The 57,049-nt window shown below is 62.2% G+C and carries 50 protein-coding genes (2 of these 50 only partly in view); 23 read left to right on the forward strand and 27 right to left on the reverse strand.

Annotated elements, in window-relative coordinates; translation table 11 throughout:
- From gcvT to ACF8RA_RS15525, 8 genes are all read right to left on the reverse strand, one after another.
- On the reverse strand, positions 1-154 hold the 5' end (the start) of the coding sequence (gene gcvT / locus ACF8RA_RS15490; RefSeq protein WP_176683721.1) for a glycine cleavage system aminomethyltransferase GcvT. It extends 968 nt beyond the left edge of the window; the window shows 154 of its 1,122 coding nt (coding positions 1-154); its start codon is at positions 152-154; the stop codon falls past the left edge of the window.
- A 27-nt stretch (positions 155-181) separates the two neighbouring features.
- Positions 182-1,558, reverse strand: a complete 1,377-nt coding sequence (locus ACF8RA_RS15495; RefSeq protein ID WP_392519328.1) for an L-serine ammonia-lyase — start codon at positions 1,556-1,558, stop codon at positions 182-184.
- Positions 1,559-1,708: 150 nt separating this feature from the next.
- Positions 1,709-4,564 (reverse strand): aminomethyl-transferring glycine dehydrogenase, encoded by a 2,856-nt coding sequence (gene gcvP, locus ACF8RA_RS15500; RefSeq protein WP_339534982.1) that lies wholly within the window; start codon positions 4,562-4,564, stop codon positions 1,709-1,711.
- 11 nt (positions 4,565-4,575) lie between these two features.
- Positions 4,576-4,959: a glycine cleavage system protein GcvH gene (gene gcvH / locus ACF8RA_RS15505; protein WP_003255087.1), complete on the reverse strand. Its 384-nt coding sequence runs from the start codon at positions 4,957-4,959 to the stop codon at positions 4,576-4,578.
- 302 nt (positions 4,960-5,261) lie between these two features.
- Positions 5,262-5,729, reverse strand: a complete 468-nt coding sequence (locus ACF8RA_RS15510; RefSeq protein ID WP_176683718.1) for a DoxX family protein — start codon at positions 5,727-5,729, stop codon at positions 5,262-5,264.
- Positions 5,722-6,495, reverse strand: a complete 774-nt coding sequence (locus tag ACF8RA_RS15515; RefSeq protein WP_392519329.1) for a DNA-binding domain-containing protein — start codon at positions 6,493-6,495, stop codon at positions 5,722-5,724. Before ACF8RA_RS15515 ends, ACF8RA_RS15510 begins: the two co-directional genes overlap by 8 nt.
- Positions 6,492-7,325 carry a DUF692 domain-containing protein gene (locus ACF8RA_RS15520; protein WP_392519330.1) on the reverse strand — a complete coding sequence of 278 codons (834 nt, stop codon included), beginning with the start codon at positions 7,323-7,325 and terminating at the stop codon, positions 6,492-6,494. Before ACF8RA_RS15520 ends, ACF8RA_RS15515 begins: the two co-directional genes overlap by 4 nt.
- A gap of 16 nt (positions 7,326-7,341) precedes the next feature.
- A complete protein-coding gene (locus ACF8RA_RS15525) occupies positions 7,342-7,629 on the reverse strand; it encodes a DUF2282 domain-containing protein (RefSeq protein ID WP_021781885.1) in 288 nt (95 codons plus the stop codon).
- Positions 7,630-7,853: 224 nt separating this feature from the next.
- Between ACF8RA_RS15525 and ACF8RA_RS15530 the strand changes: the two genes are divergently transcribed.
- Positions 7,854-8,438 carry a sigma-70 family RNA polymerase sigma factor gene (locus ACF8RA_RS15530; protein WP_176683715.1) on the forward strand — a complete coding sequence of 195 codons (585 nt, stop codon included), beginning with the start codon at positions 7,854-7,856 and terminating at the stop codon, positions 8,436-8,438.
- A complete protein-coding gene (locus ACF8RA_RS15535; protein ID WP_176683714.1) occupies positions 8,428-9,069 on the forward strand; it encodes a DUF1109 domain-containing protein in 642 nt (213 codons plus the stop codon). Before ACF8RA_RS15530 ends, ACF8RA_RS15535 begins: the two co-directional genes overlap by 11 nt.
- A gap of 330 nt (positions 9,070-9,399) precedes the next feature.
- Here ACF8RA_RS15535 and ACF8RA_RS15540 read toward each other — a convergent pair whose 3' ends face one another.
- From ACF8RA_RS15540 to arcD (ACF8RA_RS15565), 6 genes are all read right to left on the reverse strand, one after another.
- Positions 9,400-10,908, reverse strand: coding sequence for a sigma-54-dependent transcriptional regulator (locus ACF8RA_RS15540; protein ID WP_021781889.1), 1,509 nt, complete (start codon positions 10,906-10,908; stop codon positions 9,400-9,402).
- A 140-nt stretch (positions 10,909-11,048) separates the two neighbouring features.
- Positions 11,049-11,417: a DUF5064 family protein gene (locus ACF8RA_RS15545; protein WP_176683713.1), complete on the reverse strand. Its 369-nt coding sequence runs from the start codon at positions 11,415-11,417 to the stop codon at positions 11,049-11,051.
- Positions 11,418-11,473: 56 nt separating this feature from the next.
- Complete coding sequence (gene arcC, locus ACF8RA_RS15550) at positions 11,474-12,403, reverse strand: carbamate kinase (RefSeq protein WP_176683712.1); 930 nt, start codon at positions 12,401-12,403, stop codon at positions 11,474-11,476.
- A gap of 164 nt (positions 12,404-12,567) precedes the next feature.
- Positions 12,568-13,578, reverse strand: coding sequence for an ornithine carbamoyltransferase (locus tag ACF8RA_RS15555; RefSeq protein WP_003255074.1), 1,011 nt, complete (start codon positions 13,576-13,578; stop codon positions 12,568-12,570).
- A 69-nt stretch (positions 13,579-13,647) separates the two neighbouring features.
- The gene (gene arcA / locus ACF8RA_RS15560; RefSeq protein ID WP_021781892.1) at positions 13,648-14,901 is read right to left on the reverse strand and encodes an arginine deiminase; all 1,254 of its coding nucleotides are present in this window, start codon (positions 14,899-14,901) and stop codon (positions 13,648-13,650) included.
- Between the two features lie 33 nt (positions 14,902-14,934).
- Positions 14,935-16,362: an arginine-ornithine antiporter gene (arcD, locus tag ACF8RA_RS15565; RefSeq protein WP_176683711.1), complete on the reverse strand. Its 1,428-nt coding sequence runs from the start codon at positions 16,360-16,362 to the stop codon at positions 14,935-14,937.
- A gap of 435 nt (positions 16,363-16,797) precedes the next feature.
- Here arcD (ACF8RA_RS15565) and arcD (ACF8RA_RS15570) point away from each other — a divergent pair, with 435 nt between their 5' ends.
- Positions 16,798-18,225 carry an arginine-ornithine antiporter gene (gene arcD, locus ACF8RA_RS15570; protein WP_392519331.1) on the forward strand — a complete coding sequence of 476 codons (1,428 nt, stop codon included), beginning with the start codon at positions 16,798-16,800 and terminating at the stop codon, positions 18,223-18,225.
- Here arcD (ACF8RA_RS15570) and ACF8RA_RS15575 read toward each other — a convergent pair.
- The 6 genes from ACF8RA_RS15575 to gap all read right to left on the reverse strand — a co-directional run bounded on the left by ACF8RA_RS15575 (position 18,211) and on the right by gap (position 24,989).
- Positions 18,211-18,618: a YbaN family protein gene (locus ACF8RA_RS15575; RefSeq protein ID WP_392519333.1), complete on the reverse strand. Its 408-nt coding sequence runs from the start codon at positions 18,616-18,618 to the stop codon at positions 18,211-18,213. The genes arcD (ACF8RA_RS15570) and ACF8RA_RS15575 overlap by 15 nt on opposite strands.
- Positions 18,619-18,672: 54 nt before the next feature.
- A complete protein-coding gene (locus ACF8RA_RS15580) occupies positions 18,673-19,266 on the reverse strand; it encodes a biliverdin-producing heme oxygenase (protein ID WP_176683709.1) in 594 nt (197 codons plus the stop codon).
- A gap of 200 nt (positions 19,267-19,466) precedes the next feature.
- Positions 19,467-22,055, reverse strand: a complete 2,589-nt coding sequence (locus ACF8RA_RS15585; protein WP_392519334.1) for a TonB-dependent receptor — start codon at positions 22,053-22,055, stop codon at positions 19,467-19,469.
- A 126-nt stretch (positions 22,056-22,181) separates the two neighbouring features.
- Positions 22,182-23,144 carry a FecR domain-containing protein gene (locus ACF8RA_RS15590; protein WP_176683707.1) on the reverse strand — a complete coding sequence of 321 codons (963 nt, stop codon included), beginning with the start codon at positions 23,142-23,144 and terminating at the stop codon, positions 22,182-22,184.
- Positions 23,145-23,232: 88 nt separating this feature from the next.
- Positions 23,233-23,745, reverse strand: coding sequence for an RNA polymerase sigma factor (locus tag ACF8RA_RS15595; protein WP_021781899.1), 513 nt, complete (start codon positions 23,743-23,745; stop codon positions 23,233-23,235).
- A gap of 242 nt (positions 23,746-23,987) precedes the next feature.
- Positions 23,988-24,989, reverse strand: a complete 1,002-nt coding sequence (gene gap, locus ACF8RA_RS15600; protein ID WP_014589858.1) for a type I glyceraldehyde-3-phosphate dehydrogenase — start codon at positions 24,987-24,989, stop codon at positions 23,988-23,990.
- Positions 24,990-25,253: 264 nt separating this feature from the next.
- Here gap and edd point away from each other — a divergent pair, with 264 nt between their 5' ends.
- The 11 genes from edd (at position 25,254) to ACF8RA_RS15655 (ending at position 38,539) form a co-directional block, all read left to right on the forward strand.
- Positions 25,254-27,080: a phosphogluconate dehydratase gene (gene edd, locus ACF8RA_RS15605; protein WP_176683705.1), complete on the forward strand. Its 1,827-nt coding sequence runs from the start codon at positions 25,254-25,256 to the stop codon at positions 27,078-27,080.
- The gene (locus ACF8RA_RS15610; protein ID WP_392487597.1) at positions 27,077-28,036 is read left to right on the forward strand and encodes a glucokinase; all 960 of its coding nucleotides are present in this window, start codon (positions 27,077-27,079) and stop codon (positions 28,034-28,036) included. Before edd ends, ACF8RA_RS15610 begins: the two co-directional genes overlap by 4 nt.
- A gap of 78 nt (positions 28,037-28,114) precedes the next feature.
- Positions 28,115-28,840, forward strand: coding sequence for a two-component system response regulator GltR (gene gltR, locus ACF8RA_RS15615; protein WP_176683703.1), 726 nt, complete (start codon positions 28,115-28,117; stop codon positions 28,838-28,840).
- Positions 28,821-30,275 carry an ATP-binding protein gene (locus ACF8RA_RS15620; protein WP_176683702.1) on the forward strand — a complete coding sequence of 485 codons (1,455 nt, stop codon included), beginning with the start codon at positions 28,821-28,823 and terminating at the stop codon, positions 30,273-30,275. Before gltR ends, ACF8RA_RS15620 begins: the two co-directional genes overlap by 20 nt.
- Positions 30,276-30,502: 227 nt before the next feature.
- Entirely contained in the window at positions 30,503-31,753 is a 1,251-nt protein-coding gene (locus ACF8RA_RS15625) for an AGE family epimerase/isomerase (RefSeq protein WP_392519335.1), read from the forward strand.
- A gap of 104 nt (positions 31,754-31,857) precedes the next feature.
- Positions 31,858-33,144 carry an ABC transporter substrate-binding protein gene (locus ACF8RA_RS15630; RefSeq protein ID WP_176683700.1) on the forward strand — a complete coding sequence of 429 codons (1,287 nt, stop codon included), beginning with the start codon at positions 31,858-31,860 and terminating at the stop codon, positions 33,142-33,144.
- Positions 33,145-33,277: 133 nt separating this feature from the next.
- Positions 33,278-34,186 (forward strand): carbohydrate ABC transporter permease, encoded by a 909-nt coding sequence (locus tag ACF8RA_RS15635; RefSeq protein ID WP_021781907.1) that lies wholly within the window; start codon positions 33,278-33,280, stop codon positions 34,184-34,186.
- Positions 34,179-35,024 (forward strand): carbohydrate ABC transporter permease, encoded by an 846-nt coding sequence (locus tag ACF8RA_RS15640; RefSeq protein ID WP_103463204.1) that lies wholly within the window; start codon positions 34,179-34,181, stop codon positions 35,022-35,024. Before ACF8RA_RS15635 ends, ACF8RA_RS15640 begins: the two co-directional genes overlap by 8 nt.
- Before the next feature lie 3 nt (positions 35,025-35,027).
- The gene (locus tag ACF8RA_RS15645) at positions 35,028-36,182 is read left to right on the forward strand and encodes an ABC transporter ATP-binding protein (RefSeq protein ID WP_176683699.1); all 1,155 of its coding nucleotides are present in this window, start codon (positions 35,028-35,030) and stop codon (positions 36,180-36,182) included.
- Between the two features lie 41 nt (positions 36,183-36,223).
- Positions 36,224-37,567 carry a carbohydrate porin gene (locus tag ACF8RA_RS15650; protein ID WP_176683698.1) on the forward strand — a complete coding sequence of 448 codons (1,344 nt, stop codon included), beginning with the start codon at positions 36,224-36,226 and terminating at the stop codon, positions 37,565-37,567.
- Between the two features lie 117 nt (positions 37,568-37,684).
- The gene (locus ACF8RA_RS15655; RefSeq protein ID WP_103463202.1) at positions 37,685-38,539 is read left to right on the forward strand and encodes a D-hexose-6-phosphate mutarotase; all 855 of its coding nucleotides are present in this window, start codon (positions 37,685-37,687) and stop codon (positions 38,537-38,539) included.
- Here the strand turns inward: ACF8RA_RS15655 and hexR are convergent.
- The gene (gene hexR, locus ACF8RA_RS15660; RefSeq protein WP_209969915.1) at positions 38,532-39,395 is read right to left on the reverse strand and encodes a MurR/RpiR family transcriptional regulator; all 864 of its coding nucleotides are present in this window, start codon (positions 39,393-39,395) and stop codon (positions 38,532-38,534) included. The genes ACF8RA_RS15655 and hexR overlap by 8 nt on opposite strands.
- A 211-nt stretch (positions 39,396-39,606) precedes the next feature.
- Here hexR and zwf point away from each other — a divergent pair, with 211 nt between their 5' ends.
- The 3 genes from zwf to ACF8RA_RS15675 are packed head-to-tail and all read left to right on the forward strand — an operon-like array spanning position 39,607 to position 42,474.
- Entirely contained in the window at positions 39,607-41,076 is a 1,470-nt protein-coding gene (gene zwf, locus ACF8RA_RS15665; RefSeq protein WP_392487601.1) for a glucose-6-phosphate dehydrogenase, read from the forward strand.
- Positions 41,063-41,776, forward strand: a complete 714-nt coding sequence (pgl, locus tag ACF8RA_RS15670; protein ID WP_392487602.1) for a 6-phosphogluconolactonase — start codon at positions 41,063-41,065, stop codon at positions 41,774-41,776. The genes zwf and pgl overlap by 14 nt, the downstream gene beginning before the upstream one ends.
- 17 nt (positions 41,777-41,793) lie before the next feature.
- Entirely contained in the window at positions 41,794-42,474 is a 681-nt protein-coding gene (locus ACF8RA_RS15675; RefSeq protein ID WP_392519336.1) for a bifunctional 4-hydroxy-2-oxoglutarate aldolase/2-dehydro-3-deoxy-phosphogluconate aldolase, read from the forward strand.
- A gap of 399 nt (positions 42,475-42,873) precedes the next feature.
- Here ACF8RA_RS15675 and leuA read toward each other — a convergent pair whose 3' ends face one another.
- The 4 genes from leuA to ACF8RA_RS15695 form a co-directional block, all read right to left on the reverse strand.
- Entirely contained in the window at positions 42,874-44,547 is a 1,674-nt protein-coding gene (leuA, locus tag ACF8RA_RS15680; protein WP_021781914.1) for a 2-isopropylmalate synthase, read from the reverse strand.
- A 422-nt stretch (positions 44,548-44,969) separates the two neighbouring features.
- Complete coding sequence (locus ACF8RA_RS15685; protein ID WP_392519337.1) at positions 44,970-45,797, reverse strand: peptidoglycan DD-metalloendopeptidase family protein; 828 nt, start codon at positions 45,795-45,797, stop codon at positions 44,970-44,972.
- A gap of 3 nt (positions 45,798-45,800) precedes the next feature.
- On the reverse strand, positions 45,801-47,180 hold the full coding sequence (gene xseA / locus ACF8RA_RS15690) for an exodeoxyribonuclease VII large subunit (protein WP_004575640.1): 1,380 nt from the start codon (positions 47,178-47,180) through the stop codon (positions 45,801-45,803).
- 80 nt (positions 47,181-47,260) lie between these two features.
- A complete protein-coding gene (locus ACF8RA_RS15695) occupies positions 47,261-48,139 on the reverse strand; it encodes a LysR family transcriptional regulator (RefSeq protein ID WP_209967771.1) in 879 nt (292 codons plus the stop codon).
- Positions 48,140-48,236: 97 nt separating this feature from the next.
- Between ACF8RA_RS15695 and ACF8RA_RS15700 the strand changes: the two genes are divergently transcribed.
- The 4 genes from ACF8RA_RS15700 (at position 48,237) to guaA (ending at position 52,809) form a co-directional block, all read left to right on the forward strand.
- Positions 48,237-48,992: a sulfite exporter TauE/SafE family protein gene (locus ACF8RA_RS15700; protein WP_392519338.1), complete on the forward strand. Its 756-nt coding sequence runs from the start codon at positions 48,237-48,239 to the stop codon at positions 48,990-48,992.
- A 47-nt stretch (positions 48,993-49,039) separates the two neighbouring features.
- On the forward strand, positions 49,040-49,597 hold the full coding sequence (locus tag ACF8RA_RS15705) for a sugar ABC transporter ATPase (protein ID WP_392519339.1): 558 nt from the start codon (positions 49,040-49,042) through the stop codon (positions 49,595-49,597).
- Positions 49,598-49,683: 86 nt separating this feature from the next.
- Complete coding sequence (gene guaB, locus ACF8RA_RS15710; protein WP_003255025.1) at positions 49,684-51,153, forward strand: IMP dehydrogenase; 1,470 nt, start codon at positions 49,684-49,686, stop codon at positions 51,151-51,153.
- Between the two features lie 78 nt (positions 51,154-51,231).
- The gene (gene guaA / locus ACF8RA_RS15715) at positions 51,232-52,809 is read left to right on the forward strand and encodes a glutamine-hydrolyzing GMP synthase (RefSeq protein ID WP_176683690.1); all 1,578 of its coding nucleotides are present in this window, start codon (positions 51,232-51,234) and stop codon (positions 52,807-52,809) included.
- A gap of 93 nt (positions 52,810-52,902) precedes the next feature.
- Here guaA and ACF8RA_RS15720 read toward each other — a convergent pair whose 3' ends face one another.
- The gene (locus tag ACF8RA_RS15720) at positions 52,903-54,783 is read right to left on the reverse strand and encodes an LTA synthase family protein (protein ID WP_392519341.1); all 1,881 of its coding nucleotides are present in this window, start codon (positions 54,781-54,783) and stop codon (positions 52,903-52,905) included.
- Positions 54,784-55,082: 299 nt separating this feature from the next.
- On the opposite strand from ACF8RA_RS15720, the gene ACF8RA_RS15725 reads away from it, so the two are divergent.
- A complete protein-coding gene (locus ACF8RA_RS15725) occupies positions 55,083-56,462 on the forward strand; it encodes a multicopper oxidase family protein (protein WP_176683688.1) in 1,380 nt (459 codons plus the stop codon).
- Positions 56,462-56,941, forward strand: coding sequence for a tRNA adenosine(34) deaminase TadA (gene tadA / locus ACF8RA_RS15730; RefSeq protein ID WP_012051365.1), 480 nt, complete (start codon positions 56,462-56,464; stop codon positions 56,939-56,941). Before ACF8RA_RS15725 ends, tadA begins: the two co-directional genes overlap by 1 nt.
- An 87-nt stretch (positions 56,942-57,028) precedes the next feature.
- On the opposite strand, the gene mltF is transcribed toward tadA, so the two are convergent.
- On the reverse strand, positions 57,029-57,049 hold the 3' portion of the coding sequence (gene mltF, locus ACF8RA_RS15735) for a membrane-bound lytic murein transglycosylase MltF (protein ID WP_392488086.1). It continues 1,437 nt past the right edge of the window; 21 of the gene's 1,458 nt are visible here — the last part of the coding sequence; the start codon falls outside the window, past its right edge — the gene reads right to left on this strand; it ends in the stop codon at positions 57,029-57,031.

Genomic DNA, 57,049 nt, shown 5'->3' on the forward strand with positions numbered 1-57,049 from the left:
CGAACAGGCCGGCCTGCTCGCGGGTGTGCAAGTGTTCCTTGAGCACGCCCAGCGGGTACTGCACCGGCATGTCGTAGCCGGCGAACGGCACCATGCGCGCACCCAGTTCCAGGTGCAGAGCGTGCAGTGGGGTCTTGAGCAGTGTTTCGGACATCGATGACTCCTTGCTGTCATTGTCGGGTCAACATTCGATGATGTTGACGGCCAGGCCGCCACGGGCGGTCTCTTTATATTTGCTTTTCATGTCGGCGCCGGTCTGGCGCATGGTGCGGATGACCTTGTCCAGCGACACGTAGTGCTGCCCGTCGCCGCGCAGGGCCATGCGTACCGCGTTGATGGCCTTCACCGAGCCCATGGCATTGCGCTCGATACAGGGCACCTGTACGAGGCCGCCGATCGGGTCGCAGGTCAGGCCCAGGTTGTGTTCCATGCCTATTTCGGCGGCGTTCTCCACCTGCTGCACGCTGCCGCCCATCACTTCGCACAGCGCCCCGGCGGCCATCGAGCAGGCCACGCCGACCTCGCCCTGGCAGCCCACTTCGGCGCCGGAGATGGAGGCGTTTTCCTTGTACAGGATGCCGATGGCTGCAGCGGTGAGCAGAAAGCGCACCACCCCGTCCTCGCTGGCACCCGGCACGAAGCGCATGTAGTAGTGAAGGACTGCCGGGACGATGCCCGCTGCGCCGTTGGTTGGGGCGGTAACCACACGACCGCCGTAGGCGTTTTCCTCGTTCACCGCCAAGGCGTAGAGGTTGACCCAGTCGAGCACTGACAGGGCGTCACGCAGGCTGGCTTCCGGGTGGCCGCTCAGTTGGCGGTACAGGGCCGGCGCGCGGCGTTTGACCTTGAGCCCTCCCGGTAATATGCCCTCATGCTGACAACCTGCTGTGACGCAATCTTGCATCACCTGCCAGATGCGCAGCAGCCCGGCTCGGGTTTCTGCTTCCGGACGCCAGGCGGTCTCGTTGGCCAGCATGACCTGGCTCACCGACAGGTCATGTGCGGTGCAGTGGCCGAGCAGCTCCTTGGCGGTCTTGAACGGATAGGCCAGCACCGTAGTGTCCTCGACGATGCGGTCGTGGCCGGCAGCGTCCTCGTCGACCACGAAACCACCGCCTACCGAGTAATACTCGCGGCTTCGGATTTGCAGGCCTGCGTCGTCGAACGCGCGGAAGATCATGCCGTTGGGGTGATAGTCCAACGGCTTGCGGATCATCGTCAGGTGCTGCTTTTCGATGAACGCAATGCTGTGCTCGCCCAGCAGGTTGATGCGTCCGCTGTCGCGGATGATCTGCAGGCGGGCTGGAATGCTGTCGGTGTCGATAATGTCCGGGTGTTCGCCTTCAAGGCCCAGCAGCACGGCTTTGTCACTGCCGTGGCCTTTGCCTGTGGCGCCCAATGAGCCATACAGCTCGACCCTGACGCTGGCTGTGCAGGTAAGCAAGCCATCACGGCGCAGCCCTTCGGCAAACCGCGCAGCGGCACGCATCGGGCCGACCGTGTGGGAGCTGGAGGGGCCGATGCCGATCTTGAACAGGTCGAAGACGCTCAGTGACATGTGGACCTCCTACCAGGTTGTTGGGCGGACGTTGAGCCCTGTAGGAGCGGGTTTACCCGCGAATGCGGCGGTACAGCCACCATCGCATTCGCGGGTAAACCCGCTCCTACACAGAGCCCGCCACCCAAGCCAGGTGGCGGGGAGGGGCTATCAGACGTCCTGATAGCTCTCGATCGACGGGCAGGCGCACACCAGGTTGCGGTCGCCGAACACGTTGTCGACCCGGCCGACCGGCGGCCAGTACTTGCCCTCCACCAGACTCGCCAGCGGGTATACCGCCTGCTCGCGGCTGTAGCCATGGGTCCATTCGCCAACCAGCTCAGCCGCAGTGTGCGGGGCGTTTTTCAGCGGGTTGTCGTCCTTGTCCAGGCTACCGTCCTCCACCGCGCGGATTTCTTCGCGGATCTGGATCATCGCGTTGCAGAAGCGGTCCAGTTCTTCTTTGGACTCGCTTTCGGTCGGTTCGATCATCAGCGTGCCAGCAACCGGGAAAGACATGGTCGGGGCGTGGAAGCCGAAGTCGATCAACCGTTTGGCCACGTCGTCGACACTGATGCCGCTGGTGTCCTTCAGTGGGCGCAGGTCGAGAATGCACTCGTGAGCCACCAGGCCGTTACCGCCGGTATACAGAACAGGATAGTGCTCTTCCAGGCGGCGGGCGATGTAGTTGGCGTTAAGGATTGCCATTTGCGAGGCACGTTTGAGGCCGGCACCGCCCATCATGCGGATATACATCCATGTGATTGGCAGGATGCTGGCACTACCGAACGGCGCAGCGCATACCGCGCCCTGGGTGTTTTCCAGCTGTGCATGGCCTGGCAGGAACGGCGCCAGGTGCGATTTGACGCCAATCGGGCCAACGCCCGGGCCGCCACCACCGTGCGGGATGCAGAAGGTCTTGTGCAGGTTCAGGTGGGAAACGTCGCCGCCGAACTTGCCTGGCGCGCACAGCCCGACCATGGCATTCATGTTCGCGCCGTCGATGTACACCTGGCCACCGTTGTCGTGGATGATCGCGCAGATTTCGCCGATCGCTTCTTCGAACACACCGTGGGTCGACGGGTAGGTGATCATGATTGCAGCCAGGCGCTCGCGGTGCTCGATGGCTTTGGCGCGCAGGTCCTCGACATCGACGTTGCCACGGGCGTCACAGGCGGTAACCACTACACGCATGCCAGCCATGTGTGCGGTGGCCGGGTTGGTGCCATGGGCCGACGACGGGATCAGGCAGATATCGCGGTGGCCTTCACCACGGCTGCGGTGGTAGGCGCGGATCGCCAACAGCCCGGCATATTCGCCCTGCGAGCCGGCGTTGGGCTGCAGCGATACGGCATCATAGCCGGTGGCCGCGCACAGCATGGCCTCCAGTTCGGTGGTCATCTGCAGGTAGCCCTGGCTCTGCTCGGCGGGGGCGAACGGGTGCAGGTTGCCGAACTCGGCCCAGGTGACCGGGATCATTTCGCTGGCGGCGTTCAGCTTCATGGTGCACGAGCCTAGCGGGATCATGCTGCGGTCCAGCGCCAGGTCCTTGTCGGCCAGGCGGCGCAGGTAGCGCATCAGCTCGGTTTCGCTGTGGTAGCGGTTGAACACCGGGTGTTCGAGGATGGCCGACTGGCGCAGCAGGGCAGCAGGCAGCAGGGAACCGGTACTGGCGGCCAGTGCGGTGAAATCAGGCTGTGCCTGCTCGCCACCCAACAGCTGCCACAGCGACTCAACGTCAGCCTGAGTGCTGGTTTCGTCCAGAGACAGGCCCACATGGGCGGCATCGATCTGGCGCAGGTTGATGCCCTGGGCGCGTGCCTTGTCATGCAGGCTGGCGGTGGCAGTGCCGGTGGCCAGGGTCAGGGTATCGAAGGCGCTGGCGCCCACCACTTGTACGCCCAGCGCCTTCAGGCCGGCGGCGAGGATCGCGGTCAGGGCGTGGGTGCGCTCGGCAATGCGCTTGAGGCCGGCAGGGCCGTGGTACACGGCGAACATGCTGGCGATGTTGGCCAGCAGCACTTGGGCGGTGCAGATGTTGCTGGTGGCCTTTTCACGGCGGATGTGTTGCTCGCGGGTCTGCATGGCCAGACGCAGGGCGGTTTTGCCGAAGCGGTCGATCGACACGCCGACCAGGCGGCCAGGCATGTCGCGCTTGAACGCGTCGCGGGTGGCAAAGTAAGCCGCGTGCGGGCCACCGAAGCCCAGTGGCACGCCGAAGCGCTGGGCGCTGCCGATGGCCACGTCGGCCTCGAATTCGCCCGGTGGGGTCAGCAGGGTCAGGGCCAGCAGGTCTGCCGCTACGGCGACCAGAGCGTTGGCAGCGTGGAAACGCTGCACGACCTCGCGGTAGTCGAACACTTCACCGTTGCTGGCCGGGTATTGCAGCAGGGCGCCGAAGAAGGCGCTGACATCGCCCAGCTCGCGCTCGTCGCCAACCACAACCTCGATACCCAGCGGCTCGGCACGGGTGCGCAGCACGTCGAGGGTTTGCGGGTGACAGTGCACGGAGGCAAAGAAGGCATGGCTGGACTTGTTCTTCGACAGACGCTTGCAGAAGGTCATGGCCTCGGCCGCAGCGGTGGCTTCGTCGAGCAAGGAGGCGTTGGCGATCGGCAGGCCGGTGAGGTCGCTGATCAGGGTCTGGAAGTTCAGCAGCGCTTCCAGGCGGCCCTGGGAAATTTCTGGCTGGTACGGGGTGTAGGCGGTGTACCAGGCCGGGTTTTCCAGCAGGTTGCGCAGGATCGGTGCCGGAGTGTGGGTGTTGTAGTAGCCCTGGCCGATGTAGCTTTTGAACAGCTGGTTCTTGCCAGCGATGGCCTTGAGTGCAGCGAGCGCATCGGCCTCGCTCTGGCCGTCGTGCGAGCCAAGCACGCTGGTGCCTTTGATGCTGTCGGGGATGACCGCAGCGGTCATGGCGTCCAGCGAGTCGAAGCCCAGTGCAGTGAGCATGGCCTGTTCGTCAGCGGCGCGCGGGCCTATGTGACGGGCGATGAATTCGTTGGCGGTGCCGAGGTTAATGGTCATGGCGGGTGTCCTCAGGCGTCGTCGTTGGCTTTGAGCAGGCGGTCGTAGGCGTCCTGGTCGAGCAGAGCGGTCACGGCTTCTGCATCGGCAGGGATGAAGCGGAAGAACCAGCCTTCGCCCATCGGGTCTTCGTTGACCAGTTCAGGGCTGTCTTCAAGCTGGCCGTTGACCTCGACCACTTCACCCGTCAGTGGCATGTACACGCCGCTGGCGGCCTTGACCGATTCGACGGTGGACGCTTCGCTGCCTTTCTCATACTGCTGCAACTCTGGCAGTTGCACGAAAACCACGTCGCCAAGGGCATTCTGGGCGTAGGCGGTGATGCCCACGGTGACGCTGCCATCGGCTTCGACGCGCAGCCATTCGTGATCTTCAGTGAAACGCAACTCGCTCATGGGGAATCCTCGGGAAGCAGGGCGTTGGGCGCGGTGGCGCCGCGCTCTTAGGGTAGGATTCCTTTAGCAATAATGCGGCCAATCTACAAAAATGCTTGTTTATCAATATGTTACGTGAATATCGGGTAAAGCCTTATCTTTTCTGTGGAATGATATCGTTACAGGTGCTCATCGGAGGAAAAGGGTTTGAGCATCAAACCCTTGTGCACCCACGTCGAGGCGGGACTGTATCGTTTTCGCTACATCGTAGCGAAAACGATACGGTTGATGCATGAACAGGGCAGGTGCCCATTGGCCTTCGGTCATTTCATTTTCAGCAGATGATCCAGCGAAAACGCACCGGCGCCACGGGCGATCAGGAGCAGCAAGAGCCCTGCCCAAGTCAGGTGGGTGGGCCACGCATCGGGGTAGACGAACACTTCGATCACCAACGTCATGCCCAGCAGTGCCAGCGCCGATAGCCGGGTCATCAGCCCGAGCACCAGCAATAGCGGGAACAAGTGCTCAGCGTAGGCGGCCAGGTGCGCTGCAAGCCAGGGCGAGAGTAGCGGCAGCGCGTACTCGGTGCGGAACAGTTCGTAGGTGCCGGGTGTGAGGGTGAGGAAACCTTCCACTTTGGTGCGCCCGGAAAGAAAGAATATCGAGGCGATCCCGAGCCGGGCGACCAGGCACAACAGGTCATCGCTCAACCGGCGCTCGATGCTCTGCGCAACGTGGTTCCAGGCGCGCCGCAGGCTGCTGGCCGGGGGCGTGAAATCGGCACTAGCCATGGTGGTGTTCTCCTGTGAAGGCGAGTGGGCGAAAAGCCTGGGCTGTCATCAGGCACCCGAGCATCTCGGTGAAGTCCAGGTCGGTTTCAGCGTGTCGCGCCAGGTCGGAGGCCTGCATCAGCGACTGTCCGGCCGCACAGGCCTTGAGGAACGCATGGCCACCTTTCCCCAGCGGCTGATGGCATACGCCATCAGCGCTCCCGACAAACAGTACCCCTTCGCCCACCCATGGCTGGTCATGGGGCCAGGCAAGCTGTTCGCGGGCGCAGCGCCACAGGGTGTACACAGGATGCGCTTCGCACCAGTACCAGCGGGCACTGGCACGGGGGGCCAGGCAACCGTGATCCAGATCGCTGGGGGTCATACCTGCCAGCTCGACAAGGTTCAGGCACGTTTCGTTCGGCGCGCTGAAGGCTTCTGTCCAACGCAGGTCCAGGCGCGCGACATCCGCCAGATACGGCACAGCATGCTGTGACTGAATGTCTTCGAGGAAATCCGGAAAGGTTGCGCCGTAGCAGATCAGCCGGGGATCGCTGGGGGGAAATTGCCGCGCATAGACTGCCGCGGTCTCATCCATCCAGGCGCGCCCGACGAGTGTGCACACGCTCGGAAAGTTTGCGCGCAGCGCATCCACGCAGCCGGCCAGCACCGTGTTGCGATAAACCGCGAACGCCGCTTGTTCGGCCACTTCCGAAAGCTGGGGAGCAGGGCGGGAATAGAGTGCCTCGATGAACGCGTGCTGGAACTGACCAAGGGAAAGGTTCATGGCAATACACCTGGGCAAGTCATGATCGACTGTGCGATGGACCGTTCAGCAAGCAGTTCGGTGAACGGGGGCAGCTTGTCGTCACGTTCAATGAGTGTCGGGCGCGGGCCGACACGGGAAACCAGTTTGCGGTACAGCGCCCACACAGGCTCGGCCACCTGCGCATCATGAGAGTCGATCAACAGGTTGGCTTGGTCATCATCGCTGTGCCCGGCCAGGTGAATTTCTGTGATGGCTTGCGCTGGAAAGCGGTCCAGGTAGGCAGTTGCCGAGAACCCCAGATTGTGAGCACTCACATAGACGTTGTTGATGTCCAGCAGCAGGCCACAACCCGTGCGACGTGTCAGTTCGTCAAGAAAGTCGATCTCGTCCCAGTCATGGCCCTGCAGCTGCAGGTAATGACTGGGGTTTTCGATGGATATCCGCCGGCCCAATACCTCCTGGCATCGCTGGATGTTTTCAGCGATGCGCTGCAGGGCTTCGTTGCTGCGCGGGAATGGCAGCAGGTCTGGATGGTAGTGCCCCTGCCAGGTGGACCAGGCCAGGTGCTCTGATACAAGTACCGGTTCGATCTGATCGCACAGTGCGCGCAGACGCTGCAGATGCGCCTGATCAGGGGGCGCGTCAGCCGCCAGCGAAAGTGCCACACCATGCAATGAGACCGGGTGCCGCTCTGCGATGCGGTTCAGCCAGGCAAGGCGAGGGCCACCGACCATGTAGTTCTCCGGGTGAACTTCAAACCAGAGCCCTTCGAGATTGCACGCCAGCGCCTGGTCGTAGTGCTCGGCCTTCAGGCTGACTCCGGCGCCCATTCGTGCTTCTGCGTTCATGGTCGGTTTCCCCTGATCAAGACTTGTGAGGTGTCAGCGAACCCATGCCGGCAGGTGTCTTGATCGAAGTGCAGGTGCCGGCGGGGACGTTTTTCCAGTGCATACCGTCGTAGTCTTTCTTCGCACTGCCTGCGCAGCTGGTACCGGCGCCGGCCTTGCAATCGTTCTTTCCTGCCATGGCGACGCCGTAGCATTTTTCCATGGCAGCGCCACTGCCTGCGGGTTGCGTGCTGTCGGCCGCCATGGCAACGCCTGCAAGCGAGGCGAGAGCAAGTGCTGCAGTGGTGAGGGCGAGGGTTTTCATGGGTGAATCTCCTGAGAGTGTGGCCGTGGTCTTTACCGGCGGCTCATGGAGTAATTCGTGCCTCGCGTAAAAAGGGTTACAGCCGTGGGAGAATTTTTTTCAGGGCTTGTCTTCACAAGCTGATGTCGAGGCCAAGGGCATGGCATATTTGCAGCACCTGCGTGCCACACGCCGGGAGCGGATGAATCAAGTCAATTGTATTCAGGGTGTAACCCAGGCGGCCCATGCAGCGAACTAACTCACAGGATGAGCTCGAGGCTCGCGAGGCCCGGTTGAAAGCACTGTTGCTTCGAGGGCTGACAGGCGACCAGCTGGCCTATCAGGATTTTCTCGGCACGCTTGCGCTGCATGTGCGTGCGTTTCTGCGCAGCCGTCTGAGCAGGCGCCCGGCCGAGATAGAGGACATGGTGCAGGATGTGCTGCTGGCGGTGCATAACGCGCGTCACACTTACCAGGCACAGCAGCCTTTGACGGCTTGGGTGCATGCGATCGCCCGTTACAAACTGGCGGATCATCTGCGAAGTGTTTCACGTCGCGAAGCCCGGCATGATGTTCTGGACGATGATGCGCAATTGTTTGCTATTTCGGAGGTTGAATCAGCCGAGGCCAGCCGAGACCTGACCAAGCTGCTCAAGCAACTGCCAGAGCGGCAACGACTGCCGATTGTTCATGTCAAGCTGGAGGGGTTGTCTGTCGAAGAGACGGCACAACTTACCGGGCTTTCCAGTTCAGCGGTGAAGGTTGGGATACATCGAGGTCTGAAAGCGCTATCCAGGCTGATTGGAGGAGCCCACAACCATGAAGACTGACGATTTGATTGCCTTGCTGGCCGCAGGCGAAGGGCCAGTGCCGCGCCACGCCGTTAGTAGGCGGATGGCAGTGGCTGTGCTGGGCGGGCTGACCGCAGCACTGCTGCTGACTATTACCCTTTACGGTGTACGCAGTGATATCACAGAGGTCGCACAAACCCCGCTGTTCTGGGGCAAAGTCGCCTTTCCATCCAGCTTGGCGTTGATCGGGCTGTGGTTGACGAGCCGCTTGGCCAGGCCAGGAGGGAAGGGCGCTGCAGGCTGGACGATGCTTGGCTTGCCACTGCTGCTGGTCTGGTGCGGGGCGGCCATCAGTATCGCTGGGGCGCCTGTGGATGCGCGCGCCGACCTGTTGTTCGGGCGCACATGGCGTACCTGCGCACTGAATATCGCATTGCTGTCGGTGCCGGCCTTTGTCACCGTGTTCTGGGCGCTGAAAGGCCTGGCGCCCACCCGGTTACGGTTAGCGGGTGCTGCTGGTGGCCTGCTGGCGGGTTCGACTGCAACGGTGGTCTACTGCCTGCATTGTCCGGAAATGGGCGTACCGTTCTGGGGTGTCTGGTATGTCCTTGGCATGCTTGTTCCGACGGTGTTCGGTGCCTGGTGGGGGCCCCGCATGCTGCGTTGGTAGGCTGTACTGGCAGGCCCCACACAACTCAGAACGACTTTCTGATTGCCTGCCCTGTCACTCAAGGGACTTTTGAAATTGCTTAACCCGCAATGAACCAGGGTAATGCCAGGGTAGGCCCATCAGTGGGGCGAGCCCCAGTCTTGTTGCCTGGCCGATACCCATGGTGTTCTGAACCATTGGCAAACCCTTCACCAGTTCAAACATCGGGGGCTCTTAGTTCAGGGGGACATGTGAAATTACAATGTCACCCTTTTACGGAGAGCACACCAGTCAAATGCGGCTGAGCGGCCAGGAAAATTCCGATTCAATTACGGGTTTTGACCACAGCCGTCATGGTTTTCCGGGTATTCCATATTTACGCAGCCGCTGGGCAATAGCCGTGTGCGAAGTTTGCAAGCGTCCGGCCAGTTGCCGTGTTGACGGGTAGCTGGCATACAAGCGCTGCAACAGTTCGCGCTCGAAATTACCCACGGCCTGCTCGAGGCTGGCCACTTCGCCATCTTGCCCACGTGCCACCGAGGTGCCGGCGATGTCCAGGTCGCCGATATCCACCAGGTTACCCTCGCAGATGGCAGCAGCGCGGAAGATCACGTTCTGCAACTGGCGCACATTGCCCGGCCAAGGGTTGGCCAGCAGTGCCGAATGGGTGGATGGGGTCAGCCGGCAGGCTGGGCGCTGGATCTGTGTGCACGCCTGCTGCATGAAGAAGTGCGCCAGCATCAGGATGTCCTGGCCACGGTCGCGAAGCGGTGGTACCTCCAGGTTGAGCACGTTCAGACGGTAGAACAGGTCTTCGCGGAAACTGCCTTCGGCGACCATGCGTTCCAGGTCGCGGTGGGTGGCACTGATGATGCGCACATCCACCTTCACTTCGCGGTCGCCACCCACCCGGCGGAAGCTGCCATCGCTGAGAAAACGCAGCAGTTTGGCCTGCAGGTATGGCGACATCTCACCAATTTCATCAAGGAATACGGTGCCTTGGTTGGCCAGTTCCATCAGCCCAGGCTTGCCACCTCGTTGCGCGCCGGTAAAGGCCCCGGGTGCGTAGCCGAACAGTTCGCTTTCGGCCAGGCTCTCGGGCAGCGCGGCGCAGTTCAGGGCCAGGAACGGGGCCGCGTGGCGGCTGCTGACGGCATGGCAGGCGCGGGCTACCAGTTCTTTGCCGGTGCCGGTCTCGCCATGCACCAGCAGCGGCGCATCGAGCGCCGCCACGCGTAAGGCGCGGGCTTTGAGGGTGCGGATGGCCGGCGACTCGCCCAGCAAGGCATCGAAGCCCTCGGCGTGATCGTGATGCAGGGCCGACAGGCGTTCGCCCATGCGCGAGGGTGGGTACAGCGTCAGCAGGCCACCGGCGTTGGTGATCGGCATGGCGTCCAGCAGCAGGCTATGGCCGTTCAGCTGCATCTCGCGCATGGGCAGGTGGAAGTTGTTGTCCAGCAGCGCTTGCAGCAGTGCGGGGTCGCCAAACAGTTCACCCACCGAGCGCCCGGCAGATTCGCGACCGCACAGTTCGATCAGCGCCGGGTTGGCCAATAGCACCAGGCCTGCGCTGTCCACCGCCAGCACCGGGTCGCTCATGGCGGCCAGCAGGGCATCGAGTTGCAGGTGGCGGCGCTGGCCGGGGAGGATGTCGACCACGTCCACCGATTGCACGCCGTGTACTTCGAACAGCGCGTCGTGCAGTTCTTCGAGTACGGCGGGGCTCAGGGTAGGGGCGTCGATGTAGACGTTCGGCGGGACCATCTCCACGGCGTCCAGGTTGAGGTTGCGGGCACCGAGCAGGGCAAGGACTTCCTGGGTGATGCCGACGCGGTCGATGAAACTGACGTGGATGCGCATGGGATTCGGACAGTTGGCGATGGAGGCCGCCAGTATGCCCTGAGACGGGGGGCAGGCCCAAGGTTGGCGGTGGCGCATTCGCGGGCGCGCCCGCTCCCACAGGATTGCTGCTGTAGGGGCGGGCTTGCTCGCGAAAAGGGTCACTCCAGATGTTCAGGCTTGATCGGGTCGCCCGATTTCACATCGAGCTTTTCGCGAATGTCCGCAAACATATGGTCATAGAGCTTGTGCGGCGAACTCAGGGTCTCGAATTTCTTCGGCGGCGCCAGATACGACTGCGCCTTGCGGGTCAGTAGCATGAGGAAGCTGGGCAAGACCTGGTCCTTGGCGAGGAAGAACTTTTCTTCCACCGTCTTGCCTTCGATGCTGCCATGCATGTGGAATTGAATGCCTCTGCCTTCCTTGGGGTCCGACACGGCCTCGTACTCGATGTTCAGGTCATAGCTGTGGTCGGCGTGGTTCAGCGCAGTGCGCTCGATGTGTACATGACCGGAGTGATACTGGGCCATGGCTATCTCCTTTGGAAGGTCGAAAATGGCGGGCCGCGTAAGCCCGCCTGCTGCATTCAACGGTAGCTGATGCCCGGCTTCTCGGTGGAAACCCGAGTGCCGGCTTTGCCTTTGACGATGTCTTCGATGTTCTCCAGCGAACTGATCACCGCTACCTTGCCGGTGTTGCGGGCAAAGTCGCAGGCGGCCTGCACCTTCGGCCCCATGGAACCGGCGGCAAACCCCAGCTTTTCCAACGCATCCGGGTGGGCCTGGGCGATGGCCTTCTGCGTTGGTTTGCCCCAGTCAATGTAGGCTGCGTCGACGTCGGTGGCGATAATCAAAAGGTCGGCTTCCAATTGCTCGGCCAGCAGCGCCGAGCACAGGTCTTTGTCGATCACCGCCTCGATGCCTTTGAGCTTGCGGTTTTCATCGTACAGGGTGGGGATGCCGCCACCGCCTGCGCAAATCACGATGCTGCTTTTTTCCAGCAGCCACTTGATCGGGCGAATTTCGAAGATGCGCTTGGGTTTCGGGCTGGCTACCACGCGGCGGTACTTGTCGCCGTCGGCCTTGACCACCCAGCCTTTTTCCTTGGCCAGGCGCTCGGCCTCTTCCTTGCTATAGACCGGGCCGATGAACTTGGTCGGATCCTTGAAGGCCGGGTCGTTGGCGTCCACTTCCACTTGGGTCAGCAAGGTGGCGAAGGGCACCTCGAAGTCCAGCAGGTTGCCCAGTTCCTGTTCGATCATGTAACCGATCATGCCCTCGGTCTCGGCACCCAACACGTCTAGCGGGTACGCCTCGTCTGGCTTGTACGACAGGGCCTGAAGCGACAGCAGACCCACTTGAGGGCCGTTGCCGTGGGCGATGACCAGTTCGTTGCCAGGGTGAATTTTGGCGATCTGTTCGGTGGCGGTGCGGATATTGGCGCGCTGGTTGTCAGCGGTCATGGGCTCGCCGCGACGTAGCAGGGCGTTGCCGCCCAATGCAACAACGATACGCATGTGGAATGTCCTTTAGCGAAAGAATGAATGGACTGTCGCTGCACGGAGGCTGCGGAGTTCGCTGTGGGAGCGGGCATGCCCGCGAAGAGGCCAGACCTGACATCATCGATGATGCGGCTGACGCCTTCGCGGGCACGCCCGCTCCCACAGGGACTGCGGGCTACTTATAGATCAGCCAGGGTCGATACCAGGATCGCCTTGATCGTGTGCATGCGGTTTTCCGCCTGCTCGAAGGCGATGCACGCTGGCGACTCGAAGACGTCGTCGGTCACTTCGATACCGTTTGCCAGGTCCGGGTATTGTTCGGCGATCTGCTTGCCTACCTTGGTGTCGGAGTTGTGGAATGCCGGCAGGCAGTGCATGAACTTGGTCCGTGGGTTACCGGTGGACTTCATCAGTTCGGCATTCACTTGATAAGGCTTGAGCTGCTTGATGCGCTCACCCCAGGCTTCGATCGGCTCGCCCATCGATACCCACACGTCGGTATGGACAAAGTCGACCCCCTTGACCGCGGCTTTCGGGTCTTCGGTGAGGGTAATGCGTGCGCCGCTTTCTTCAGCGTACTGCTTGCAGCGCTCGACCAGGTCGTCGTGTGGCCACAGTGCCTTGGGCGCGGCGATGCGCACATCCATGCCCAGCTTGGCGCCGATCAGCAGCAGCGAGTTGCCCATGTTGTTGCGGGCATCGCCCAGGTAGGCGTAGCTGATGTCGTGCAGCGGCTTGTCGCTGTGCTCACGCATGGTCAGCACGTCGGCGATCATCTGGGTCGGATGGTATTCATCGGTCAGGCCGTTGAACACCGGCACGCCGGCGAACTTGGCCAGCTCTTCGACGATTTCCTGCTTGAAACCACGGTACTCGATGGCGTCATACATGCGCCCGAGCACACGGGCGGTGTCCTTCATGCTTTCCTTGTGGCCGATCTGCGAAGAGTTGGGGTCGATGTAGGTGACGTTGGCGCCCTGGTCATAGGCCGCAACTTCGAAGGCGCAACGGGTACGGGTGGAGGTTTTTTCGAAGATCAGGGCAATGTTGTTGCCCTTCAGGTGCTGCTGCTCGGTGCCCGTGTACTTGGCCCGCTTGAGGTCGCGGGACAGGTCCAGCAGGTAGCGCAACTCACGGGTGGTGTGGTGTTCCAGGCTGAGCAAGTTGCGGTTGTGAATATTGAACGCCATGACAGTTTCTCCTTGAGTTCGGTGATGTCCCGGCCGGCACTTCATGGGTGCGGCCGGGCGTGATGGTCGTTAGTAGTCGATCGGGTCGCGCACGATCGGGCAGGTCATGCAGTGGCCGCCGCCCCGGCCCCGGCCCAGTTCGCCGGCGCTGATGGTGATGACCTCGATGCCGGCCTTGCGCAGCAGGGTGTTGGTGTAGGTGTTGCGGTCGTAGCCAATGACTACGCCCGGCTCGATGGCCACCACGTTGTTACCGTCATCCCACTGTTCGCGCTCGGCGGCGAAGCTGTTGCCACCGGTTTCGACCACGCGCAGCTGGACGCCCAGCTGCTCGCCCACCACTTCGATGAACGACTTGTTGATGCGGCGTACATCCATGCCGTAAGGCTTGCTTTCGTCCGGGCGGATGATGAATGGCACAATCTCTTTCACCACTTCCGGGAAGACCGTGACCAGGTCGCGGTCGCAGAAGCTGAATACAGTGTCCAGGTGCATGGCGGCGCGAGATTTTGGCAGGCCGGCGACGATCACCTCCTTGACGGCGCCCTTGGCGAACAGGTTTTGCGCCAGTTGGCCGATGGCCTGGCGCGAGGTGCGCTCGCCCATGCCGATCAGCACGATGCCATTGCCGATCGGCATCACATCACCGCCTTCGAGCGTGGCATTGCCATGGTCCTTGTCCGGGTCGCCATACCACACCTGGAAGTCGGCCTCGGTGAACTCCTTGTGGAACTTGTAGATGGCGGTGGTCAACAGGGTTTCCTGGCGACGCGCCGGCCAGTACATCGGGTTCAGCGTCACGCCGCCGTAGATCCAGCAGGTGGTGTCGCGCGTGAACTGGGTGTTGGGCAGTGGTGGCAGGATGAAGCTGGAGTGGCCCAGGTAGTCGTTGTACATCTTCACGACTTCGGCGCCTTCGCTCTGCGGCAGGTCCTGACCTGCCACGCCGCCGATCAGGAACTCGGCCAGGTGGCGTGGCTCCAGGCCTTCGAGCCAGCTGCGCACTTCGTTGGTCAGGCCTACGCCGACGGTGTCAGGGGTGATCTTGCGGTCGAGGATCCACTTGAGCGCCTCTTTGTTCTGAACGATATCGGTCAGCAGGTTGTGCATCTCCAGCACATCCACGCCACGCTCGCGCATCTTGGTGACGAAGTCGAAATGGTCACGCTTGGCCTGGTCGACCCAGATCACATCGTCGAACAGCAGTTCGTCACAGTTGCTCGGTGTCAGGCGCTTGTGCGCCAGGCCCGGGGCGCAAACCATCACTTTGCGCAGTTTGCCGGCTTCGGAGTGGACACCGTACTTCTGTTTTTCAGCGGACATGGTTTCATTCCTCCAATTGATCGAAGACGTGGGTCAAAGGGTCAGGAAGCCGTCATACAGACCAAAGGCTGCCACCAGGGCGCCAATGACCACGGCTGCGAAGATCAGTTTTTCCACGTTGGTGAAGACCGGTTGGCCCACCTCACGCTTGGCCTTGGCGAACAGGATCGCGCCAGGTGCGTAGAGCAGGGCCGAGAGCAGCAGGTATTTCACGCCACCGGCGTACAGCAGCCAGACGGCGTACAGCAGGGCGATACCACCGATGAGCAGGTCCTTCTTGCGTTCGGCCAGGGCCTGTTCGTAGGTTTCGCTGCGCAATGCCAGCAGGAACGCATAGGCTGCCGACCACAGGTAGGGCACCAGGATCATCGAGGTGGCGAGGTAGATCAGAGACAGGTAGGTGCTGTTTGAGAACAGCGTGATGACCAGGAAGATCTGCACCATGGCGTTGGTCAGCCACAGGGCGTTGGCCGGTACCTGTTTGGCGTTCTCGCGGCGCAGGAACTCCGGCATGGTGTGGTCCTTGGCGGCGGCGAACATGATCTCGGCGCACAGCAGCACCCACGACAGCAGCGCCCCGAGCAGCGAGATGACCAGGCCGACGCTGATCAGCACCGCCCCCCAGTGGCCGACCACATGCTCCAGCACGGCAGCCATCGACGGGTTCTGCAGCTTGGCCAGTTCCGGTTGAGTCATGATGCCCAGCGACAGCACGTTGACCAACACCAGGAACAGCAGCACGGTCACGAAGCCGATCACCGTTGCCTTGCCCACGTCGGTGCGTTTTTCGGCCCGCGCCGAGAAGATGCTCGCGCCCTCGATGCCGATGAACACCCACACGGTGACCAGCATCATGTTGCGCACCTGGTTCATGACACTGCCAAGCTCTGGCGTGCCCACGGCCCAGATATCGGCGGTGAAGATGTCGAGCCTGAAGGCGAACAGGCAGATCAGGGCGAACAGCACCAGCGGCACCACTTTGGCCACCGTGGTGACCAGGTTGATGAAGGCCGCTTCCTTGATGCCGCGCAGTACCAGAAAGTGCACCGCCCACAACAGGATCGACGCGCCAATGATGGCGGCCGGGGTATTGCCTTCACCGAAAATCGGGAAGAAGTAGCCCAGGGTGCTGAACAGCAGCACGAAGTAGCCGACGTTGCCCAGCCAGGCACTGATCCAATAGCCCCAGGCCGAGGAAAAGCCCATGTAGTCGCCGAAGCCGGCCTTGGCATAGGCATACACCCCGCCATCCAGGTCAGGCTTGCGGTTGGCCAGGGTCTGGAACACGAAGGCCAGGGTCAGCATGCCGACCGCAGTGATCGCCCAGCCGATCAGCACGGCCCCGACCCCTGCGCTGGCGGCCATGTTTTGCGGCAGCGAGAAGATACCGCCGCCAATCATCGAGCCGACGACAAGTGCAACTAACGCGCCGAGCTTTAGTTTTCCGGATGAATCAGACATTTAACAACTCCTGCCAGGAGAAAGTTGACGACAGAATAGATCCGACGCCGCTGCCTTGAGCTGACTTGCGTCAGTTTAAGGCGCCGTAAAGGAAGGAAATTTCCTTCACGGGTGCTCCTGGAGAGTGCCGACAGCTTGGGCTGCAGGCCTTGAATGCTGGCACCTCCATGTCCTTCTAGAGCAAACGCTCTGTTCAGCCTGCGATGCTTGAAATTAGCCGCTTTTGTCGCTTTCGCAAATTTTTCACCAGAAATTCGAGTTTTATCAGTTTCTTTTCCAGTTGCCAGACTGCTGCTAGTTTTGAGAGAGCAGGTACATAGACAAAGCAGTTATTAGTGATAGAGGTTGAATGTACGGCTTCAGTATAAGTAACCATATTGATATAGCCCGCAAGGCTGTTTCAAACGCATGACAAGGTTTGAAAAAGGGAGGCTCATGAGCGAACCGGGACAGAAGCTGCGCCTGGGCGCGTTGATCGCGCTGGTGGTCGGGTCGATGATTGGCGGTGGTATCTTCTCGCTGCCGCAGAACATGGCCGCGCGTGCCGATGTGGGCGCCGTGCTGATCGGCTGGGCGATCACCGCGGTCGGCATGTTGGCCCTGGCCTTCGTGTTCCAGACCCTGGCCAACCGCAAGCCGGAACTGGACTCGGGTGTGTATGCCTACGCCAAGGCCGGCTTTGGTGAGTACATGGGCTTTTCCTCGGCCTGGGGCTACTGGATCAGCGCCTGGCTGGGCAACGTCGGTTATTTCGTGCTGCTGTTCAGCACGCTGGGCTTCTACTTCCCGGTGTTCGGCGAAGGCAACACACCCATCGCCATCGGTTGTGCCTCGCTGCTGTTGTGGTCGGTACATTTTCTGGTGTTGCGCGGCATCAAGGAGGCGGCCTTCATCAACCAGGTCACCACAGTGGCCAAGGTGGTGCCGTTGCTGATTTTCGTGGTGATCGCTGCAATTGCCTTCCGCGCCGATATCTTCACCCGGGATATCTGGGGTTTGAGCAACCCACAATTCGGCAGCGTGCTGGAGCAGGTGCGCAATATGATGCTGGTGACCGTATTCGTGTTCATCGGCATAGAAGGCGCAAGCGTGTATTCCGGGCGCGCTCAGCGTCGGTCAGACGTGGGCAAGGCCACGGTCATCGGTTTTCTGGGTGTGCTGGCGCTGCTGGTGTTGGTCAACGTGCTGTCGCTGGGCATCATGACCCAACCGGAACTGGCCGGGCTGCAGAACCCCTCACTGGCCTCGGTGCTGGAGCATATCGTCGGCCCCTGGGGCGCCTTGCTGATCAGCCTCGGCCTGGCGGTCTCGCTGCTTGGCGCATTGCTGTCTTGGGCGCTGCTGTGTGCCGAGATCCTTTACGCCACGGCGCGGGACAAGACCATGCCGCGCTTTCTGGCCAAGGAAAACGCCAACCATGTGCCGGCCAATGCCCTGTGGCTGACCAACTGCATGATTCAGGGTTTCCTGCTGATTACGCTGTTCTCGGCCGGTACGTACACCAGTCTGATCTACCTGGCCTCGTCGATGATCCTGGTACCCTATCTGTGGTCTGCGGCGTATGCCGTGCTGCTGGCGATGCGCGCAGAAACCTATGCCGGGCAGCCGAGGTTGCGGCGCAAGGACTTGTTGGTGGCGCTGGTTGCCCTGCTGTATGCCGTGTGGCTGCTGTATGCCGGCGGGCTCAAGTACCTGCTGCTTTCGGCGCTGCTGTACGCCCCCGGCGTCATCTTGTTCGCGAGGGCCAAGCATGAGCAGGGGCAGACGTTGTTCACGGCCTGGGAAAAGCTGATTTTCGCCGCCGTGCTGGTGGGTGCCGCGCTGGCGGCCTATGCCCTGTATTCAGGGCTACTGAGCTTGTGACGGGGCAGAGCAGGCGTGCTCCGGGCGTGACCAGATCCACAGGTTGCCCAAGGTCATCCCGGCGATTGCCAGGAATACCGGCCAGTGGTGTTCCAGAAAGGTCAGCATCAGGCCCGCACACAGCAGCATGCTGATGGTTGCGCTGACCTTGGCCCGGCGCTGAATCACCTTGCCGTTGCGCCAGTTATGCAGAATTGGCCCGAACAGCCGGTGGTTCTCCAGCCATGCCGACAGGCGCGGTGAACTGCGCGTGGCGGCCCAGGCGGCCAGCAGGATGAACTCGGTGGTCGGCAAACCAGGAATCACAATGGCGACCAGGCCCACCCCGAGGCTCACGTAGGCCAGGATTCCATACAACAGGCGGGCGAGTTTCGAGCGGGCTGGTTGGGTCATGTTCTCACTGCATAAAACGGTTCGGCCACCGAAGGGGTGGCCGGCTACGGCGTATCAGACCAGCGCGGCATCCGCAGCGTAGGCGTGCTTGAGCAACTCGGTGAAACGCTCGAAGGCGGCCACTGCACCGCGTTCGGCAGCCGCTTCCTCTTCAGGCGAGAGCGCCAGGCCATCGAGGATGCGGGTGAACTGCTTCCAGCCTTCGGCACGGCCACCGACGGGCTCGCCCAGGTGACGGGCACCGAAGCTGTCGGACAGTTCCAGGGCCACGGCACGCTTGATCAGAAACGCAGCGCCCAGTTTGGAGCCTTCGGAGACGAAGATCCAGCCCATTGCCTCGCCCAGGCTCGGCTTGCCCACGGCGCCCGGCACCGCCGCCGGTACTTCGGTGTCGAGGTCGGCGAGGTCCAGGCGGGCCTGGTCGGCACGGCAGCGCTCAGCCAGATCAGGGACGATGGCGATCAGTTGAGGGTCGTTGTACAGGGCCTGCAGTTCGGACTGGAACAGGTACTGGGCGACGACGAAGCGGGCGAAACTTTCGCGGCTGTCAAAAGGCGCGTGGGATTTGACCAGGGCATCCAGCTCGGCGTGCGGGGCGTGGGTGATCTGGTTCAGGCGCTGGGAGCGCAGGGCTGGGCGTTCGGTCATGGGGCAGTCCTTGGAAAGAGGGGTCTAGATACAAGACGAAGCAGCGAAAGCGGGACAGTAAAAAAAGCCGGTATTTGTGTTGCCAGTACCGGCGTCTTCGCGGGTAAACCCGCTCCTGCAGGAACATCACAGGTCCAAGACCTGTGTTGAACCTGTGGGCGCGGGCGTGCCCGCAAAGAGGCCGGTACAGACGTAACGCCTCAGATATCCCAAACCACATTGATACCGAAGTTGCGCCCCGGCATGGTCAGGCGGTCGATGTTGGCCGGCTGGGTCACAGCCGCCTCACCCTGGCCGTCGTAGCTGCGCACCGAATCCCACTGCCAGTATTTCTTGTCGGTCAGGTTGTACAGCCCTGCGTTGATGGTGACGTCGTCGGTGACCTTGTAGTAGCCGGTCAGGTCCAGCACACCGTAGCCCGGGGTGCGGAACTTCGAGGTGGAACCGTCAGGTGAATAGAAGGTACTGTCGTCGACACGGGTCTTGCGCTTGACCAGCGTCCAGCTCAGCAAGCCACCGTAGTGCTGCTGCTCGTAGCCCAGGCCGAATACGCCCTTGAGCGGGTTGACACTGTTCAACGGTTGACCGGTGTCATCGTTACGACCATAGGTGTAGGCAATCGAGCTTTGGGCATAGAGGCCCTGCGCTGCGCCGAAGTGGTCGAGGTTCAGGCGGCCCTTGAATTCGGCACCCTTGATGGTGGCGTGCTTGATGTTGTTGGCCTGGAAGGTCTGCTCCAGGTTGGCGCTTTGCACGGCATCTTCGTCGATGAAATCACGGTACTTGTTGTAGAACACTGCCACGTCGAAGTTGCCGGCGTCGAAGTTGCCACGCAGGCCGGTTTCATAGCTTTTGCTCTTTTCAGGCTCAAGGTCCGGGTTGCCCTCCACGCGGTAGCCTTGGTCCAGGTTCTGGAAGCGGCCATACATGGCTTTGGCGGTCGGAGTGCGGAAGCCTTCTGCATACTGGCCGTACCAGGTGTAGTTGTCGTTGAAGGCGTAGGTCAGGCCGAACTTGGGCGAGACGCGGTGCCACTTCTTGTCCGAATCATCCTGGGAGGCAGGCGCCGTACCGCTGGACTCCAGACCACGCAGGAATGCCTCGGTGAACTTGGGCTCCATACGGGTGTAGTCGTAGCGCGCGCCGGGCATGAAGGTCCAGTTGTTCCAGCGGATTTCATCCTGCGCGAACAGGCTGTAGGTATTCACGGTGGGGTCCGGGAAGTCGCTGACCAAGGCCTGTCCGTCACGCGCGCTGTCCTGTCCGATGGCGGTACAGGTACCACCGATGTTCAGGCAAGTGCCGGTGCCGCTCCGTGAACCCGTGACTTTTTCCTGTTTGAGTGTGGTGCCGTAGGTGAACAGGTGATCGGTTTGGCCGATGCTGAAGGCCTTGTCGAATTGGGCGTCGAATACCCACTGGCGATCCTTGTAGGTCGTCTGCCGGTCCCGAAACACTTGGCGTCCCGAGGCGACATACAGCTCATCGGTGCGTTGGTCGGTCTTCGCGATCTGGTAGTTGAGGCTCCATTTGACGTGATCTGCGACCACGCTATCGAGGTCAAATTCATGATTGAGACCGAAGCGTTCACGGGTGATCGTGTCGTTGCCTTGGCGCATGCGGTACGAGTTCATGCCACCGAAGCCCGGAATGAACGGCCCACCCACCGCGCTGAGGATGTTCTGGTCGCGGTCATCCTTGTAGCGCTCGTAGGTAAGCCCCAGGCGCGCGTCGTCGGCGTAGTTCCAGCCCAGCTTGGCCAGCACGTTGGTGGTGCGCACGTCCATCGGGTTGGCTTCGGTGCGTGACAGGCCGTCGCCACTGTGGCTGCCGTGGGTTTCGGCCTCGTGGCCGTTGCGCTGGCTCAGGTGCAGCAGGCCGTCGAAGTCACCCTGGCGGCCGGCGACGGTGGCGGAGGTCAGCCAGCTTTCGTCGGCCGAGCTGTAGCCGGTTTTCAGGCGTGCACCCACGTCTTTGCCGGGCTTGATGATGTCGTCCGGGTCGAGGGTGAAGTAGCTCACCGCACCGCCGATGGCGTTGCTGCCATACAACACCGAGGCCGGGCCGCGGAGGATTTCCACACGCTTGACGATTTCCGGGTCGACATAGTTGCGCTGGGTCTGGGCGTAGGGGCCGTAGAAGAAGCTGTCGGGGATCGACACGCCGTCGACTTGGGTGAGGATCCGCTCGCCGTCGATACCCCGGATGTTGTAGCCGTTCAGCCCGCTGCGTTGGCCGGTTCCGGATACCGACACCCCCGGCTCGTAGCGCACCAGATCCTGGATATTGTTCACGTTCTGCCGGTCCAGTTGCTCACGGGTCTGCACGCTGACAGTGCTCGGCACCTGGCTGACGTCCTGTGCGCTGCGGGTGGCGCTGACGGTCACCTGCTGCAGGGCGATCACGTTGCTTGCGGTTTGGCGCTCCAGTACCACATTGCCGTTGCTGATCTTGCGAAAACTCAGCCCGGTACCCCGCAACAGGCGCTTGAGGGCAGCATCTGGCGGCAGCGAACCCTGTACGCCTGGCGAAGCCACGCCGTCGGCCAGCTCGGCGCTGAAGCCGACCTGCCAGCCGGTGACCTGGCTGAAGGCGTTGATCGCCGACACCAGCGGTTGCTGGCCGATGCTGAAGCGGTAGTCGCCCATACGCGGGCTGCTGGCCTGTGCCGGCTCGGCGGCCAGCGCCGGCAGGCTGCAGGCACCGCTGGCGAGCAGGGCAAGGGTCAACAGGGACAATTGTCCTGTACGGCGGGGAAGGTTGGACGAGCGGGTAGGACCAGTGGACATCGGAAGCGCTCCCAGACGCGCGGGCTGTTATAGGTGATGGCTGTTCTCGTCTCTAAACAAGAATCAGTTGCATTGGCTATAACGAGACGGGCGGGCGAGTGCGATCGCGTAAAAATAATTCAGGGGTCAGTTCAGGATGACCAGCGCCGGGTACTCATGCAGTTGTGCCGAGGTGATGTGGGCCAGTGCGCGCAGGGTTTCCAGTGGCTGGTCGAGGCGGTAGTTACCGGTGACGGCGACGTTTTCCAACTGCGCATTGCGGTTGATGATCCAGCCCGGGTAGTACCGCTGTACTTCGGCCAGGACCTGGCTCAACGGGCAGTTCTCGAACACCAGGCGGCCGTCGATCCAGGCCAGGTCCTTGTGCATGTCGGGGCGCTGGCGTTGGCCAAAGCCCTGGGGGCCGACGCTGATGCTGTCGCCGGCACTCAGGCGGATGCGCTGGTCGCGCTCCCCCTGCAGGTCGACATCGCCGCGTTGCACCCGCACCTGGGCCTCGCCGTCAAGGTAGCGCACGGCAAAGTCGGTGTCGCGCACCTGTGCGCGCAAAGGCCCGGCTTTCACTTCCAGCGGCAGATGCGCGCCGTCGGGAACCTGAAAATAAGCCTCGCCCTGCAGCAGGCGGGCGACCTGGCGGCCGTCCTGGCGTTCGCTGGCAAATGCCGAATTGGTGTTGAGCAGCACTTTTGCGCCGTCTTCCAGTTGCAGGCGCTGGCGCTCGCCGACCACGGTCAGGTGGTCCGCTTGCAGGCGCATGGGCAGGTTACCGACGGTGAACAGCCCGACCACCAGCAGCGCTGCGGTGGCCAGGGGTTTCCAGTGGCTGCGCAGGCGCCCGCGCCATGAGCGGCGTTGCTGCTGGTGCATCTGTGTGGCCACCTGATGCAACGGGGTACCGTTCCACAGTGCCTCGGCCTCGACATAGGCCTCGGCGTTTTCTGGCGCAGCGCTCAGCCAGGCTTCAAAGGCCTGGGTGTCTGCGGCATCTGCGCATTGCAGGCGCACCAGCCAGTCCAGCGCCTCGTCCATGGCACGAGCTCGGGCGCTGAGCCGGGCAGGTGACGGGCGAGGGGCAGGGCGGTCGGTCACGGTGAATCCTTGAATGGTTTTTTGCGAATGATCAAGGCTAAGACGGGGTGTGGCAAGGGCTTTGCGTCGCCGTTCGCCTGCGCTCAGCTTACTTGAGTCGGTCGGCAACACCCATGCAGATTGCCATGATCAGTTTCAGTTCCTTTTGTACCGTGCTGGGCGAAACACTCAGTTGTTCGGCGATTTCCAGATAGGTGGCGCCATGCAGGCGGCTGAGGATGAAAATGCGCTGTTGGCGTTCGCTCAGTTGATTGAGGCTGACGCTGAGGTGCTTGAGCAACTGCTCGGCGTGGGCGGCATCCTCACTGCTGGTGGCGGGCGCGGCGACACTGTGCAGCACTTCGTCGGGCACGTCGTCGACCAGCATGCGTGCCTGCACCCGGCGTGCGCGCAGGTGGTCCAGTGCCAGGTTGCGCGCGGTCTGAAACACGAACGGCTCGATATGCTCGATGGGCCGCTCGCCCAGCGCGCGGGACACCCGCAGGTAGGTTTCCTGCAGCAGGTCTTCGGCCGTGCTGGGATTACCGACCATGCGCTGCAGGGTACGCAGCAGGGTTAGGCGCTGCACGAGGAAGACGGAGTTGAACCGGGACTGACTCACGGGGGGACCTGGCCGACGAAAGGTTAATGATAATGCTTATCATCTGTGTCGGAGGTCAAGTGTGGAAGTGTTAGGAAAAGGTAAAGATTGTAGTCTCTGGATGTAGCGCGCTTTTTTGTGGGAGCGGCCTTGCGTCGCGAAAGGACCGCAAAGCGGTCCCAGAGATATCCGCATCAACGCTCAAATCCCGGGGCTGCTTTGTAGCCCTATCGCGACGCAAGGCCGCTCCCACACAGGTCGCGTCAGCCAGCCCGGTGCAGCGCCAGGCAGTTATCCAGCATGCGGTTGCTGAACCCCCACTCGTTGTCATACCAGGCCAGCACCTTGAGCATCCGTCCGTTGGCCCGGGTATGGTTGGCATCGAAGATCGACGACAGCGGGTTGTGGTTGAAATCGCAGGAAACCAATGGCAGGGCGTTATAGCCCAATACCTTGGAATGTTTGCTGGCCTCGAGGAACAGCTGGTTGACCTGCTCCGCCGTGGCTTCGCGCTTGAGGTTGACGGTGAGGTCCACCAGCGACACGTTGATGACGGGCACCCGCACCGCCATGCCGGTCAGCTTGCCGGCCAGCTCCGGCAGCACCAGGCCCACGGCCTCGGCGGCACCGGTCTTGCTCGGGATCATCGACTGGGTGGCTGAACGCGCGCGGTACGGGTCGCTGTGGTACACGTCAGTCAGCACCTGGTCGTTGGTGTAGGCGTGGATGGTGGTCATCAGGCCTTGCTCGATGCCGAACTCCCGGTGCAGCACCTGGGCGATCGGCGCCAGGCAGTTGGTGGTGCAGGAGGCATTGGAAATGACCTGGTGCGAGGCGCGCAGGATGTCGTGGTTGACCCCGTACACCACGGTGGCATCGGCGCCCTTGGCCGGCGCCGAGACAATCACCTTGCCCGCCCCGGCGGCCAGGTGCGCAGCGGCTTTGGCGCGGTCGGTGAACAGCCCGGTGCATTCGAACACCACGTCGATCGCCTCGGCCTTCCAGGGCAGTTCGGCCGGATTGCGAATGGCGCTGACCGCGATGCGGTCACCGTTGACCGTCAGGCTTTCGTGGTCGGCCTCGACGGTTGCGTCAAAGGTGCCGTGGACACTGTCGTACTTGAGCAGGTGGGCATTCATGGTGCTGTCGCCCAGGTCGTTGATGGCGACGACCTGCAGGTCCTGGCGGTAGCCTTGGGTATACAGTGCGCGCAGGACGTTGCGCCCGATTCGGCCGAATCCATTGATGGCGATGCGAAGGGTCATGGCAGTACCTCTGGCAGTCCGAGTGAAACCTGTGGCACAAAGGAGCTTCACTGAAACGGTTTTGTTGTTGGAATTACAAGATTATTCACTGGCTGATAGAAAACAAGCCTTTTTAGTGGCAGTATTTTGTTTAAATATACAACGAGTGGTTGGGCGTCGTGCCTCCACCGATGCAGCGGGCTCCTAACCATGAGCCTAGGCCGCAATCGTTTGGAGGGGAAATGCCCGGTAAACCGCCCTTACAATTAGCCTGGAGTCCAGTACATGCATCCGCGCATCCTTGAGGTCACCCAGCGGCTGGTCGAACGCAGCCGAGCCACCCGCGAACGTTACCTGCAGCTGATTCGTGGCGCGGCCAGTGAAGGCCCCATGCGTGCCAGCCTGCAGTGCGCCAACTTCGCCCACGGCGTGGCCGGTTGCGGCAGCGAAGACAAGCAGACTCTGCGCCTGATGAACGCGGCCAACGTGGCCATCGTCTCGGCTTACAACGACATGTTGTCTGCCCACCAGCCGTACCTGCATTTTCCCGAGCAGATCAAGCAGGCCCTGCGCGAGGTCGGTTCGGTCGGCCAGTTTGCCGGTGGCGTGCCGGCCATGTGCGACGGTGTGACCCAGGGCGAGCCGGGTATGGAGCTGGCTATCGCCAGCCGTGAAGTGATCGCGATGTCCACGGCGGTAGCGCTGTCGCACAACATGTTCGACGCAGCACTGATGCTGGGCATCTGCGACAAGATCGTCCCCGGCCTGATGATGGGCGCGCTGCGCTTCGGCCATCTGCCGACCATCTTCGTCCCGGGCGGGCCGATGGTTTCCGGCATCTCCAACAAGCAGAAGGCCGATGTGCGCCAGCGCTATGCCGAAGGCAAGGCCAGCCGCGAAGAGCTGTTGGAGTCCGAGATGAATTCCTACCACAGCCCCGGCACCTGCACCTTCTACGGCACCGCCAACACCAACCAGTTGGTGATGGAAGTGATGGGGCTGCACCTGCCGGGCGCCTCGTTCGTCAACCCGTACACGCCGCTGCGTGACGCACTCACCGCCGAGGCTGCGCAGCAGGTGACGCGTATGACCAAGGCCAGCGGCAGCTTCATGCCGCTGGGCGAAATCGTCGACGAGAAGGCGCTGGTCAACTCCATCGTCGCGCTGCACGCTACCGGCGGCTCGACCAACCACACCCTGCACATCCCGGCGATCGCCCAGGCTGCGGGTATCCAGCTGACCTGGCAGGACATGGCCGACCTTTCCGAAGTGGTGCCGACCCTGTCGCACGTGTACCCCAACGGCAAGGCCGACATCAACCACTTCCAGGCTGCCGGCGGCATGGCCTTCCTGATTCGTGAGCTGCTCGACGCTGGCCTGCTGCACGAAGATGTCAACACCGTGGCCGGCCATGGCCTGCGCCGCTACACCCAGGAACCCTTCCTCGACGATGGCAAGCTGGTGTGGCGCGAAGGACCGCAACAGAGCCTGGACGAAAGCATCCTGCGCCCGGTGTCGCGGCCATTCTCGGCCGAAGGCGGCCTGCGGGTGATGGAAGGCAACCTGGGCCGTGGCGTGATGAAAGTGTCTGCCGTCGCCCCCGAGCACCAGGTGGTCGAGGCCCCGGCGCGGGTGTTCCAGGACCAGCAGTCGCTGGCCGACGCGTTCAAGGCCGGCGAGCTGGAGCGCGACTTTGTCGCGGTGGTGCGCTTTCAGGGCCCGCGTTGCAATGGCATGCCGGAACTGCACAAGCTCACCCCGTTCCTCGGTGTGCTGCAGGACCGTGGCTTCAAGGTTGCGCTGGTTACCGACGGGCGCATGTCCGGTGCCTCGGGCAAGATCCCCGCGGCCATTCACGTTTGCCCGGAGGCATACGACGGCGGCCCGCTGGCGCGGGTGCGTGATGGTGATATTGTGCGAGTCGACGGTGTCGAAGGCACGTTGCGGATCATGGTGTCGGCTGAAGAACTGGCCAGCCGTGAGCTGCCGCCTGCGCCCCAGGGCAACGACCTGGGGTGTGGGCGCGAGCTGTTCGGCTTCATGCGCATGGCGTTCAGCCCGGCAGAGCAGGGCGCCAGTGCCTTTACTTCGGCCCTGGAGCACCTCAAATGAAGCACCTGCTGGTTGGTGATATTGGCGGCACCAATGCCCGTTTTGCGTTGTGGCGTGACAACCAGCTGCATGAAGTAAATGTTTTCGCCACCGCGGACTACACCAACCCCGAGCAGGCCATCGAGGCTTACATGGAAAGCCAGGGTATCGCCCGTGGCGGCCTGGCGGCGGTGTGCCTGGCGGTGGCCGGCCCGGTCGATGGCGATGAATTCCGCTTCACCAACAATCACTGGCGCCTGAGCCGCACGGCATTTTGCAAGACCTTGCAGGTCGAGCGACTGTTGCTGATCAATGATTTCACCGCGATGGCGCTGGGCATGACCCGTCTGCGCGAAGGGGAGTTCCGCGAGGTGTGCCCCGGCCAGGCCGACCCCTCGAGGCCGGCACTGGTGATCGGCCCAGGTACTGGCCTGGGGGTGGGCTCGTTGCTGCGTCTGGGTGAACAGCGCTGGAAGGCCCTGCCGGGTGAAGGCGGGCATGTTGACCTGCCGGTGGGCAATGCTCGCGAAGCGGCAATCCACCAGCAGATCCACAGTCAGATCGGTCATGTCAGCGCCGAGGCCGTGCTCAGTGGTGGTGGCCTGGTGCGGCTGTACCAGGCGATCTGTGCGCTGGACGGCGACACGCCCAGGCACAAGACTCCGGCGCATATCACCGATGCGGCACTGGGCGGTGAGCCACGGGCGCTGGCGGTGGTCGAGCAGTTCTGCCGTTTCCTTGGGCGAGTGGCGGGTAACAATGTGCTGACGCTGGGCGCGCGAGGCGGGGTCTATATTGTTGGCGGTGTGATTCCGCGCTTTGCCGAGCTGTTCTTGCGTAGCGGGTTTGCCGCGAGCTTTGCCGACAAGGGGTGTATGAGTGGCTATTTTGCCGGGGTGCCGGTGTGGCTGGTGACGGCGGAGTTTTCCGGGTTGGAGGGGGCCGGTGTAGCGTTGCAGCAGGCGTTGGATCACTGATGGGGCCACTTGGCGGCCCCGATGGCAATACCCGACAGCAGGCAAAAAGACCTGTAATCAACAAGAGGAAGGACCACTTTGAGCACTGCCGGCAAATCGATCCTAATGGTCGACGACGACCAGGAAATCCGTGAACTGCTGCAAACCTACCTGAGCCGCTCCGGCTTCCAGGTGCATGCCGAGGCTGACGGCAAGGGCTTTCGCCGTGCGCTGGAAACCACGCCCTGCGACCTGGTCATTCTTGACGTCATGTTGCCCGACGAAGACGGCTTCAGCTTGTGTCGCTGGGTACGCCAGCACCCACGCCAGGCGCGCGTACCTATCATCATGCTCACCGCCAGCTCCGACGAGGCCGACCGGGTCATCGGACTGGAACTGGGCGCTGACGATTATCTGGGCAAGCCGTTCAGCCCCCGCGAACTGCAAGCACGAATCAAGGCCCTGCTGCGCCGCGCTGAATTCGGCCACGCCGCGCCGGGCAGTGCGGTGCTCGCCTTCGACGATTGGCGCCTGGACACGGTCAGCCACCGCCTGTTCCATCACGACGGTGAAGAGGTGATTCTTTCCGGTGCCGACTTCGCCCTGCTCAAGCTGTTCCTCGACCATCCGCAGCAGATTCTCGACCGCGACACCATCGGCAACGCCACCCGTGGCCGCGAACCGATGCCGCTGGACCGTATCGTCGACATGGCCGTCAGCCGTCTGCGCCAGCGCCTGCGCGATACCGACAAGCCCCCTCGGCTGATCCGTACGGTGCGTGGCAGTGGCTACTTGTTGGCGGCGCATGTCTGCAGTGCTCCCTGAGCGGCGCTGGCGCCTGCTGCCACGCTCCTTGCTGGGGCGCATGCTGCTGCTGACCCTGATGGTGGTGCTGCTGGCCCAGGGCTTGTCGAGCATCATCTGGGTTGCCCAGTTGCGTGCCAGCCAGTTGCAGGGCCTGCGTGCCAGCGCCAGCAGCCTGGCCCATTCGATGAGCGCGAGTGTCAGTTATTTCCGCTCGCTGCCGGTCGCCTATCGGCCCATGGTGCTCGACCAGTTGCGCAGCATGGGTGGCACACGTTTTTTCGTGTCACTCAATGCCAGGCCGCTGGACATGCCGGTACTGCCTGTCACCCCACGCAAGCAGGCAGTGATCGATGTGTTCCAGCAGGTGCTGCACGAGCGCCTGGGTTCGCAGATGGAAGTTTCCGTGGCGTTCGTCGCCCCCGACGACCTGCGTATCTTCAACAGTGGCCTGAAGCTCGACGAGCTGCCCCGCTCCTGGGCGCATTACTCGCTGACCCTGGAGCCACTCAACCCGCCGGTATTGGTGACGCAGATCCGCTTGGGTGAGGGTGAGTGGTTGTACATCGCCTCGCTGCTGCCCGAACCCTATACCAGCCTGGAGGCCGAACGCCTGCCACGGCAGCAGATCGGTTTCATCGTGCTCACCACAACCTTGCTGCTGCTGTTCATCGGCTTGCTGGTGCATTGGCAAAGCTGGCCGCTCAAACGGCTGGCGCGGGCCGCGCGGGAAATGTCGCTGGGCGCCGATGTGGCGCCGTTGGCTGAAGCGGGTGGCAGTGAAGTGGTCGAGGTTAGCCGGGCGTTCAACAGTATGCGAGAGCGAATCAGCCGCTACCTGACCGAACGCAGTCAGCTATTCAGCGCCATTTCCCATGACCTGCGCACGCCGATCACCCGCCTGCGTCTGCGTGTGGAACTGCTGGAGGACGAGCGCCTTCAGGCCAAGTTCAGTCAGGATCTGGATGAGCTGGAGTTGCTGGTCAAAGGCGCCTTGCAGTGCGTAAAGGACACCGACATCCACGAAAACATCGAGCCGGTCGACCTTAATCAGGTGCTGGAGATTCTGGCCGAGCCTTACCTGGGCGATGGTCGCATCACCGTCGAGGGCCAGGCGCTGGCGCCTTACCCGGGCAAGCCGCTGGCATTGCGTCGCTGCATCGGCAACCTGATCGACAACGCCATCAAGTACGGCGAACGGGCGCGGCTGCGCATCATCGACGGGGCAGAGGGCTTTGTGCTGCAGGTGGATGACCAGGGGCCCGGGGTGCCGCAACAGCAGCTGGAACAGGTGTTCGAGCCGCATTTCCGTCTGGCCGGGCAGCAGCAGGGGTATGGGCTGGGGTTGGGCATTGCGCGCAACATCGCCCATAGCCATGGGGGTGAGGTGAGCTTGCTGAACCTGCGCGAGGGCGGGCTGCGGGTGACCCTCTATCTGCCGCGGGGTATGGATTGAGTTTTTGGGGGGCTGTGCGGGCCTCTTCGCGGGCAAGCCCGCTCCCACAGGTACAGCGTAAACTTGGAAGGCTGTGCGGTCTTTGTGGGAGCGGGTTCACCCGCGAAGAGGCCCGTACAGCCACCCGAAATGTCACTGCCCGGTGACAATCCCGCCGTCCTTCGTGACATCCGCCATGACCCCACTGGCTAGAATTCGCAAAAGACTGGCAAGGATCAAGCTGGCCCATGACCCCCCTCAACCTGTCCGTTAACAGTTGGCTCAATGCCCCGGCCCACCACGCCTGGCGCCTGGCCGAAGCACAGCGCCTGCTGGCTTTTGCCAAGGCCGCGAAACTACCCGACGGTTTCGGCAATCTGGATGCCAACGGGCAACTCGCCCCTGGTGCACGTGCCGAAACCATGAACACCGCCCGCATGACCCATTGCTTCGCCTTGGCCCACCTGCAGGGCATTCCTGGCAGCCTGGCCTATGCCGAGCACGGTGTGGCAGCACTGCGCGGTGCCATGCAGGATGCCGCCCACGGCGGTTGGTTCGCCCACCCCGACGGCCACGACGATAGCGGCAAGGCGGCCTACCTGCATGCCTTCGTCGCTCTGGCCGCCAGCTCAGCAGCGGTGGCGGGCGCTGTCGACGCTAGCACGCTACTGGCAGACGCAACCCAGGTGATCGAAGCGCATTTCTGGAGCGAAGAAGAAGGTGCCCTGCGGGAAACCTTCTCCCGCGCCTGGCAGCTCCCCGAGCCGTACCGGGGCGCCAACAGCAACATGCACGCGACCGAGGCCTTTCTGGCCTTGGCAGATGCCACCGGCAACGGCCTGTGGCTGCAACGCGCCCTGCGCATTGCCGAACGCATCATCCATGGCCATGCTGCCGCCAACAGTTATCGGGTGATCGAACATTTCGATCCCCATTGGCAGCCGCTGCCGGATTACAACCTCGAACACCCGGCCGACCCCTTCCGGCCTTATGGCACTACACCCGGGCATGCGCTGGAGTGGGCGCGGTTGCTGCTGCACCTGGAAGCCAGCCTTGAACGGGCCGGCCTGTACGCCCCGCAATGGTTGCCGGACAGTGCCCGCGCATTGTTCGACACGGCCTGCCAACAGGCCTGGGGCGTCGATGGCGCCCCGGGTTTCGTCTATACGCTGGACTGGGCTGATCGCCCAGTGGTGCATGCACGACTGCACTGGGTGCACGCCGAGGCCTGCGCCGCTGCGGCAGCCCTGTTGCAACGCACCGGCGAGGCGCATTACGAACAGTGGTACCGCTGCTGCTGGGGCTTTATCGCCAATCATTTCATTGACCCCATTCGCGGCAGCTGGCACCACGAACTCGATGCGCACAACCAGCCGGCCGGTACCCTCTGGCCGGGCAAGCCCGACCTCTATCACGCCTACCAGGCGCTGTTGTTGCCAGGTTTGCCCTTGGCACCCAGTCTGGCCAGTAACCTGGGCGGCAATGTAACCAAACGATGACATTCACGCATCGCTTCGTTACCTGACGAGGCGAGCGCGCTGTTTAGACTTCATGCAACGCAAGCGATCGACTTGCACGGCATAACAACAAGAAAGGTGCCTCGATGAATTCCACGCTCCGTTTCGCTGCCGCAATTTCCTTTGCCTCCTTGATCCCCCTGGGTGCCCAGGCTGCTGACGCCAAAGGCAGCGTCGAAGTGGTGCACTGGTGGACCTCCGGTGGTGAAAAAGCGGCGGTCGATGTGCTCAAGGCCCAGGTCGAAAAAGACGGCTTCATCTGGAAGGACGGCGCCGTCGCCGGTGGCGGTGGTGCCACGGCCATGACCGTGCTGAAGAGCCGCGCCGTCGCAGGCAATCCGCCCGGTGTCGCGCAGATCAAAGGCCCCGACATCCAGGACTGGGCGGCCACCGGCTTGCTCGACACTGATGTGCTCAAGGATGTGGCCAAGGACGAAAAGTGGGACTCGCTGCTCGACAAGAAAGTCGCCGACACCGTGAAGTACGACGGTGACTACGTTGCCGTACCGGTGAACATCCACCGCATCAACTGGCTGTGGATCAACCCCGAAGTGTTCAAGAAGGCCGGCATCGACAAGGCGCCCGCCACCCTCGACGAATTCTACGCCGCCGCCGACAAGCTCAAGGCTGCCGGTTTCATCCCGCTCGCCCATGGTGGCCAACCCTGGCAGGACAGCACCGTGTTCGAAAGCGTGGTGCTGTCGGTGATGGGCGTCGATGGCTACAAGAAGGCCTTGGTCGACCTCGACAACACGGCCCTGACCGGCCCGGACATGGTCAAGGCGCTGACCGAGCTGAAAAAGGTCGCCACCTACATGGACCCCGATGGCAAGGGCCAGGACTGGAACCTGGAAGCCGCCAAGGTCATCAACGGCAAGGCCGGCATGCAGATCATGGGCGACTGGGCCAAGAGCGAATGGACCCTGGCGAAGAAAACCGCCGGCAAGGATTACCAGTGCGTGCCGTTCCCCGGCACCGACAAGGCCTTCCTTTACAACATCGACTCGCTGGTGGTGTTCAAGCAGAACAACGCTGGCACCTCTGCTGGCCAGCAGGACATTGCCCGCAAGGTGCTGGGTGAGGATTTCCAGAAGGTCTTCAGCACCAACAAGGGGTCGATCCCGGTACGCAACGACATGCTTGCCGACATGGGCAAGTATGGTTTCGATGCCTGTGCTCAAACCTCCGCCAAGGACTTCCTGGCCGACGCCAAAACGGGCGGCCTGCAACCGAGCATGGCGCACAACATGGCCACCACGCTGGCTGTGCAGGGCGCGTTCTTCGATGTGGTGACCAACTACATCAACGACCCCAAGGCCGACCCGGCCGATGCGGCGAAGAAGCTGGCGGCGGCTATCAAGGCTGCCCAGTAACGGCTGTTCGCGGGCACGCCCGCTCCCAGATGGGCCCTGCTCACCACTGTTCCTGGTCATGACGCCGGACCTGTGGGAGCGGGCTTGCCCGCGAAGCGGTGCGCAGCACCGCCACTACCTCGGGATTCAATACATGAGCACAACCACAGCCCAACTGCGGGCCTCACCCCTGGACGCGCTTCAGCGCTGGCTGCCCAAGCTGGTGCTGGCACCCAGCATGTTCATCGTCCTGGTGGGCTTCTACGGCTACATCCTCTGGACCTTCGTGCTGTCCTTCACCACCTCGACCTTTCTGCCCACCTACAAGTGGGCGGGCCTTGCGCAATACGCCCGTCTGTTCGACAACGACCGCTGGTGGGTGGCGAGCAAGAACCTGCTTCTGTTCGGCGGCCTGTTCATTGCCATCAGCCTGGCCATCGGTGTGTTGCTGGCGGTGCTGCTGGACCAGCGCATCCGCCGTGAGGGCTTCATTCGCACCATTTACCTGTACCCCATGGCGTTGTCGATGATCGTCACCGGCACCGCGTGGAAATGGCTGCTCAACCCCGGCATGGGCCTGGACAAGCTGTTGCGTGACTGGGGCTGGGAGGGCTTTCGCCTGGACTGGCTGATCGACCCTGACCGGGTCGTGTACTGCCTGGTGATCGCCGCCGTGTGGCAGGCCTCGGGCTTTATCATGGCCATGTTCCTCGCCGGCCTGCGCGGCGTTGACCAATCGATCATCCGCGCCGCACAGATCGACGGTGCCAGCTTGCCGCGCATCTACTGGACCGTGGTGCTGCCCAGCCTGCGCCCAGTGTTCTTCAGCGCGCTGATGATCCTTTCGCACATTGCCATCAAGAGCTTCGACCTGGTGGCGGCAATGACGGCCGGCGGCCCGGGTTACTCCTCCGACCTGCCAGCAATGTTCATGTATTCGTTCACCTTCAGCCGCGGCCAGATGGGCATAGGCTCGGCCAGCGCCATCCTCATGCTCGGGGCGATCCTGGCGATCCTCGTGCCTTACCTGTACTCGGAGCTGCGGAGCAAACGCCATGCATAGTCCTGTCGACAAGCCGGTGCTCAGCTTCAGCCGTATGGCCATCCATGCCGTGTTGCTGATCGCCGTGCTGCTGTATCTGGTGCCGCTGGTGGTGATGCTGCTGACCAGCTTCAAGACCCCCGAAGACATCAGCACCGGCAACCTGCTGAGCTGGCCTGCGGTGATTACCGGCATAGGCTGGGCCAAGGCCTGGGCAGCGGTCAGCGGTTACTTCTGGAACTCGATCATGATCACCGTGCCAGCGGTGCTGATCTCCACAGCTATTGGTGCACTGAACGGCTATGTGCTGTCGATGTGGCGCTTTCGGGGTTCGCAACTGTTCTTCGGCCTGCTGCTGTTCGGCTGCTTCCTGCCGTTCCAGACCGTGCTGCTGCCGGCCTCGTTCACCCTCGGCAAGCTTGGTCTGGCCAGCACCACCAGCGGCCTGGTGCTGGTGCATGTGGTCTACGGCCTGGCCTTCACCACGCTGTTCTTCCGCAACTTCTACGTGAGCATCCCCGACGCGCTGGTCAAAGCCGCACGGTTGGACGGTGCCGGGTTCTTCACCATTTTCCGCCGCATCATCCTGCCGATGTCCACGCCGATCATCATGGTCTGCCTGATCTGGCAGTTCACCCAGATCTGGAACGACTTCCTGTTCGGCGTGGTGTTCTCCAGCGGCGATTCGCAACCGATCACCGTAGCCCTGAACAATCTGGTCAATACCAGCACCGGGGCCAAGGAATACAACGTCGACATGGCGGCAGCGATGATCGCTGGCCTGCCAACCCTGCTGGTCTACGTGGTGGCAGGCAAATATTTCGTGCGCGGGCTGACGGCCGGCGCGGTCAAGGGGTAAGCCATGGCAACGCTCGAACTTCGCAATGTGAACAAAACCTACGGCAGCGGCCTGCCGGACACCCTCAAGGACATCCAGCTGTCGATCAAGGATGGCGAGTTCCTGATCCTGGTGGGGCCGTCGGGCTGCGGCAAGTCGACCCTGATGAACTGTATCGCCGGCCTGGAGCAGATCACCGGCGGCGCCATCCTCATCGACGAGCAGGACGTCAGTGGCATGAGCCCCAAGGACCGCGATATCGCCATGGTGTTCCAGTCCTATGCGCTGTACCCCACCATGAGCGTGCGCGAGAACATCGAGTTCGGCCTGAAGATCCGCAAGCTGCCCCAGGCCGCCATCGACGAGGAAGTGGCGCGGGTGGCCAAGTTGCTGCAGATCGAACACTTGCTGGCGCGCAAGCCGGCGCAGCTGTCCGGCGGCCAGCAGCAGCGCGTGGCCATGGGCCGGGCGCTGGCGCGGCGACCCAAGATCTACCTGTTCGATGAACCCCTGTCCAACCTCGATGCCAAGCTGCGGGTCGAAATGCGCACCGAAATGAAGTTGATGCACCAGCGCCTGAAGACCACCACGGTGTACGTCACCCATGACCAGATCGAGGCCATGACCCTGGGCGACAAGGTGGCGGTGATGAAGGACGGCATCATCCAGCAGTTCGGCACCCCGCAGCAGATCTATAACGACCCGGCCAACCAGTTCGTGGCCAGCTTCATCGGTTCGCCGCCGATGAACTTCATTCCGGTGCGTCTGGCCAAGCATGACGGCCGTTTGCTGGCGCTGCTCGACAGCGGCCAGGCGCGCTGCGAGCTGCCTTTGGGGCTGGCTGCTGACGAGCTGGAGGGGCGCGAGATCATCCTGGGCATCCGCCCTGAGCAGATCGCCCTGGGCGCTGCTGACGGTAATGGTTTGCCGGGTATCCGCGCCGAGGTGCAGGTCACAGAGCCCACCGGGCCGGACCTGCTGGTGTTCGTCACGCTCAACCAGACAAAAGTGTGCTGCCGCCTTGCGCCGGATGTGGTGTGCCGGGTGGGTGACACCCTCAACCTGCAATTCGACCCGGCCCGGGTGCTGCTGTTCGACGCCGACAATGGCGAGCGCCTGCACCTGGCCAGCACTGGCGCAACTGCAAAGGACAACGTGGCTCACTTCAAAGGCCGTTGACTCGTCTACACCATCAATAAGAAAAAAGAGGACGCAAAGGGATGGAACAGCGCAAACGCATCAAGACACTGGGATCGTTGGCCTTGCTTGCACTTGTAGGCAGCAGCGGTACACAGGCTGCCGAGGCTTTTTCCAGCGAATCAAAATGGATGACCGGCGACTGGGGCGGCACCCGGACCGAGCTGCTGGACAAGGGCTATGACTTCACCCTCGATTATGTGGGCGAGGTGGCTGGCAACCTGCATGGCGGCTACAACGACGACAAGACCGCACGCTACAGCGACCAGTTCGCCCTCGGCGCGCATCTGGACTTGCAGAAGATACTGGGCTGGCATGATGCCGAGTTCAAGCTGGCAATCACCGAGCGAAGCGGTCGCAACCTGTCCAACGACCGCATCAGCGACCCGCGCGCCGGGCAGTTCAGCTCGGTGCAGGAGGTGTGGGGCCGTGGCCAGACCTGGCGCCTGACCCAGATGTGGATCAAGCAGAAGTACTTCGACGGCGCACTGGACGTGAAATTTGGCCGCTTTGGCGAGGGCGAGGACTTCAACAGCTTCCCTTGCGACTTCCAGAACCTGGCTTTCTGCGGCTCGCAGGTGGGCAACTGGGTGGGCGGTATCTGGTACAACTGGCCGGTCAGCCAGTGGGCGCTGCGGGTGAAATACAACATCACCCCGGCGTTCTTCGTACAGGTCGGGGCCTTCGAGCAGAACCCTTCCAACCTGGAAACCGGCAACGGCTTCAAGCTCAGCGGCAGTGGCACCAAGGGTGCGATCTTGCCGGTGGAAGCGGTGTGGTCGCCCAAGGTCAATGGCCTGCCGGGCGAGTACCGCCTGGGTTACTACTACAGCACGGCCAAGGCTGACGATGTGTTCGACGACGTCAACGGCAACCCGCAGGCGCTGACAGGTGAAGCCTTCAAGTCGCACTCCAGCAAGCACGGATGGTGGGTGGTGGCGCAGCAGCAGGTCACCGCCCACGGCGGCGACGTCAACCGTGGCCTCAGCCTGTTCGCCAACTTCACCGTGCATGACAAGGCCACCAACGTGGTCGACAACTACCAGCAGGTGGGGTTGGTCTACAAAGGCGCTTTCGACGCTCGGCCCAAGGATGACATCGGCTTCGGTGTGGCGCGTATTCATGTGAATGACGACGTGAAGAAGCGCGCCGAGTTGCTCAACGGCCAGAGCGGCATCAACGATTACGACAACCCTGGTTTCGTGCCGCTGCAGCGCACCGAGTACAACGCAGAGCTCTACTACGGCTTCCACGTTACCAACTGGCTGACCGTGAGGCCCAACTTGCAGTACATCAAGAGCCCGGGCGGGGTGGACGAGGTGGATAACGCGCTGGTCGCTGGCTTGAAGATTCAGTCGTCATTCTGAGGGCACTTGTTGTAAATTTACGCCAATCCATTTTCGGTTCCCGGCACCCACTGGTCTGCAGTGGGTGTCGGGGATAGGCCGAGACAGCGCTATCTCGAACAACAAGAGCTCTGAACCATGCCCGAACATCCGCTCCATCGCTTCTTTTCCTCGCAGCGGCCACGGCCGACATTCGAATGGGAGCGTTACCAGCAGCGCGATGTGCTGATCATCGATCATCCCCGTTGCCAGGCGGTGTTCAGCCGCCAGGGCGCGCAGTTGCTGCACTTTCAACCGGCGGGTGAACGGCCGTGGCTGTGGTGCGCCGAACAGTGGCCACAGGTAGGGGCGATCCGCGGTGGCGTACCGGTGTGCTGGCCCTGGTATGGCTGTCACCCCAGCGAAGACCTGTGGCCGGACCACGGCTGGGCGCGGCTGCTGGACTGGAAACTGGTGGACAGCCGTGAGGACGAGGAGGGCGTGACCCTGAAATGGCGGCTGGACCTGTGCGACTGGCAGGTCGACTTGCACGCCCGGCTAGGTAGCCGCATGGAGCTGAGCCTGAGCACCGAACATCAGGACAGCGAACCCTGCCAGTTGAGCCATGCGCTGCTGGCGTACTGGCGCATCAGTGACGTGTCCGAGATAGCGCTGTCTGGTCTGGAAGACATTGAAGGCTACGACCGCCTCAACCGCCAGGCTTGCCGTGAAGATGGCGCGCTGAAGCTCAAGGGCGGCTGCCAGAAGGTCTACCCCGGTACGCCACGGGTGCAATTGCAGGACCCGGCCTGGCAGCGCGAGCTGTGCATCGACACCGGTGACAGCGACGACACCGTGGTCTGGCACCCTGGCAATCGCCCGCTGATGGGGGTGACTGGCCGCGAGTCGCAGCGTTTTGTCTGCGTCGAGGCGACCAGCGGCAGTGGCGAAGGCCTGAGCCTGGCGCCTGGGCAGCGTGCGCACCTGCGTTTGCAGGCGCACCGGCTCAATTGAGTTCGTCGTCCTCGATCGGGTAGCGGCTGGCGTTGAGGCTTTCCTTGATCTTGCGCAGGTGGGGCTGGAAGTCCACGCCGCGGCGCAGGGTCATGCCGGTGGCCAGCACATCGAGCACGGTCAGCTGGATGATCCGCGAGGTCATCGGCATGTAGATGTCGGTATCTTCCGGCAGCGGGATGTGTAGGCTCAGGCTGCAGGCATTGGCCAGTGGCGAGCCTGCGGCGGTCAGGCCCAGCACCGAAGCGCCGTTTTCACGCGCCACGCGCGCCACTTCGACCAGTTCGCGGGTGCGCCCGGTGTAGGAAATGATCACGAACAGATCGCCGGTGTGGGCGACCGAGGCCAGCATGCGCTGCATCAGTACATCGGCGTGGGCCGACACGGCCAGGTTGAAGCGGAAGAACTTGTGCTGCGCATCCAGGGCCACCGGGGCCGAGGCTCCGAGGCCGAAGAAGTGGATCTGTCGGGCCTGGATCATCATGTCCACGGCGCGGCTGACCTGCTGCGGGTCCAGTTGCTGGCAGGCGCTGTCAAGCGAGGCGATGGCGCTGGCGAAGATTTTCTGGGTGTAGGCGGCCGGGTCATCGTCGGCCTCCACCGCGCGGCTGACATAGGCGGCACCACTGGCCAGGCTCTGCGCCAGTTGCAGTTTGAGCTCGGGGTAGCCGCTGACGCCGAACGAGCGGCAGAAGCGGTTGACGGTCGGTTCGCTGACCTTGGCCGCCTGGGCCAGCGCAGCGATGCTGAAACGGGTGGCTTGTTGCGGGTTGAGCAGGATGACTTCGGCGACTTTGCGTTCGGCCTTGTTCAGCTCGTCGAGGCGGCCCTGGATCTGTTCCAGGAGGTTTCGCACGCGGTCCATGGGTGTGTCCTTGGGTCGGGAAGACAGCCGGCTGTGGGAGCAGCAGGCTTTTTGCACGGTCGTCTATCGTACTGTCGGTGCGGTTGGCGTACCACTTGTCTGTAACACTTGTGTGTAATGTTGTGGTTTTTACTACATTATCCCTTGAAAACCGTGTGTGAAAGCGGTATTCCTAGACCAACTTTAGGAAAGAACCAACATCATGGCTGCAATCAGTGTCGAACCTTGCACCTTTGCCCTGTTTGGCGCCCTCGGCGACCTGGCATTGCGCAAGCTGTTTCCTGCGCTCTACCAGCTCGACCGGGCCAACCTGTTGCACCCGGACACCCGCCTGCTGGCCCTGGCCCGCGAGGCCGGCAGTGCGCAGGAGCACCTGGACAGCATCGAAGCCCACCTGCGCCGGCACGTGCCCGAGGCAGATATCGAGCCTGCCGCGCTGGGTCGCTTCCTCGCCCGCCTGAAGTACCAGCACCTGGACTTCCTGCAGCCCGAGGGCTATCAGGCCCTTGCCGAGCAACTGCCGGGCGAGCTGCCGCTGATCGCCTACTTCGCCACGGCGGCGGCGGTGTATGGGGCCATCTGCGAAAACCTCGACAAGGTCGGGCTGGCTGCGCGCACCCGGGTAGTGCTCGAGAAACCTATTGGCCACGACCTGGAGTCGTCGCGCCGGGTCAACGATGCCGTGGCGCGGTTCTTCCCAGAAAGCCGGGTCTACCGCATCGACCACTACCTGGGCAAAGAGACGGTGCAGAACCTGATTGCCCTGCGCTTCGCCAATAGTCTGTTCGAAACCCAGTGGAACCAGAATTCCATCTCCCATGTGGAGATTACCGTCGCGGAAAAGGTTGGTATCGAGGGCCGCTGGGGTTATTTCGACAAGGCCGGCCAGCTGCGCGACATGATCCAGAACCACCTGCTGCAGTTGCTGTGCCTGATCGCCATGGACCCGCCCAGCGAACTGTCTGCCGATGCCATCCGTGACGAGAAGGTGAAAGTGCTCAAGGCCCTGGCACCGATCACCGGCGACGGCCTGAGCACCAGTGTGGTGCGCGGTCAGTACATTGCCGGCTACAGCGAAGGCAAGCCGGTGCCCGGTTACCTGGAAGAAGACAACGCCAACGCCCAGAGCGACACCGAAACCTTCGTCGCCCTGCGCGCCGACATCCGTAACTGGCGCTGGTCGGGCGTGCCGTTCTACCTGCGAACCGGCAAGCGCATGCCGCAAAAACTGTCGCAGATCGTCATTCACTTCAAGGAAACGCCGCACTACATCTTCGCCCCGGAACAGCGTTTGCAGATCGGTAACAAGCTGATCATCCGCCTGCAACCGGACGAAGGCATTTCTTTACGGGTGATGACCAAGGAGCAGGGCCTGGACAAGGGCATGCAACTGCGCAGTGGCCCGTTGCAGCTGAATTTTTCCGATGCCTGGCGCAGTGCAAGAATTCCGGATGCCTACGAGCGGCTGTTGCTCGAAGTGATGCGTGGCAATCAGAACCTGTTCGTGCGCAAGGACGAAATCGAGTATGCCTGGAAGTGGTGCGACCAGTTGATCGCCGGTTGGCGTAATGCGGGCGACGCGCCCAAGCCATACGCGGCGGGCTCCTGGGGGCCGATGAGCTCGATTGCACTGATCACACGCGATGGGAGGGCGTGGTATGGGGATATCTGAATTGAAACTGCCAGCGGCCGTGAAGGCTCATGAACTGGCGGATGCCAAGGCACTGTCCGTGACCTTGGCTCATGATGTGGCTGAGCGCCTGCGTGCTGCGATTGCCGCCAAGGGGCAGGCCTGTGTGGTGTTGTCTGGCGGTCGCAGCCCGGTGCCGTTCCTGGAGAAGCTGGCCAGCGAGCGCCTGGACTGGGCCAAGGTCATCGTCAGCCTGGCTGATGAGCGCTGGGTGCCGGTGGAGCACGCCGACAGCAATGCCGGCCTGCTGGCCCGCCACCTGTTGAAGGGCGAAGCGGCCAAGGCCCGCTTCGTTGGCCTGTACCAGCAGGCGGAGAACCTTGATGCCGCTGCGCTCAAGGCTGATCAGGCCTTGGCCGAGCTACCGCCGATCGACGTGCTGGTGCTGGGCATGGGCGACGATGGCCATACCGCCTCGCTGTTCCCCGCCAGTCCCAACCTGGAAGCAGGCCTGGACTCGGCCGGCCCACGCCGCTGCCTGCCGTTGCTGGCGCCGAGCGTGCCGCACCAGCGCCTGTCGATGACCCGTTCGCTGTTGGCCAGTGCTGCCTTCATCGCGCTGTCTGTGCAAGGCCAGAGCAAACTCGCTACCCTGCGCGCCGCGCTGGCGGGCAACGACCTTACTGAAATGCCGATTCGCGCTTTTCTTCACGACCCCCTGGACATCTACTGGTGCCCATGAGCCAAGGATCCACAGTCATGACCACCCTTGAACGCCCACAGCCCAAGCTCTCGATGGCTGATAAAGCCGCGCGGATCGACGCCATTTGCAAAGAGGCGCGCATCCTGCCGGTAATCACCATTGCTCGTGAGGAAGACATCCTGCCGCTGGCTGATGCCCTGGCCGCTGGCGGCATCCGTACCCTGGAAGTGACCCTGCGCTCCCAGCATGGCCTCAAGGCCATTCAGGTGCTGCGTGAGCAGCGCCCGGAGCTGTGTGTGGGCGCCGGTACCGTGCTCGACCGCAGCATGTTCGCAGCGGTTGAAGCTGCGGGCGCGCAGTTCGTCGTTACTCCAGGCATTACCCAGGACATTCTCGAAGCGGGCGTGGACAGTGAAATTCCGCTGTTGCCGGGCATCAGTACGCCGTCCGAAATCATGATGGGCTATGCCCTGGGTTACCGCCGGTTCAAGTTGTTCCCGGCGGAGATCAGTGGCGGCGTAGCGGCGATCAAGGCCTTTGGCGGCCCATTCGGCGATATTCGTTTTTGTCCCACCGGCGGTGTAAACCCGGCCAACGTGCGCAACTACATGGCACTGCCAAACGTGATGTGCGTCGGGGGGACCTGGATGCTCGACAGCAGCTGGATCAAGAACGGTGACTGGGCGCGGATCGAAGCGTGCAGTGCCGAGGCGATGGCGCTGCTGGACGCCAACTGAATCAGTTGTGTGCTTTACGGCTTGTGGGGCGCTTGGTCGGCGCCCCTTTTTTTTGCCTGGGATATTTGCATTGGTTGTGCTGGCCTTTTCGCGGGTAAACCCGCTCCTACACACTGATCTGCGGTGGACGCACCGGGGGGTTGGACACAGGCCGTTGCAGGAGCGGGTTTACCCGCGAATGGGCCGGGTCTGCGGGCCAATATCCCTGGCCGTTCACCGTTGCCGTGGCCTCCGTATTCGCGGGTAAACCCGCTCCTACACCTGATCGGTGGTGGACACACACTGGTGATTGGGCGCAGGCCGTTGTAGGAGCGGGTTTACCCGCGAAAAGGCCAGTCCAGGCCCACAAAAAAAGCCCGCATCAAACGATGCGGGCTTTCTCATTCCTCATTCCAGGCTTCAGGCCGCCTTGGCTTCCTGCTGGCTCAGCGAGCGGTTCAGCGCGCTGAACAGGGCCTTGAAGCTGGCCGTGGTGATGTTCTCATCGATACCCACGCCATGCACCGGACGGCCACCGGCCACGCGCAGTTCGATGTAGGCCGCGGCCTTGGCGTTGGTCCCCGCGCCAATGGCGTGCTCGTTGTAGTCCATGATCTCTACGGCAACCGGCAGGCCGGCCACCAGTGCTTCCAGGGCGCCGTTGCCCTTGCCGCGCCAGTGCAGGGTGGTTTCGCCTTCACCGGCAACTTCCACTTCCACGGCGCTGTGGCCGTTTTCTTCCTGCAGGCGATGGCTGACCAGTGCGTATGGCGCGTTGGCCTGGAGGTATTCCTTGTGCAGCAGGCTGTAGATCTGCTGAGCGGTCATTTCCAGGCCCAGGCGGTCGGTCTCACCCTGCACCACCTGGCTGAATTCGATCTGCATGCGACGCGGCAGGCTGATGCCGTATTCCTGCTCGAGCAGGTAGGTGATACCGCCTTTGCCCGACTGGCTGTTGACGCGGATTACCGCTTCGTAGCTGCGGCCGATGTCGGCCGGGTCGATTGGCAGGTAAGGCACCTCCCACAGTTCCCCATCCTGCTGCTTGGCGAAGCCCTTGCGGATGGCGTCCTGGTGCGAGCCGGAGAACGCGGTATGGACCAGATCGCCCACATACGGGTGACGTGGGTGTACCGGCAACTGGTTGCACTCTTCGACCACCTTGCGCACGCCGTCGATGTCGGAGAAGTCCAGCAACGGGTCGATGCCCTGGGTGTAGAGGTTCAGTGCCAAGGTCACCAGGTCGACGTTACCGGTACGCTCGCCGTTGCCGAACAGGCAGCCTTCGGCACGGTCGGCGCCGGCCATGAGGCCCAGTTCGGTGGCAGCGATACCGGTGCCACGGTCGTTGTGGCAGTGCAGGCTGATGATCACGCTGTCGCGGCGGCTGATGTTGCGGCAGAACCACTCGATCTGGTCGGCGTAGATATTTGGCGTGGACACTTCCACGGTGGCCGGCAGGTTGAGGATGATCTTGTGTTCAGGGGTAGGGTTCCACACCTCGATGACCGCGTCGCAGACTTCCTTGGCGAACTCCATTTCAGTGGCGCTGAAGGTTTCTGGCGAGTACTGGAAGGTCCACTGGGTTTCCGGCTGCTGGGCGGCGTACTTGACGAACAGCTTGGCCGCGTTCACCGCGATGTCCTTCACGCCTTGCTTGTCCTGATTGAAGACGATGCGGCGGAACGACGGGCTGGTGGCGTTGTACAGGTGGACGATGGCCTTCTTCGCACCGCGCAGCGACTCGAAGGTGCGGGCAATCAGGTCTTCACGTGCCTGGGTGAGCACCTGGATGGTGGTGTCATCCGGGATGTGGCCATCCTCGATCAGGGTGCGCACGAAGTCGAAATCGGTTTGCGAGGCAGACGGGAACGAGGCTTCGATCTCCTTCACGCCAACCTGCACCAAGGTCTTCCAGAAGCGCAGTTTCTTCTCCGAATCCATCGGCTCGATCAGCGACTGGTTGCCATCACGCAGGTCGGAGCTGCACCAGATAGGTGCCTGGGTGATGGTCTTCGACGGCCAGGTACGGTCAGGCAGGTCGATGGTCGGGAAAGCGCGGTATTTCTTCGAAGGGTCTTTGAGCATGGTCATGGAAGCAATCCTTTTGTGTGCGGCCGAGATCGGGCCTGCCGAGCGATAACGATATGAAGAGGCGAGGCGACGCGATTCAGCCTGGTAGTCGGGCGCTGACCAGGCAGAGGCTGCGATGTTGTCGGAGCAGGATGAGGGTGCTGAAGGTTTTCATGCCTTCAAACTTAACCAGTGGGGTGGGGGATGGCAAGCGTTCGGGGAAAATTGAGAGGAATGCTTAAAAAAAGCCATAAAGCGAGATTTTATGGCTTTATTTGGCTGAGTGCTTCGTTGCTTTTGCGCGGTATTTTTCGATGGCGCAACACAATCGAATTAATGCCAGCAGTGCTGGCCCATTCGCGGGTAAACCCGCTCCTACAGGTACGCGGCCCCTTGTAGGAGCGGGTTTACCCGCGAATGGGCCGGCCCAGGCAGCGCAACGTTCAGGGCTGGAACGCGCCAATGAAAATCGCCGGGTCCACCCGCGCATCGTTCAGGCTGACGTTCCAGTGCATGTGCGGCCCGGTAGCCCGCCCGGTCGAGCCCACACGCCCGACCACCTCGCCACGACGCAGTTGCTGCCCGACCTGCACACCGATCTTCGACATGTGGCAGAACATGCTGATAAAGCCCTGCCCATGGTCGACGAACACCGTGCGGCCGTTGAAGAAATAATCCCCCACCAGAATCACTTTGCCATTGGCGGGTGTCTTGATCGGCGTGCCTGCCGGCACCGCAAAGTCCAGCCCGGCATGCGGGTTGCGTTCTTCGCCATTGAAGAAGCGGCGCACGCCGAACTTGCTCGACAGCGGGCCGTTGACCGGCTTGTCGAGAATCAGGTTGCTCGGCAGGTTCGGGCTGAAGCTGCGGTAGGCCTTGATCTGCTCGGCCAGCTCGCGTTCGATGCGCTTGAGGTCGGCCGGGTTCGGGTTGACCTGGCGCGTGTTCTTCAGGGTAATGCGCTGCTCAGGGTACTTCTTGCTGCCTACGCTGAAAGGCAGGGTGCGCCCGCCCTGGTTCAGCACTGCGGTGCCGGGCTTCTGGGTCAGCGGGATGCCGACGATGGCCAGCCAGTTGTCCTGCTCCTTCACCACCAGCACCGGCTTGCCGTCGAAACGGGCGCTGGGTGCGTTGGTGGCGGGGCCCAGGTCGACGACTGCCACACCGCCGGGTACCGGTTTGTTCAGTGTGCGGGTGATGTAGCTGGCCTGGGCGCCGCCGGCCAGCAGCAGCAGGGAAAGGGCAAGCAGGGGCGCGAGCATGCGGGGCATGTGTCAGTCCAGTAGTGAGAGGGTGACCGGGGTCAGGTGGTTGTCTTCGACGCGCACCAGCAGCTCGCCTTCGTTCAGGCGGGCGGTCAGGCGTTGGCCGTTGCGGGTCTGTTCGGCGCTGCGAATGGCCTGGCCTTGTTCATCCAGCAAAATGCTGTATCCGCGGGCCAGGGTGGCCAGCGGGCTGACCACCTGCAGTGTCTGCAGCTGGGCCTGGAACCGCTGGCGACGGTCCTTGAGCACCTCGCGCATGGCCCGTGGCAGGCGCTCGGCCAGGCTGTCCAGGCGCTGGTTCAGCAGCTTCAGGTTACGCCCCGGATGCTGCGCGGCCAGGCGGGCGTCCAGGCGTGCCAGGCGTTCGCGGCGCTGGTTGAGGTTGAGCATGAACGCGCGGCGCAGGCGCATGTCCAGGTCGTCCAGGCGTTGGGCCTGCTGGCGCAAACGCTCGCCTGGGTGGCGCAGGCGGCGGGTGAGTGACTCCAGGCGCAGGCGGTCGTGGGTCAGGCGGTTCTGCATGCGCAGCAGCAGGCGCCGTTGCAGGCCATCCAGGCGTTGCCGAAGGCCGCTGTTGTCAGGGGCCAGCAGCTCGGCGGCAGCAGACGGTGTGGGCGCGCGCACGTCAGCCACGAAGTCGCTGATCGACACGTCGGTTTCATGGCCCACGGCGCTGACAATTGGTGTGACGCAGGCGGCCACGGCACGCGCCACGGCTTCCTCGTTGAAACACCACAGGTCTTCCAGCGAACCACCACCACGCGCCAGGATCAGCGCATCGAAGCCGAGGCTGTCGGCCAGGCGGATGGCGCGTACGATCTGCGCGATGGCTTCGCGGCCCTGTACCGCTGTAGGGATCAGGTTCAGCTCCACCTGCGGCGCGCGGCGGCCGAACACGCTGATGATGTCGCGGATCACCGCGCCAGTGGGCGAGGTGATGATGCCGATGCGCTGCGGGTGAGCCGGCAGCGGCTTCTTCCGTTCGGTGCTGAACAGCCCCTCGGCACCGAGCTTTTCCTTCAGGGCCTCGAAAGCCAGGCGCAGCGCGCCATCACCGGCTGGCTCGACGGTGTCGAGAATCAGTTGGTAGTCGCCACGCCCCTCGAACAGTGAAACCTTGCCACGCACCCGCACCGCCAGGCCGTCGCGCAGCGCCTGGCGTACCCGCGTGGCGTTCTGCCGGAACAACGCGCAACGCACCTGGGCGCCGCTGTCCTTGAGGGTGAAGTACATGTGGCCGGACGCCGGGCGGGCGAGATTGGAGATTTCGCCTTCCACCCACACACTGCGGAAAACGTCTTCCAGCAGCACGCGGGCGCGGCCGTTGAGTTGGCTGACGGTAAGGACCTCGCGGTCCAGCCCGAGTCGTTCGAAAGGGTCTTTGATCATGGCAGGCATCATAAATGACATCGGCCCCGGTTGTCTGTCCCGGGCCCTGTTGGAGCGGGTGCACCGGCGAAGAACAAGGTTCAGCCCTGCAGGGCCGTTACGAACTGCCTGGCTATCTGCCCCGCATCGCGGCGACAGGCCAGCGCCACTGTGCTCTGGCAATCCCCTTGCAGCGCCACGAAACTGACCGAAGCGGGTGCGATCTGCCGCATGCACGCTGGCAACAACGCCACCCCAAACCCCGCCTGTATCAGCTGCAATTGCGTGGTCTTGCGCGACAGTACCTGCGCCGCCTTCGGGAAGAATCCTGCCCCCATGCACAACGAGGCAGACAGGTAGCTCAAACCACCGCGATCCCGGTGTGGGATGGAAATGAAGCGTTCTTCCTTCAGTTGCTCCAGTTGCACGTGCTGAGTACCCGCCAAGGGGTGTCCAGCGGCGACCGCCAGCAACAAGGGTTCGTCGAACAATTCATGCAGCACCACGCCTTCATGCTGGCGCAGCACCGGCAAGCGCAACAGGCCGATATCCAGCCGTCCGGCAGCAATGTCTTCCAGCTGTGCCTCCGATGACTGCTGCGCAATCTCCAGCGAAACCCCTGGGTTGTGCTTCAGGTAGTTCCCCAGGCGAGCCAGAAGCCCGCCGGTCAGCGGCACGGTGCTGGAATGATTCAGGCGCAAGCTGCCTTGCAACCCTTGGCCAATGTCACGGGTAACCCGCTCAGCCTGTGCCAGGTCAGCCAGCAAGCGTCGCGCCCGTTCAAGAAAGGCCTGACCGGCCAGCGTCAGGCGAGGCAGGCGCGCCGTGCGTTCGAACAGCGGCGTGCCCAGTTGCTGCTCCAGCTCCTTGATCTGCCGGCTAAGGGCCGACTGGGCGACGTACAGTCGCTCGGCTGCACTGCTGAAACTGCCGCACTCGGCGATCTCCACGAAGTAACGCAACTGTCGGATCGACGTCATGTCATGCCTTTTCGAGATGGCTTAGGGGATAAAGGCATATTAGTCGGCATGGCTCATGGCTGGCTAACCTTTGCCTGTCTTCCCAGGAACTGCTGCCATGCTTGCCCAACTGTCGTTTTCCGGCCTTGACTGGCTGCCGATCCTGTTCGCCATTGCCGCGGCCTACATCGTTTTCGGTATCGCCGGCTTCGGTACTGCACTCGTGGCCGGGCCGGTGCTGATTCACTTCATGCCGTTGACACGCATCATCCCGCTGCTGGTACTGCTGGATTTCGCGGCCGCCTTCGGCAACCTGCTGCCGTCACGCCGGGATGTGGTACGCAGTGAATTGCTGCGGCTGCTGCCCTTCATGGCCTTGGGTTGTACGTTGGGCGTGGTGTTCCTGCTCCAGCTGAAGTCCGACCTGTTGCTGCTGTTGATGGGGCTATTCGTGACCGCCTATGCACTTTACGGGCTGGCAGTGAAAGTGAGGCCAGCCAGCCTGTCCGGCTTCTGGGCGGTGCCGATGGGCACGGCAGGCGGGTTGTTCGGGGCTTTGTTCGGCAGCGGCGGGTTTCTTTATGCCCTTTACCTGAGTGCACGGCTGGAGGTGAAGGAACAGGTACGCGCCACCCAGAGCGCGCTGATCAGCTGCAGTACGATAGTGCGTCTGTCGCTGTTCCTTATCGCCGGTGTCTATGCCGACCAAAGTCTGCTGCTGCTCGCCGCCTGCCTGCTGCCTGTCATGTTCATTGGCCTTTGGGTAGGGCGTCGGTTGACCAACCGGTTGTCCCGCGAAGCGTTCGTACGGCTGGTCACCTGGCTGGTGCTGGCCAGCGGCCTGGCGTTGATTGGTCGCTACCTGAGCGCCTGAGCGGTAGAATTGCGTCATCACCGGCGTTTTTCAGGCTTGTCCCGTTCATGAACACCCAGAGCATCATCGTTCCAAAGCTGTCTACCGTCCCGGTGCATGAAGCCCGCTCCCGCGCCATCCTGCGCTGGCTGGTGCGCGAAAAAGTCGTCGAGGAGCAACTGACCACCTGCGGTCGCACCGGCAACCGCATGGGCCATGCCCTGGCGGCAGGGGCGCGCAAAGTGGCCCTGCACCCGGAAAAACTGCCCTTCGACGAGCCGGTCAACGGCCTGGAAGTGATGCTCAAGCGCTGCATCTATACCCCCACCGAAGGCTTCCTCGAAGAAGCCGGTTGCCCGGAGTGCCGGCGCGAGGTGGGCGAGCCGTTGTTCGAAAGCCTGGAAGAGTGGATGCCGGCGGTGAGCGACAACTTTACCTGCCCGCTGTGCGGCTTCGAAGATGACATCAATGGCTTCATTTACCTGCAGCCATGTGCCTTTTCCAACCTGGGGTTCATCTTCAACAACTGGGGCGAGGCCGGGTTCACCCAGGCCTTTCTCGACAGCTTCGCCGACTGGCTCGACCAGCCGGTGGCCGTGGTGCAGGTAAAACTGCCACAAGCCTGACCGAAGGCCCTTATTTTGCATTGAGCGGCGCGCCATGCATGAGTATAATGGCGCGCTTCCATTTTTCCCGCCCGGGAGCCCCCGCGATGCTGCGTATCAGCCAAGAAGCCCTGACCTTCGACGATATCCTCCTTGTACCTGGCTATTCCGAGGTACTGCCCAATGAAGTCAGTCTCAAGACCCGTTTGACCCGTGGCATCGAGCTGAACATTCCGCTGGTTTCCGCTGCCATGGATACCGTGACCGAAGCGCGTCTGGCCATTGCCATGGCTCAGGAAGGCGGTATCGGCATCATCCACAAGAACATGACCATCGAACAACAGGCCGGCGAAGTGCGCAAGGTCAAGAAGTTCGAGGCTGGCGTGGTCAAGGACCCGATCACCATCGACGCTGATGCCACTGTGCGCGACCTGTTCGAGCTGACCCGCCTGAACAACATCTCCGGTGTGCCAGTACTGGCCAACGGCGACCTGGTCGGCATCGTCACCTCCCGTGACGTGCGCTTCGAAAATCGCCTGGATGCCAAGGTCCGCGACGTGATGACGCCGAAAGAGCGTCTGGTCACCGTCCGCGAAGGCGCCGACAAGAACGAAGTTCGCGAGCTGCTGCACAAGCATCGCCTGGAAAAAGTCCTGATCGTTGACGACAAGTTCAACCTCAAGGGCATGATGACCGTCAAGGACATCGAAAAGGCCAAGGCTTACCCGCTTGCCAGCAAGGACGACCAGGGTCGTCTGCGCGTCGGCGCCGCCGTCGGCACCGGCAAGGACACCGGCGAGCGCGTTGCTGCCCTGGTGGCGGCTGGCGTTGATGTCGTCGTCGTCGACACTGCCCACGGCCACTCCAAAGGTGTGATCGACCGCGTACGCTGGGTGAAAGAAACCTACCCGCAAGTGCAGGTGATCGGCGGCAACATCGCCACCGGCGCTGCCGCCAAGGCCCTGGCCGAAGCGGGTGCCGATGCGGTCAAGGTCGGTATCGGCCCTGGCTCTATCTGCACCACCCGTATCGTTGCCGGTGTCGGCGTGCCGCAAATCAGCGCCATCGCCAACGTCGCCGCAGCACTGGAAGGCACTGGCGTGCCACTGATCGCTGACGGCGGTATCCGCTTCTCCGGCGACCTGTCCAAGGCCATCGTTGCCGGTGCGTCCTGCGTGATGATGGGCTCGATGTTCGCCGGTACCGAAGAGGCCCCGGGTGAAGTCGAACTGTTCCAGGGCCGTTCCTACAAGGCTTACCGCGGCATGGGCTCGCTGGGTGCCATGGCGCAGGCGCAGGGCTCGTCCGACCGTTACTTCCAGGACTCCTCGGCCGGCGCCGAGAAGCTGGTGCCGGAAGGCATCGAAGGCCGCGTTCCTTACAAAGGCGCCCTGGCCGCGATCATCCACCAGCTGATGGGCGGCCTGCGTTCGTCCATGGGCTACACCGGCAGCGCAACCATCGAAGAAATGCGCACCAAGCCGGAGTTCGTGCGTATCACCGGTGCCGGCATGGCCGAGTCCCACGTGCACGACGTGCAAATCACCAAAGAAGCCCCTAACTACCGCGTAGGCTGAGGCTTCCAGCTACTACATAAAGCGGGGCTGTCATGACAGCCCCGCGTCGTTTCCGATTTCCACTGACGAGATTGAGTCATGGCCCTCGACATTCACGCTCACCGCATCCTGATCCTCGATTTCGGTTCCCAGTACACCCAGCTGATCGCCCGCCGCGTGCGCGAAATCGGCGTGTACTGCGAACTGCACCCGTTCGACATGGACGATGAAGCGATCCGCGAATTCAACCCGCGCGGCATCATCCTCGCCGGCGGCCCCGAGTCGGTTCACGAAGCCAACAGCCCGCGCGCTCCGCAGGCCGTGTTTGACCTGAATGTGCCTGTGCTGGGTATCTGCTACGGCATGCAGACCATGGCCGAGCAGATGGGCGGCAAGGTAGAAGGTTCCGACCTGCGTGAGTTCGGTTATGCCCGCGTGGACGTTGTCGGCAAGAGCCGCCTGCTCGACGGCATCGAAGACCACGTTGACGACGACGGCGTGTTGGGCCTGGACGTGTGGATGAGCCACGGTGACAAGGTCACCGAGATGCCTGGCAACTTCAACATTCTGGCCAGCACCCCAAGCTGCCCGATTGCCGGCATGTACGACGACGCCCGCGGCTATTACGGCGTGCAGTTCCACCCCGAAGTGACCCACACCAAGCAAGGTGGTCGCATCCTGTCCCGCTTCGTGCAGGACATCTGCGGCTGTGAAGCCCTGTGGACGGCATCCAACATTGTCGAAGACGCCATCGCCCAGGTGCGTGCGCAAGTCGGTTCGGCCAATGTCCTGTTGGGCCTGTCCGGCGGCGTCGACAGCTCGGTGGTTGCCGCGCTGCTGCACCGCGCCATCGGCGACCAGCTGACCTGCGTATTCGTCGACAACGGCCTGCTGCGCCTGCACGAAGGCGACCAGGTGATGGCCATGTTCAAAGAGAACATGGGCGTCAAGGTGATCCGCGCCGACGCTGAAAAGCAGTTCCTCGACAACCTGGCCGGCGAAGCCGACCCGGAGAAGAAGCGCAAGATCATCGGCCGCACCTTCATCGACGTGTTCGATGCCGAAGCCAGCAAGCTGGAAAACATCCAGTTCCTCGCCCAGGGCACCATCTACCCGGACGTGATCGAGTCGGCTGGCGCCAAGAGCGGCAAGGCCCACGTGATCAAGTCGCACCACAACGTCGGCGGCCTGCCGGAGGAGATGAACCTCAAGCTGGTCGAGCCGCTGCGTGAACTGTTCAAGGACGAAGTGCGCAAGATCGGCCTGGAGCTGGGCCTGCCGTACGACATGGTCTACCGCCACCCGTTCCCGGGCCCTGGCCTGGGTGTGCGTATCCTCGGTGAAGTGAAGAAGGAATACGCCGACATCCTGCGTCGCGCCGACCACATCTTCATCGAAGAACTGCGCAAGGCCGACTGGTACCACAAGACCAGCCAGGCGTTCGTGGTGTTCCAGCCGGTCAAGTCGGTCGGCGTCGTCGGCGACGGCCGTCGCTACGCCTGGGTCGTGGCCCTGCGTGCCGTCGAGACAGTGGACTTCATGACCGCGCGTTGGGCACACCTGCCGTACGAGCTGCTGGAAACCGTCAGCGGTCGTATCATCAACGAAATCGACGGTATCTCGCGCGTTACCTACGACGTGTCGAGCAAGCCACCTGCCACTATCGAGTGGGAGTGATCGGGTAGCCAGCCCAGGCTGGCACCCGCAGGACGGATACACCAGAAAGCCCGCATGATTGCGGGCTTTCTGGTTCTTGTTCGTTCAGATTGCTTATTCTTCTGGCTTTCTGGCAAATAGCGCTTTCTGGTAGGCGTTATAGGAAAGCAGCCTGCTCCTCACTGCGATGAACTCATCACCCTCCACGCGTTGCGGGTGCTTTTCCTGCGGGTCATCCTCAAGATTGTATTTAGTCAGGGTGTCTGAACTGAATTCGTATATGTATTTGTACGGGTGCTCCACCAAGGCTGACGCCAGTTGGTCAAAGAACGTGGACATGAAGAATGTGCGTTTCCCCTGTTCCCTCAACAAGCTGATGCCTTGTACAGAGAGGGGGGATTCGGTCACATCAAAAAAATCGGCAACCGTGGGCGCAATATCGATCTGGTGACTGGTGGTTGAGGCGGGTTTGGGCAGTGACTTTCCATTACTCCAGAAAATCAGGGGTACGCTCACTTCCTCTTCGTGCATGGACGCGTTGTGAATGAACAGACCGTGCTCACCAAATGACTCGCCGTGGTCACCCACGAGCACGAATAATGTCGAGTCCAGAAGGCCTTGCTTGTCGAAGGATGTCAGCATTTCACCCAGCACGCTGTCTGTTTTGGCTATGCAGTCTTCATACTTTTCCAGCTCGCTCCGTAATGGGGGGCCTTGGCTGCATTGGTAGGGGTAGTGGGCTGCGCTTGGGAAGTAGAGCGCGATGAAACCTTTGCCATTCTTTTTGATGTTTTCCAGGTAAGAGATGCTGGACGAAAACAGCTGTTCATCACTTTCACCGAAGCTACTGGCATTTCGTGAGCGACTCTCGGCGGGAATGAGCTCCGAAACTGCGTAAGCATTCGACACACCGATGGATTTCAGGAAGCCCTCCATGTTTTCGAACTGCAGGTACAGCGAGCTGAAGGCGACGGCTTCCATGTTTTTCCTGTTCTTCAGCTCATGGATGACGCTGGGTTGTAGCAGGTACATGGCCTCTTTGATTTCAATGTCTGGGTAGGCATGCAGCCCCGTCAGGATCGCGTGGTAGCCTTTGGACGAGTGAGGCACTGAGACGTACGCTTTGAAGAGCATGCCCTCCCGAGCGAGCTTATCGAAGGAGGGGTACCGCTCGGCGGTTTTGATGCCGGGAGCAAAAACGCTGTTCCAGCGCACCGACTCCAGAACGATGAAGACCAGGTTCTTGAAGTCTGGCGTGGGGTGAGATTGAAGTTTTCGGATTTCGTTGACGTTGGTCAGCGGGTAGGCGGGTTGTTCGAATGGCAGGGGCGGTCTATGCGGAGCTGCGGTCAAGGAAGTGGTGTTTCTGAGTGTCGTGACCAGCGGGCTGATGACAATGTTTTCGTTCAGGTGATAGCGCGCATCTTTGGCATGGATGGAGCCGAAGAGCAGGGCGCCGATCACCAGCAGTGATGCCCAGAGGTGTTGTCTTTTCTTTACTGTGCGGGTGCGCTGTTCTTTATAAGCGATGCAGGTTGCCAGCCCAGCGAAAGACCAGGTCGCCAGGTAAGCCAGAAAAAGCACAAAGACAATGAACCTGAATGTGTGCCCGAAACCGGCCGCTTGCTTGAGAAACACCTCGGCCCCGGAGGTCAGGTTGCTTGCGTTTTGCAGGCTGTAGCTTATCAGTTGCCAGTCCAGTGGCTTCAGCCATAGCTCCCGAACACGCATGTCCACCAGCAGGAACAGCAGCAAGGCGCCTGAGGCGATGCTCAACAGATAGAAGTTGAATTTGTTTCTGGTAACGGTGTTGGCGGCAATCACATAGAGGGCGACCACAAGCAGCACGTCTTGAAGCAAGTACAGGGCAATATCGAAAATACCCGTCTCCACCCATCGATGGGAGAAAAACTCGATCAGGATGATCTTCGGTGCCAGCAGCAGGCCTGCAGCGAGCAGGAGCGAGATATGCAGTAATGAGTTTTTGTGCCACATGCTGTCTACCTTCGCATTCAAAGAGCAGGCGTCTTGTCTGAAGCGATAGGCGGGCAGAAGGCCAGCACCTGCGCACCCCGTTTTTAGACTTAAGCAGCCCGCCCTGAATCCGGCAAGTCAGCCCCAGGGCGTTGGGTTGGTACCGAGGGGGAGCGGGTTGCCATTGGCGATCGCGGCCAATAACCGGTCGTGCGACAAGACTTCACTTAATCTTTCGCAAATGCAGGTGTATCGTATTCGCCCTTCATCGCCAGCCCCTGCTGGCAGACTGATTGCGCAGAAACGAGGTACCCGCACCGATGTCCTTTACCCGTCGACAAATGCTCAAAGGCCTTACTGGCTTGGTTGTGGTAGGCCTGGGCGCCGGAGGCGCGGCGCGCTACTGGCTGGGCAAGGTCGAGGACGAGAATGCCGGGCACGACTACGAGCTGATCGCCGCCCCACTGGAAGTGGAGCTGGTGCCGGGGTTCAAGACCGAGGCCTGGGCCTTTGGCCCTTCAGCACCAGGGACGGAACTGCGAGTCCGCCAAGGCACCTGGTTGCGGGTGCGTTTCATCAATCACCTGCCGGTTGAAACCACCATCCACTGGCACGGCATCCGCCTGCCGCTGGAGATGGATGGTGTGCCATACGTTTCGCAATTGCCGGTCAAGCCAGGTGAATACTTCGATTACAAGTTCCGCGTGCCGGACGCCGGCAGCTATTGGTATCACCCCCATGTCAGCAGCTCCGAGGAGCTAGGCCGCGGTCTGGTCGGGCCGCTGATCGTCGAGGAGCGTGAGCCCACTGGGTTCCAGCATGAGCGCACGCTGAGCCTGAAGAACTGGCATGTGGACGAGCAGGGCGCATGGCTGCCTTTCAGCATCCCGCGCGAGGCCGCGCGCAACGGCACTGCCGGGCGGTTGATCACCATCAACGGCCAGGCCGACTCGATCACCGAGCTACCGGCCGGCCAGGTGGTGCGGGTGCGCCTGCTGAACCTGGACAACACCTGGACCTACCGCCTCAACCTCAAAGGTAACTGCGAGGCGAGAATCTATGCCCTCGACGGCAACCCGGTGACTCCGCGTGCGCTGGATGAGTACTGGTTAGGCCCGGGCATGCGTATCTGTCTGGCCATCCGCATTCCCGAGGCGGGTGAGGAGATCTCCCTGCGCGACGGTTTCGTGCGCCTGGGCACCCTGCGTTCGGTGGCCAGCAACGACGCGCCGAGTGACTGGCCGCCAGCGTTGCCGCCCAACCCGATCGCCGAGCCCGACCTGGAGAATGCCGAAAAGCTGAACTTCAATTTCGAGTGGGCGGCCAGTGTCTCTGTCACCACTGATGCGGGCAAACCGCCGAGCTTGTGGCAGATCAACGGCCAGGCCTGGGATATTACCGACAAGACCTGTGCCGACCGGCCCATCGCCACGTTGCAGAAGGGCAAGAGCTACATCTTCGAGCTTAAGAACATGACCCAGTACCAGCACCCGATCCACTTGCATGGCATGAGCTTCAAGGTGATCGCCTCCAACCGTCACGACATCAAGGAACCGTGGTTCACCGACACCTACTTGCTGGGCAAGAACGAGCGCGCCCAGGTAGCGCTGGTGGCGGATAACCCTGGGACGTGGATGTTTCACTGCCACGTCATCGACCACATGGAAACCGGCCTGATGGCCGCGATCGCGGTGGTCTGATGCGCCCGCAGATCATCGATCGCAGCCGCGATCAGGAATTCATGCGTCTGGCGCTGGCCTTGGCCGCCGAAGGCGCGGCGCTGGGCGAGGTGCCGGTGGGGGCTGTGCTGGTGCAGCATGGGCAGGTGATCGGCCAGGGGTTCAACCGACCGATCATCGACAGTGACCCCAGCGCGCATGCCGAGATGGTGGCGATCAGGGCGGCAGCCAGGTCGGCCAGCAACTACCGGCTACCCGGCAGCACTCTGTATGTGACCCTGGAGCCGTGCAGCATGTGTGCGGGGCTGATCGTGCATTCGCGGGTGATGCGCGTGGTGTTTGGCGCGCTGGAACCCAAGGCAGGGATCGTGCAGAGCCAAGGGCAGTTCTTTGGCCAAGGCTTTCTCAATCACCGGGTGATGGTGGAGGGCGGGGTGCTGGCGCAAGAGTGCGGGCAGATCCTCAGCGACTTCTTCAAGGCCCGCCGGGCCAAGGCTTGAGCTGCACCGGCCGCTTCGCGGGCAAGCCCGCTCAGGCTCTGCGCAATTCTTGTAGGCGCGGGTTTACCCGCGAAGAGACCTACTGGCTTACATCGGCGACGACTTATC

It is taken from the genome of Pseudomonas sp. FYR_5 (assembly GCF_043106315.1).
Classification (GTDB): Bacteria; Pseudomonadota; Gammaproteobacteria; order Pseudomonadales; family Pseudomonadaceae; genus Aquipseudomonas; species Aquipseudomonas putida_Y.

Excerpts from the sequence above, each read along its gene's own strand:
- ACF8RA_RS15495 (WP_392519328.1), bottom strand. The coding sequence starts at position 1,558 with ATGTCACTGAGCGTCTTCGACCTGTTCAAGATCGGCATCGGCCCCTCC.
- gcvP (WP_339534982.1), bottom strand. The coding sequence starts at position 4,564 with ATGACCATTAACCTCGGCACCGCCAACGAATTCATCGCCCGTCACATA.
- gcvH (WP_003255087.1), bottom strand. The coding sequence starts at position 4,959 with ATGAGCGAGTTGCGTTTCACTGAAGATCACGAATGGCTGCGCGTCGAA.
- ACF8RA_RS15510 (WP_176683718.1), bottom strand. The coding sequence starts at position 5,729 with ATGGCTAGTGCCGATTTCACGCCCCCGGCCAGCAGCCTGCGGCGCGCC.
- ACF8RA_RS15515 (WP_392519329.1), bottom strand. The coding sequence starts at position 6,495 with ATGAACCTTTCCCTTGGTCAGTTCCAGCACGCGTTCATCGAGGCACTC.
- ACF8RA_RS15520 (WP_392519330.1), bottom strand. The coding sequence starts at position 7,325 with ATGAACGCAGAAGCACGAATGGGCGCCGGAGTCAGCCTGAAGGCCGAG.
- ACF8RA_RS15525 (WP_021781885.1), bottom strand. The coding sequence starts at position 7,629 with ATGAAAACCCTCGCCCTCACCACTGCAGCACTTGCTCTCGCCTCGCTT.
- ACF8RA_RS15530 (WP_176683715.1), top strand. The coding sequence starts at position 7,854 with ATGCAGCGAACTAACTCACAGGATGAGCTCGAGGCTCGCGAGGCCCGG.
- ACF8RA_RS15535 (WP_176683714.1), top strand. The coding sequence starts at position 8,428 with ATGAAGACTGACGATTTGATTGCCTTGCTGGCCGCAGGCGAAGGGCCA.
- ACF8RA_RS15540 (WP_021781889.1), bottom strand. The coding sequence starts at position 10,908 with ATGCGCATCCACGTCAGTTTCATCGACCGCGTCGGCATCACCCAGGAA.
- ACF8RA_RS15545 (WP_176683713.1), bottom strand. The coding sequence starts at position 11,417 with ATGGCCCAGTATCACTCCGGTCATGTACACATCGAGCGCACTGCGCTG.
- arcC (WP_176683712.1), bottom strand. The coding sequence starts at position 12,403 with ATGCGTATCGTTGTTGCATTGGGCGGCAACGCCCTGCTACGTCGCGGC.
- ACF8RA_RS15555 (WP_003255074.1), bottom strand. The coding sequence starts at position 13,578 with ATGGCGTTCAATATTCACAACCGCAACTTGCTCAGCCTGGAACACCAC.
- arcA (WP_021781892.1), bottom strand. The coding sequence starts at position 14,901 with ATGTCCGCTGAAAAACAGAAGTACGGTGTCCACTCCGAAGCCGGCAAA.
- arcD (WP_176683711.1), bottom strand. The coding sequence starts at position 16,362 with ATGTCTGATTCATCCGGAAAACTAAAGCTCGGCGCGTTAGTTGCACTT.
- arcD (WP_392519331.1), top strand. The coding sequence starts at position 16,798 with ATGAGCGAACCGGGACAGAAGCTGCGCCTGGGCGCGTTGATCGCGCTG.
- ACF8RA_RS15575 (WP_392519333.1), bottom strand. The coding sequence starts at position 18,618 with ATGACCCAACCAGCCCGCTCGAAACTCGCCCGCCTGTTGTATGGAATC.
- ACF8RA_RS15580 (WP_176683709.1), bottom strand. The coding sequence starts at position 19,266 with ATGACCGAACGCCCAGCCCTGCGCTCCCAGCGCCTGAACCAGATCACC.
- ACF8RA_RS15585 (WP_392519334.1), bottom strand. The coding sequence starts at position 22,055 with ATGTCCACTGGTCCTACCCGCTCGTCCAACCTTCCCCGCCGTACAGGA.
- gap (WP_014589858.1), bottom strand. The coding sequence starts at position 24,989 with ATGACCCTTCGCATCGCCATCAATGGATTCGGCCGAATCGGGCGCAAC.
- edd (WP_176683705.1), top strand. The coding sequence starts at position 25,254 with ATGCATCCGCGCATCCTTGAGGTCACCCAGCGGCTGGTCGAACGCAGC.
- ACF8RA_RS15610 (WP_392487597.1), top strand. The coding sequence starts at position 27,077 with ATGAAGCACCTGCTGGTTGGTGATATTGGCGGCACCAATGCCCGTTTT.
- ACF8RA_RS15620 (WP_176683702.1), top strand. The coding sequence starts at position 28,821 with ATGTCTGCAGTGCTCCCTGAGCGGCGCTGGCGCCTGCTGCCACGCTCC.
- ACF8RA_RS15625 (WP_392519335.1), top strand. The coding sequence starts at position 30,503 with ATGACCCCCCTCAACCTGTCCGTTAACAGTTGGCTCAATGCCCCGGCC.
- ACF8RA_RS15630 (WP_176683700.1), top strand. The coding sequence starts at position 31,858 with ATGAATTCCACGCTCCGTTTCGCTGCCGCAATTTCCTTTGCCTCCTTG.
- ACF8RA_RS15635 (WP_021781907.1), top strand. The coding sequence starts at position 33,278 with ATGAGCACAACCACAGCCCAACTGCGGGCCTCACCCCTGGACGCGCTT.
- ACF8RA_RS15640 (WP_103463204.1), top strand. The coding sequence starts at position 34,179 with ATGCATAGTCCTGTCGACAAGCCGGTGCTCAGCTTCAGCCGTATGGCC.
- ACF8RA_RS15645 (WP_176683699.1), top strand. The coding sequence starts at position 35,028 with ATGGCAACGCTCGAACTTCGCAATGTGAACAAAACCTACGGCAGCGGC.
- ACF8RA_RS15650 (WP_176683698.1), top strand. The coding sequence starts at position 36,224 with ATGGAACAGCGCAAACGCATCAAGACACTGGGATCGTTGGCCTTGCTT.
- ACF8RA_RS15655 (WP_103463202.1), top strand. The coding sequence starts at position 37,685 with ATGCCCGAACATCCGCTCCATCGCTTCTTTTCCTCGCAGCGGCCACGG.
- zwf (WP_392487601.1), top strand. The coding sequence starts at position 39,607 with ATGGCTGCAATCAGTGTCGAACCTTGCACCTTTGCCCTGTTTGGCGCC.
- pgl (WP_392487602.1), top strand. The coding sequence starts at position 41,063 with ATGGGGATATCTGAATTGAAACTGCCAGCGGCCGTGAAGGCTCATGAA.
- ACF8RA_RS15675 (WP_392519336.1), top strand. The coding sequence starts at position 41,794 with ATGACCACCCTTGAACGCCCACAGCCCAAGCTCTCGATGGCTGATAAA.
- leuA (WP_021781914.1), bottom strand. The coding sequence starts at position 44,547 with ATGACCATGCTCAAAGACCCTTCGAAGAAATACCGCGCTTTCCCGACC.
- ACF8RA_RS15685 (WP_392519337.1), bottom strand. The coding sequence starts at position 45,797 with ATGCCCCGCATGCTCGCGCCCCTGCTTGCCCTTTCCCTGCTGCTGCTG.
- xseA (WP_004575640.1), bottom strand. The coding sequence starts at position 47,180 with ATGATCAAAGACCCTTTCGAACGACTCGGGCTGGACCGCGAGGTCCTT.
- ACF8RA_RS15695 (WP_209967771.1), bottom strand. The coding sequence starts at position 48,139 with ATGACGTCGATCCGACAGTTGCGTTACTTCGTGGAGATCGCCGAGTGC.
- ACF8RA_RS15700 (WP_392519338.1), top strand. The coding sequence starts at position 48,237 with ATGCTTGCCCAACTGTCGTTTTCCGGCCTTGACTGGCTGCCGATCCTG.
- ACF8RA_RS15705 (WP_392519339.1), top strand. The coding sequence starts at position 49,040 with ATGAACACCCAGAGCATCATCGTTCCAAAGCTGTCTACCGTCCCGGTG.
- guaB (WP_003255025.1), top strand. The coding sequence starts at position 49,684 with ATGCTGCGTATCAGCCAAGAAGCCCTGACCTTCGACGATATCCTCCTT.
- guaA (WP_176683690.1), top strand. The coding sequence starts at position 51,232 with ATGGCCCTCGACATTCACGCTCACCGCATCCTGATCCTCGATTTCGGT.
- ACF8RA_RS15720 (WP_392519341.1), bottom strand. The coding sequence starts at position 54,783 with ATGTGGCACAAAAACTCATTACTGCATATCTCGCTCCTGCTCGCTGCA.
- ACF8RA_RS15725 (WP_176683688.1), top strand. The coding sequence starts at position 55,083 with ATGTCCTTTACCCGTCGACAAATGCTCAAAGGCCTTACTGGCTTGGTT.
- tadA (WP_012051365.1), top strand. The coding sequence starts at position 56,462 with ATGCGCCCGCAGATCATCGATCGCAGCCGCGATCAGGAATTCATGCGT.